Annotated in this window: 41 protein-coding genes and 3 tRNA genes (2 of these 44 running past the window's edge); 20 read left to right on the top strand and 24 right to left on the bottom strand. The window is 32.0% G+C overall.

Annotation, left to right across the window (positions count from 1 at the left end; genetic code table 11):
* Positions 1-156, top strand: the 3' portion of a protein-coding gene (gene ftsY, locus WOVOC_RS03610; protein WP_014868835.1) for a signal recognition particle-docking protein FtsY. 759 nt of this gene lie to the left of the window's left edge; 156 of the gene's 915 nt are visible here — the last part of the coding sequence; the start codon falls outside the window, past its left edge; its stop codon occupies positions 154-156.
* Between the two features lie 253 nt (positions 157-409).
* Here ftsY and WOVOC_RS03605 read toward each other — a convergent pair whose 3' ends face one another.
* Positions 410-796 carry a hypothetical protein gene (locus WOVOC_RS03605; protein ID WP_025264333.1) on the bottom strand — a complete coding sequence of 129 codons (387 nt, stop codon included), beginning with the start codon at positions 794-796 and terminating at the stop codon, positions 410-412.
* Positions 797-1,729: 933 nt separating this feature from the next.
* Here WOVOC_RS03605 and rpsP point away from each other — a divergent pair.
* From rpsP to trpS, 4 genes are read left to right on the top strand one after another with little or no spacing between them, the layout of a single operon-like run.
* Positions 1,730-2,050, top strand: a complete 321-nt coding sequence (gene rpsP / locus WOVOC_RS03600; protein ID WP_025264332.1) for a 30S ribosomal protein S16 — start codon at positions 1,730-1,732, stop codon at positions 2,048-2,050.
* Between the two features lie 9 nt (positions 2,051-2,059).
* Positions 2,060-3,091, top strand: a complete 1,032-nt coding sequence (locus WOVOC_RS03595; protein WP_014868833.1) for a polyprenyl synthetase family protein — start codon at positions 2,060-2,062, stop codon at positions 3,089-3,091.
* Between the two features lie 10 nt (positions 3,092-3,101).
* Positions 3,102-3,671: a nucleotide exchange factor GrpE gene (locus WOVOC_RS03590; protein WP_014868832.1), complete on the top strand. Its 570-nt coding sequence runs from the start codon at positions 3,102-3,104 to the stop codon at positions 3,669-3,671.
* A gap of 12 nt (positions 3,672-3,683) precedes the next feature.
* Positions 3,684-4,682: a tryptophan--tRNA ligase gene (trpS, locus tag WOVOC_RS03585; protein ID WP_025264331.1), complete on the top strand. Its 999-nt coding sequence runs from the start codon at positions 3,684-3,686 to the stop codon at positions 4,680-4,682.
* A gap of 988 nt (positions 4,683-5,670) precedes the next feature.
* Here trpS and WOVOC_RS03580 read toward each other — a convergent pair.
* The 13 genes from WOVOC_RS03580 to WOVOC_RS03495 form a co-directional block, all read right to left on the bottom strand.
* Complete coding sequence (locus tag WOVOC_RS03580) at positions 5,671-6,921, bottom strand: pyruvate dehydrogenase complex dihydrolipoamide acetyltransferase (protein WP_025264330.1); 1,251 nt, start codon at positions 6,919-6,921, stop codon at positions 5,671-5,673.
* 857 nt (positions 6,922-7,778) lie between these two features.
* On the bottom strand, positions 7,779-8,102 hold the full coding sequence (locus tag WOVOC_RS04840; RefSeq protein ID WP_025264328.1) for a hypothetical protein: 324 nt from the start codon (positions 8,100-8,102) through the stop codon (positions 7,779-7,781).
* A gap of 32 nt (positions 8,103-8,134) precedes the next feature.
* Positions 8,135-8,392, bottom strand: coding sequence for a hypothetical protein (locus tag WOVOC_RS04835; protein WP_025264327.1), 258 nt, complete (start codon positions 8,390-8,392; stop codon positions 8,135-8,137).
* Between the two features lie 152 nt (positions 8,393-8,544).
* Entirely contained in the window at positions 8,545-8,706 is a 162-nt protein-coding gene (locus WOVOC_RS04830) for a hypothetical protein (protein ID WP_242368931.1), read from the bottom strand.
* Positions 8,707-8,788: 82 nt separating this feature from the next.
* Positions 8,789-9,127, bottom strand: coding sequence for a hypothetical protein (locus WOVOC_RS04825; protein ID WP_025264326.1), 339 nt, complete (start codon positions 9,125-9,127; stop codon positions 8,789-8,791).
* A 39-nt stretch (positions 9,128-9,166) separates the two neighbouring features.
* Positions 9,167-9,577: a hypothetical protein gene (locus WOVOC_RS04820; RefSeq protein ID WP_232500383.1), complete on the bottom strand. Its 411-nt coding sequence runs from the start codon at positions 9,575-9,577 to the stop codon at positions 9,167-9,169.
* Positions 9,578-9,781: 204 nt separating this feature from the next.
* On the bottom strand, positions 9,782-10,039 hold the full coding sequence (locus tag WOVOC_RS04815; RefSeq protein WP_025264324.1) for a hypothetical protein: 258 nt from the start codon (positions 10,037-10,039) through the stop codon (positions 9,782-9,784).
* A gap of 543 nt (positions 10,040-10,582) precedes the next feature.
* Positions 10,583-12,940 carry a VirB4 family type IV secretion/conjugal transfer ATPase gene (locus tag WOVOC_RS03525; RefSeq protein WP_025264323.1) on the bottom strand — a complete coding sequence of 786 codons (2,358 nt, stop codon included), beginning with the start codon at positions 12,938-12,940 and terminating at the stop codon, positions 10,583-10,585.
* Positions 12,941-12,995: 55 nt separating this feature from the next.
* Positions 12,996-13,373: a hypothetical protein gene (locus WOVOC_RS03520; protein ID WP_014868828.1), complete on the bottom strand. Its 378-nt coding sequence runs from the start codon at positions 13,371-13,373 to the stop codon at positions 12,996-12,998.
* A gap of 917 nt (positions 13,374-14,290) precedes the next feature.
* Positions 14,291-15,331 carry an NAD(P)H-dependent flavin oxidoreductase gene (locus WOVOC_RS03510; RefSeq protein WP_025264322.1) on the bottom strand — a complete coding sequence of 347 codons (1,041 nt, stop codon included), beginning with the start codon at positions 15,329-15,331 and terminating at the stop codon, positions 14,291-14,293.
* A 6-nt stretch (positions 15,332-15,337) separates the two neighbouring features.
* Positions 15,338-15,859: a cytochrome b gene (locus WOVOC_RS03505; RefSeq protein ID WP_025264321.1), complete on the bottom strand. Its 522-nt coding sequence runs from the start codon at positions 15,857-15,859 to the stop codon at positions 15,338-15,340.
* Between the two features lie 195 nt (positions 15,860-16,054).
* Positions 16,055-17,326: a M16 family metallopeptidase gene (locus WOVOC_RS03500; protein ID WP_025264320.1), complete on the bottom strand. Its 1,272-nt coding sequence runs from the start codon at positions 17,324-17,326 to the stop codon at positions 16,055-16,057.
* A 1-nt stretch (position 17,327) separates the two neighbouring features.
* On the bottom strand, positions 17,328-17,927 hold the full coding sequence (locus tag WOVOC_RS03495) for a superoxide dismutase (protein WP_025264319.1): 600 nt from the start codon (positions 17,925-17,927) through the stop codon (positions 17,328-17,330).
* Between the two features lie 3,438 nt (positions 17,928-21,365).
* Here WOVOC_RS03495 and tsaB point away from each other — a divergent pair.
* From tsaB to secA, 3 genes are all read left to right on the top strand, one after another.
* Positions 21,366-21,959, top strand: coding sequence for a tRNA (adenosine(37)-N6)-threonylcarbamoyltransferase complex dimerization subunit type 1 TsaB (gene tsaB / locus WOVOC_RS03470; protein WP_014868822.1), 594 nt, complete (start codon positions 21,366-21,368; stop codon positions 21,957-21,959).
* Positions 21,960-23,735: 1,776 nt separating this feature from the next.
* The gene (gene odhB, locus WOVOC_RS03465; protein WP_025264316.1) at positions 23,736-24,884 is read left to right on the top strand and encodes a 2-oxoglutarate dehydrogenase complex dihydrolipoyllysine-residue succinyltransferase; all 1,149 of its coding nucleotides are present in this window, start codon (positions 23,736-23,738) and stop codon (positions 24,882-24,884) included.
* Positions 24,885-27,729: 2,845 nt separating this feature from the next.
* Positions 27,730-30,345 (top strand): preprotein translocase subunit SecA, encoded by a 2,616-nt coding sequence (secA, locus tag WOVOC_RS03455; RefSeq protein WP_198642988.1) that lies wholly within the window; start codon positions 27,730-27,732, stop codon positions 30,343-30,345.
* A gap of 779 nt (positions 30,346-31,124) precedes the next feature.
* Here secA and WOVOC_RS03450 read toward each other — a convergent pair.
* Positions 31,125-32,093, bottom strand: coding sequence for a ribonucleotide-diphosphate reductase subunit beta (locus WOVOC_RS03450; RefSeq protein WP_014868819.1), 969 nt, complete (start codon positions 32,091-32,093; stop codon positions 31,125-31,127).
* 135 nt (positions 32,094-32,228) lie between these two features.
* On the opposite strand from WOVOC_RS03450, the gene WOVOC_RS03445 reads away from it, so the two are divergent.
* Positions 32,229-32,564 (top strand): outer membrane protein assembly factor BamE, encoded by a 336-nt coding sequence (locus WOVOC_RS03445; protein WP_025264314.1) that lies wholly within the window; start codon positions 32,229-32,231, stop codon positions 32,562-32,564.
* 335 nt (positions 32,565-32,899) lie between these two features.
* Here WOVOC_RS03445 and WOVOC_RS03440 read toward each other — a convergent pair.
* Positions 32,900-32,972, bottom strand: a tRNA-Gly gene (locus WOVOC_RS03440).
* 148 nt (positions 32,973-33,120) lie between these two features.
* Between WOVOC_RS03440 and WOVOC_RS03435 the strand changes: the two genes are divergently transcribed.
* The 4 genes from WOVOC_RS03435 (at position 33,121) to WOVOC_RS03420 (ending at position 36,913) form a co-directional block, all read left to right on the top strand.
* Complete coding sequence (locus WOVOC_RS03435) at positions 33,121-33,741, top strand: ribonuclease D (protein WP_025264313.1); 621 nt, start codon at positions 33,121-33,123, stop codon at positions 33,739-33,741.
* 116 nt (positions 33,742-33,857) lie between these two features.
* On the top strand, positions 33,858-34,181 hold the full coding sequence (gene trxA / locus WOVOC_RS03430; protein ID WP_025264312.1) for a thioredoxin: 324 nt from the start codon (positions 33,858-33,860) through the stop codon (positions 34,179-34,181).
* A gap of 41 nt (positions 34,182-34,222) precedes the next feature.
* Positions 34,223-34,296: transfer RNA gene (locus WOVOC_RS03425), tRNA-Ile, on the top strand.
* Positions 34,297-34,996: 700 nt separating this feature from the next.
* Positions 34,997-36,913, top strand: coding sequence for an ATP-dependent helicase (locus WOVOC_RS03420; protein WP_025264311.1), 1,917 nt, complete (start codon positions 34,997-34,999; stop codon positions 36,911-36,913).
* Positions 36,914-37,149: 236 nt separating this feature from the next.
* Here WOVOC_RS03420 and WOVOC_RS04955 read toward each other — a convergent pair whose 3' ends face one another.
* The 4 genes from WOVOC_RS04955 to WOVOC_RS04680 all read right to left on the bottom strand — a co-directional run bounded on the left by WOVOC_RS04955 (position 37,150) and on the right by WOVOC_RS04680 (position 39,029).
* Positions 37,150-37,350 carry a hypothetical protein gene (locus WOVOC_RS04955; protein ID WP_369665130.1) on the bottom strand — a complete coding sequence of 67 codons (201 nt, stop codon included), beginning with the start codon at positions 37,348-37,350 and terminating at the stop codon, positions 37,150-37,152.
* Between the two features lie 78 nt (positions 37,351-37,428).
* A complete protein-coding gene (locus WOVOC_RS04565; RefSeq protein WP_155981152.1) occupies positions 37,429-37,716 on the bottom strand; it encodes an MDR/zinc-dependent alcohol dehydrogenase-like family protein in 288 nt (95 codons plus the stop codon).
* A gap of 329 nt (positions 37,717-38,045) precedes the next feature.
* Positions 38,046-38,119, bottom strand: a tRNA-Pro gene (locus WOVOC_RS03410).
* Positions 38,120-38,831: 712 nt separating this feature from the next.
* Positions 38,832-39,029, bottom strand: coding sequence for a hypothetical protein (locus WOVOC_RS04680; RefSeq protein ID WP_198642983.1), 198 nt, complete (start codon positions 39,027-39,029; stop codon positions 38,832-38,834).
* A 1,589-nt stretch (positions 39,030-40,618) separates the two neighbouring features.
* Between WOVOC_RS04680 and icd the strand changes: the two genes are divergently transcribed.
* Together icd and nth are read left to right on the top strand one after the other, a co-directional pair.
* Positions 40,619-42,043, top strand: a complete 1,425-nt coding sequence (icd, locus tag WOVOC_RS03385; RefSeq protein WP_025264308.1) for an isocitrate dehydrogenase — start codon at positions 40,619-40,621, stop codon at positions 42,041-42,043.
* A gap of 1,262 nt (positions 42,044-43,305) precedes the next feature.
* Complete coding sequence (gene nth / locus WOVOC_RS03380; RefSeq protein WP_025264307.1) at positions 43,306-43,947, top strand: endonuclease III; 642 nt, start codon at positions 43,306-43,308, stop codon at positions 43,945-43,947.
* 506 nt (positions 43,948-44,453) lie between these two features.
* On the opposite strand, the gene nuoF is transcribed toward nth, so the two are convergent.
* Complete coding sequence (gene nuoF / locus WOVOC_RS03375) at positions 44,454-45,755, bottom strand: NADH-quinone oxidoreductase subunit NuoF (RefSeq protein ID WP_025264306.1); 1,302 nt, start codon at positions 45,753-45,755, stop codon at positions 44,454-44,456.
* Positions 45,756-48,121: 2,366 nt separating this feature from the next.
* Positions 48,122-49,756, bottom strand: coding sequence for a ribonuclease J (locus tag WOVOC_RS03370; RefSeq protein ID WP_025264305.1), 1,635 nt, complete (start codon positions 49,754-49,756; stop codon positions 48,122-48,124).
* Positions 49,757-49,999: 243 nt separating this feature from the next.
* Here WOVOC_RS03370 and WOVOC_RS03365 point away from each other — a divergent pair, with 243 nt between their 5' ends.
* The 4 genes from WOVOC_RS03365 (at position 50,000) to infC (ending at position 53,783) form a co-directional block, all read left to right on the top strand.
* Complete coding sequence (locus tag WOVOC_RS03365) at positions 50,000-50,803, top strand: enoyl-ACP reductase FabI (protein ID WP_014868810.1); 804 nt, start codon at positions 50,000-50,002, stop codon at positions 50,801-50,803.
* Between the two features lie 70 nt (positions 50,804-50,873).
* A complete protein-coding gene (gene nuoI / locus WOVOC_RS03360; protein ID WP_014868809.1) occupies positions 50,874-51,356 on the top strand; it encodes an NADH-quinone oxidoreductase subunit NuoI in 483 nt (160 codons plus the stop codon).
* A gap of 5 nt (positions 51,357-51,361) precedes the next feature.
* Entirely contained in the window at positions 51,362-53,263 is a 1,902-nt protein-coding gene (gene thrS, locus WOVOC_RS03355) for a threonine--tRNA ligase (protein ID WP_025264304.1), read from the top strand.
* Between the two features lie 10 nt (positions 53,264-53,273).
* Positions 53,274-53,783: a translation initiation factor IF-3 gene (infC, locus tag WOVOC_RS03350; RefSeq protein WP_014868807.1), complete on the top strand. Its 510-nt coding sequence runs from the start codon at positions 53,274-53,276 to the stop codon at positions 53,781-53,783.
* A gap of 163 nt (positions 53,784-53,946) precedes the next feature.
* On the opposite strand, the gene WOVOC_RS03345 is transcribed toward infC, so the two are convergent.
* Together WOVOC_RS03345 and aspS are read right to left on the bottom strand one after the other, a co-directional pair.
* Positions 53,947-55,209, bottom strand: coding sequence for an MFS transporter (locus tag WOVOC_RS03345; RefSeq protein WP_025264303.1), 1,263 nt, complete (start codon positions 55,207-55,209; stop codon positions 53,947-53,949).
* A gap of 32 nt (positions 55,210-55,241) precedes the next feature.
* Positions 55,242-57,041, bottom strand: coding sequence for an aspartate--tRNA ligase (aspS, locus tag WOVOC_RS03340; RefSeq protein ID WP_025264302.1), 1,800 nt, complete (start codon positions 57,039-57,041; stop codon positions 55,242-55,244).
* Between the two features lie 222 nt (positions 57,042-57,263).
* Here aspS and WOVOC_RS03335 point away from each other — a divergent pair, with 222 nt between their 5' ends.
* Positions 57,264-57,671, top strand: the 5' portion of a protein-coding gene (locus WOVOC_RS03335; protein WP_014868804.1) for a hypothetical protein. Its footprint extends 24 nt past the window's final position; 408 of the gene's 432 nt are visible here — the first part of the coding sequence; the start codon lies at positions 57,264-57,266; its stop codon lies off the right edge, out of view.

Here is a 57,671-nt window from a genome sequence, read left to right as displayed (position 1 = left end):
ACGAAGCTAGATGGCACTGCTAAGGGTGGAGTAGTTATTGGACTTGCAGAAACTTATAAAGTGAAGTTGCTGGCTATAGGAATTGGTGAAAGTATAGAAGATCTAAAGGAATTTACTGGCAAAGAATTTGCTAAGGCGTTGTTTAACTGTGATTGAAGATTTATTTCAGCTCTTTTATATGTTTAAACTTAATTATTTTGTTATTATAAGATAGGTAGTTGCTGTTTTAGGTATAGTATAGTTTTTAAAGATCCATAATTTTTTACTTTTTTAACCTTTAGATTAGCATGTGGGATATTCTTAATTAATTTTGCTTGAAAGTATAACTTTATCATAGCTTCTTAAAGAAGCTGTTAATACTAAATTAACTAACTTTTTAAAAAAGGTAAGCAACATCAGCTGATAATTCCTATGTTTTTAGTTTTTCACAAGACTCAGGTACACTTCTTTTTTGTGCAAAAATATTTTGCAACAAGTATTTAACACTGTAATGATTATAGCTAATCGATATTAATATCCCATTCAATTGCTCTCTTCTTGGGTTTCCGTATTTGTTCCTGTTATCTAACTCTTGGACTTCTAGTAGAGTCAGTCTAGAACCATTAATTTTATAAATATAGCATTGCCGACAGCTTTTTTGCCATTGGTATTGCCTATTAGAAGTGACGCTGATGGATGTCAATGGAGGTATTAGTTCTACTTCAGATATTTCAAAAATGGCTAACTTCATTTCTAGGGGCAGACCTGTTTTAAATAACATACGGAACGTGGTATTGATTGCTATTTCTGCTTTCAAAATACAATACCGTATTCACCCTATGTGTTCTAAAGTTTTAAGGTCCTGCTGTTTTGTCTATTCTTGGTTATATGGCCAATCATTAAAAAAAATATCATACTATTTTGTAAGAATGATCAACTTATGAGCTCAGGTGCGAACCTGTATTATAATGCTTAGTTCTCATGTAAATTTAGCTTCACACATTGTTTGTGAGGATTGATAATTAGAAATTTTTGTGTTTTTATTTTTTTATTGTCATTATTAGATCAGCTAAAGATACTATAGATTAAAGCTTAATTTTTTGGTTTCTTTATCTTAGGAAGCTTTGCTCTTAGGTTGCTCTAAAGACTTTTCGCACAATAATAAAAATTATTGAAAGAAGAAAGTTATCCAATATTAGCTGTAATTCCAAGCGAAAGGGTAGACTTTCCAAGTTAAGTTTAGGTTCGCCATCACAGTTGAAATGCTTGGTACCTTAAACAGTATCTTCAATAGAAACTCTATCTGACTTTTTTATTCTTATTAAAAGAAGTTTGGAGGGTAATAATTTTGCATCTGGTAACGACTTTTATTAAAAGTGGTATGGATGTATTGCTTACTTCTGTTTTTACTACTATTTCTTTAATAACTATAGTTCAATTGTCATATGCGATGAATTTTTTACCCACCTACAGTATACTTTGACTGCAGAACTAACATATGTGTACAGCTCTCATAAAAGCCAGGTTACTTTCCATAATTACAATAGGGACTAGCTAAATAGGTAAAATAAGTTTAAACAGCGAAACCTCATAAACCTTGTAATATTAAGATAATTTTCATAAATTGAGCATGATGCACTTCAGACACTTTTCATATGTGCATTGTAAGGTGCAAAAGTTGTATAATAATTTATTTGACTTGAACTGCTTATTATATAAAGTTATAAGTAACATATGAATAAAGGTTAACATGGCAGTTAAAATAAGGTTAGCAAGATTTGGTGCAAAAAGACGCCCTTTTTATAGAATAATTGTAGCTGATTCGCGTGCACCAAGAGATGGACGTTTTATTGAAAGAATAGGGCAATATGATCCAATGCTAGCGAAAGACAATAAAAATCGTGTTGTGATAAAAGCTGATAGGTTAAAATATTGGCTAAGTGTAGGTGCGCAAGCAACTGAAAGAGTATTATGGTTCATCAAAAAAGGTCTTTTAGATTTAGAAACAGAAAAGAGAAAAATGGAACCAAGGGAAACAAAAAGGAAAAAAGTAAAAGAACAAGAGGCGTAAGTCTCTTTAATGCTGTCAGTAAATAATAATGATATATTAGATAATGTTGTATCTTCTGATTTGTCAGCTATGAAAGATTTTATCTTTAATAGTGTTGATAATGAAGATATTAAGCTTGCTGCTGATGTTATATCTCACCTTGTTAAGTCAGGTGGAAAAAAAATCAGGCCTAAACTCGTCTTTGTTATATGTAAAATGCTTGGCTATTCTAGAGAGGATAGAATTAAAGTTGCTGCATCGGTAGAATTTATACACAATGCTACTTTGCTTCATGATGATGTGCTTGATGAAAGTGAAGTGCGTCATGGAGTTGAAACAGCAAATAAAATTTGGGGGAATAAGTCAAGCATTTTAGTCGGTGATTTATTATTGACTCTGGCATTTAGATGGCTTATAGAGTGTGAGAATTTAAACATTATTTCTATCCTATCTAGGGCATCGCGTTCACTTGTGAAGGGTGAAATAAAGCAGATGACGACATGCTTTAATCCTAACACTATTAGGGAAAACTATTTTGATATCATTGGAGAAAAAACAGCATCTTTATTTTCTGCATGTTGTGAAGCCGCATCTGTAATATCTGGTGCTACAAGTGATGAGATAGAGAGATTAAAGAGTTTTGGATTTAACTTTGGCATGGCATTTCAAATAATTGATGACATGCTCGATTATACTGCTAGTCAAAGTGCTTCTGGAAAGCAAGTCGGAAAAGACTTTTTTGAGGGTAAAGTTACTTTACCTGCTATTATAGCGTATGAAAAAAGCAGTACGGTGGAACAAAAATTTTGGGAAAAATGTTTTTCTTCAACTGAACGCGATTTTGATCAAGCATTGTACTATATTAATCACCACAATGCTGTTGAGCTTTCTATAGAGAAAGCAAGGCATTATATTAGCATAGCACAAAATAATATTAGTACTTTTTCTGATTCTCCTTATAAAACTGCTTTGATTAACTTTTTAAATGCGAGTATAGAAAGACAAACTTGGCTAGTTCTTGATATTTTTAGATTAATTGCTATATATTTATTAGGTTCTTAGGGGTAATGGTATGTCAAGTGGTAGTAAAGAAAAGGGGAAGAAGTTTACCGGTGTGGTAAATAAGCAGAAGAGTGAAGGTCAGCAAAATGATAGCAACAACCAAACTAGTGATTTGAACGAAGATCTCAGTATATTAAAAGAGCGCGCAGCTCAGCTTGAAGATCATTTACGCCGTGCTGTTGCAGACAACGAGAACGTCAAACGTATAATGCAAAAGCAAATCAGCGATGCAAGCGATTATGCAGTTACACAATTTGCACGTGATATAATAGACTCTTGCGATAATTTGAAAAGAGTAATGGAAAACCTGGAAGATGGTGATCCTGTTCATGAGGGGATTAAAGTAGCTCATCAAAAAATTATGAGTGATCTTAAAAAATACGGAATAAAAGAAATGGATCCAATTGGGGAACTCTTTGATAGTAATTTGCATCAGGCTATTGTAGAGAGAGAAGATAATGAAAAAGAGGTTGGTACTATCATGGAGGTTTTACAAACTGGTTATACTATTAAAAGTAGGTTACTTCGTCCTGCAATGGTTGTTATTTCCAAGAGATCTGCTGATTGTGAAAACAATTAGTAAAATAAAATAATGTGTAATATTGTTTTTTCAGGTGTTCAACCGAGTGGTATATTACACTTAGGCAATTATCTTGGTGCAATTAAGCAGTGGGTAGATTTACAGAATAAATATAAATCTTTTTTTTGTATTGTTGATTTACATGCAATTACAACCAATAGGCTTTCTGCAAGCGAATTAAAAGGTAATATTTTAAAAACAGCAGCAGCTTACATTGCGTGTGGAATAAATCCAGAAAAGTCCATTATTTTTAGTCAGTCCACAGTTAGCGGCCATACTAAGCTGGGTTGGCTGCTTGGGTGTTATACGCCAGTTAGTTGGCTTAACCGTATGACTCAATTTAAAGGTAAGGCTGGTGATGGCAAACAAAGAGCATCTTTGGGGTTATATAGTTACCCGGTACTTATGGCTGCAGATATATTGCTGTATCGAGCTAAATACGTTCCTGTTGGTGATGATCAAAAGCAACATTTAGAGCTCGCACGTGATATCGCGTTAACTTTCAATAATTACTATAAAATTGATCATTTTATCATACCTGAAATCCTACTTTTAGATTATACATCGAGGATAATGAGCTTAAGGAGTAGTGCAAGTAAGATGAGTAAGTCTGATTCTTCAGAAGGTTCATGCATTAACCTTGATGACACCGATGATCTAATTATTAAAAAAATAGGAAAGGCAAAAACAGATTCAATACTAGGCTTTGATTTTGCTACTTTAAAATACCGCCCGGAAGTAAGTAATTTATTAAACATTTATTCAGCACTCGGTAGTTTTGATGTAAGTAAAGTGTGTGAAGAAATGAATAAACATGATATGAAGTTCTTTAAGAAAGAGTTAGCTGATTTAATCATCAGTGTCGTATCACCCATACGTGAGAAGATTAATGATCTCTTAAAATACCAATCTTATTTATATGAAATCTTAAAAAGAGGTACAGAAAAAGCAGCAGAGATTGCAGATCATAGCATAAGAGAAGTTAAGGATATTATAGGGCTTGTTCAATAGTTGAGTATTAGAGGTTTAAAGTACAAAGAATATAGATGTATTCTGTTTTTTATGTGGTTACTAACACTTAAATTTATCAAAAGCTTGAGCTAGTTATAAACTGATTTTAGGTGCTAGATTTGGTAGTTCTCTTCTAAATAAGAATTCAGAAAAAATGTAGGATATGTGTACATCTATCTGTGTATATTGAAGGTACGCTATATTTTTTTACTGAGTTTTGGTTGTTTGATAGAAAAGCCTGCAGATGAAGGTGGATTTTTTGAGTTCTCTAAATATCTTTGCCCTCAGTATAATGAGAGTATGAGTATGCGGAAGTAATTTTCCTGTAGTTAGCCAAAACAAAATTAAGTAAAACTTATTTTTTTATCGAGGATTTAATATTACCATCTTGTCGTCTATTTTGAATTTGTAGAATAAACATTGATGTAAAAAATTTAGTTCATGCTTTTTCTGAATTGCCCAGTTTGAGGCCATCATTATCACGCAGGTTAGTTATATATCTCAGAACAGAGAAAAGGTGTTATGCTGCTACTTGCACCCTTGATTAAAGATGCTAGTGCATCTTATAATAAAGTGTGAGGTCTGCAGAAAATCTAGATAGTATAAGGTCACCTTGTCTATTTGTATCGATTCAAAACGTGACAATAAATTAATATGTGTAATAGAAGGATTGGTTGATATATAGGCGTTTGAAAAGAGAAACATATATTCTAGTATCTAGTATCTTACACCATGTTTTGGTAGATTATCTGCAATAAACATAAACAACTGGCTTAGTGCTAAAAGGACTTAGCTTCAGTGCTATTCATAAAAGAGTTGCAGAATCCAAGATTAAAGAGGTTAAATTTTAATCTTGTAGTAATAAAGGGTATATTATATGTTAGTGCGTTTTTGTATCAATATACTTTTACCTCTAAACCATTAACTAATATGATTGTAAATTTATGGGCATTAATTCAATAATAATAATGTTAAGTAAATTAAATACTTATGTAACTTCAATAAGTATTGTTAGAGGATTCTCTATATAGTGCTTAAAGGTATTTAAAAATTTTGCTCCCATTGCTCCATCAACTGTTCTATGGTCAGCTGAAAGTGTTACTATCATTATCTCTGCAATCTCTACTTTTTCATTTATAATAATCGGTTGCTTTTTGGATGCACCAACGGCCATAATGCAAGACTGCGGCGGATTAATAATAGCACTGAAAGCTTTTATACCAAACATCCCTAAGTTGGAGATAGTGACCCCTTTTCCTTGAAATTCTTCAGGTCTTAATTTTCCGGATTTCGCTCTGTTTACTAAAGTTTTCACTTCTCTTGATATAGATAAAATACCTTTTTTGTCAGCATCTTTCACTATAGGAGTAATTAGGCCATCTTCAAGTGCTACAGCAACTGAGATATCTATGTTTGAATATCTTACTATCTTGTTATCTATCCACGAGGAATTTATGTCAGGAAATTTTTTTATGCTAAAAGCCGCAGCTTTAATAATTAAATCATTAATTGTTACTTTATTGTTTTCGTTTGCTGAGTTGATCTTATTTTTGAGCGATATGAGGTTGTCAACCTGGCAGTCTACAGTTAAATAAAAATGTGGAATATTCTGCTTAGATTCAACCAAGCGCTCTGCTATCGTCCGGCGCATGTTACTTACTTCGATTATAATGTCTTCACTTAACTTTTTACGGCTTTCAATTTGTGTACTATCATCTAAAAGTTCTAATACATCAGCTTTAACGATACGACCATGCGGACCTGTACCTTTTAGGTGCGTTATGTCAACACCTTCACTTTGAGCTATTTTTTTAGCTAATGGGCTTATTTTTATTCTATCTTCTACTACTACCTTGTTGGTATCTTCTTCTTTTCTAGGTCTTAGTGTTAAGCACTGGGATGATGTTGGAAGATTAGTTTCAATTTCCTTTTCAGGTTTGGTATTAGTAACAGAAGCTGAAACGTAGTTATCAAGTGCATTCCAATCTTCCTCCTCTTCCAGCATTATAGCTATCGGTTGATTCACAGGTACACCGCTTACTCCTTCTGACACTAAAATTTTTGCTAAAACTCCTCTATCTACAGATTCAAGCTCCATTATAGCTTTGTCGGTCTCTATTTCAGCAATTATATCACCTACTTCTACTTTGTCTTGTTCTTTTTTGTACCATTTTACGATTTTTCCTCCTGTTTTACTCATTGTCGGTGAGAGAACAGGCATTAATATTTCTATGGGCATTAACTTTGTATTTAAAGATCTATTCAATTTTTAATTTACTCTTTATCTTGTGTCAATCTAATCGTGAATTATTATAAATGAGTTTGTTATAACAGAAATAAAAAAGTGCAGTGAAAGGTGATGTTGCCATTTTTTTCCCGTGATGCTAAAGCATGGGTACAGAGAGGATTATGTGAGAAAGTTGATTCAGTTAGTAAAAGGTTTGAATTAACAGTAGTTTTCAAGCTTTCTGTAGCTATCTCTTTGAACAGAGTAGAAAAAAAGTGTACTAATTTTTTTGATGCTCTGGGTAATCTTTTTCCTCCGTGGTGCTGTTGTATTTTCCACAGAAACTATTCACCATTTCTTCGGTAAATGAGCTTATAATTCTTGTATAGTATCACTTCATTCTCTTAGCGATTAGTTCGCTTTGAAAATTAACCTAAAAATTTTGCTATTTTCTTTTTTAACTTTACTTTTTGTTTTACTTTCTATGCCTGTAATATCAATCTGATCGACTTTCTCTTTTATTGAGTTGATATGTTTATAATGTCTGATATTTGGATCTTGCAACTGCACTGTTAGTTATACAAAGGGTAATTAAAATCAGATATTTAACTTGCAGCACGCTTATGTATAACCTAATCTAAGTAACTTAGTATGGTATTTAGCATTAAACTCTATTAACTCAGAAGTTTTGTTTTTTAGCGACATAAAATACTTTTCTCATTTACATTAGTTACACCTTTTTATAAAGTACAGCAGTTAAACTTAAATAGTAAATTTATACGTAGTTATTTTAATTAGTTACTAAAATGAGAAAAAAAGCCTGAATTTTAGCCATTTTAAGTGATAGTTAAAATTTATGACTTATTATGTTATGACCCTAGCAGTTCTTTTCTGACTTCTTCTTCGATTTTTTTTCTTATATTTACATTAAGGCTCCCTACCGAAGAATTAGTTATAGTTCCGAGACTATAGAGATTTTTTATTGTTTTTTTAATGAAGTCACTTATTTCTTTTTTATTGAATTTCTCAATAATAGGTTTAATCTTCACATACTCTGGAGAGCCTTTGCTTTTGTCAATGCAGCCACCTACACCAGGTATACTGCTTCTAAAATCACTGGTACAACTTACCGTTTTATACTTGATTTCACCATTTTCTATATATGCAATTTGATTATCTTGTATAGATTTCAATGTATTTGCTGTTGTTATCTTTCCTTCTAGTCTTAAATTTTTCTATAAATTACTGTTTTTTTGTAGCTTGTATTTTCAGGATCATATCTTCTATGTTTACTTTCGCCCGCAACGGTGATTGATTTCTCACGATCTTGCTTATCTAAACTACACATTTTTATAAAAGTGGATTTCCTGTTTTTACTTGAAATGTGGTTTTCGTTATTACTTCTTTCCTCTATAGCTCTAATTTTAATTAGAGGATAATCAGGATCAATTCTTAGTTTAGTCTTAATATAATCTCCTGGCATTCCTGATCTTCTCTTAGTAGAACATACATGAGATTTACAGTTAACAGATGTGTCTGCTATATGACCTGCTTCACCACTTTCCCCATGCTTCTATTTCAATAGAATCAAACATTATTGATAAATCATCTGTATAAATATCTTTATTTTTCGAATCATAGAATTTTTTCACTCTTTTTCTCAAGTTCTTGCTTCAGTTGTTTCTTAGTTATTTCTTCCAATCTCTTTTTTGAACCTTCCAAGTCAAACCTACATAATTTATTAGCATAAAAAACCTCTGCCGTGTCTGCTTTGATTGGCTGGTCTTTTAATTGCATACACTTCTATGTTTCTTGGTGCTCTTGTCTTTGCATTCCACTTCCTCATACTTCAAGTAAAATGGATTATTATCCTTTTTATTCAAGTATTGTGTTGAACGAGTATATGTTCCATTAACGCAGATGCAGCCATAATTATCCTGATTACAATTTTTTCTTCATGCTTTCCATCTATTAGTTTGTATACTACTTTCAGCCCTTTACCAGATGCAAATGCTTCATCTATCTTATTATTTTGATTTATATAGTAGCTGCATTCTACCTTCTTTTGCTTATTTTTATCAAGAAAGAAAATATACCCTTGCCTGTTAAATATATATTCTATCCACCTCTTCTTGAGGTTTTTGTAGAAGGTTGACTGTTTCTTTTTCTTTGCTTGGAAGATAATAGAACTGATTTGATTTTTTTGAATAAACAGCATCGTATTTAATATATTTTGTCTCCATTAGCTTTAATGGTATTATCTCACTTTCTCTTTGAAGTGCATATTCCTCTGGTTCTGGCTTCTAGCCAGAAAGACAGAGTATTTTGCTTTTGGTATTTTTTTGTACTTTACTTTTACTTTTGGATGCCCTAAGTTATCTAATTTGCACTTACCTTCTGTATTAAACTCTTCACATTCTTCTTTAGTATCAGGAACATAACCATATTCTTTCAGAACTTTAAATTGTTGCATATTATTTTCTAATATACCTTTTATAATATTGTCAACATTACTTTTATTATTAGTTGTTTTCGCTACTATTGCTGTCTTTATTACTGTTAAAGACAGAGGGCTAATGTTTGTAGTAGAATTAGTATTAACATCGAAAGTACAGGAACCATTTTTATATTTTTTATTTACTTGACTTATGCAATTTTTTCTGTTCATCTTCATTCTTATCTTTAACGTATTACTCTGTTTTCCTTGCATGTTACTTTGTACTATCTCTACTACCTCAGGTTCCGGGGCTGGTGGTGCTGGAAAACAATGGACGAACTGCGGATTTTTTTCATTTATGCCTTGAATTCCATAGTATTCAGCGCAGAGCTTACCTTTTTTCTATATGTTATAAAGTAGTATGTAGTGCTATCTTTAATCTTTATTTAAAATAAAATGTTTCTTAATTTCATCTGTAGTAGGAAGCTTATCATTATTATCTTTTTTGTACTTTCTAGAAAAATCTAACTCTTTTTCAATTTTTCCATCTTCTATTGTTAGATCACTGACTATTACCTTAACCTTAGGTTCAAAGTAATCATTATTTTCATTCGTTATAGGAACAATTTTCACCTTAGGAGGTGGGATCGTAAGTTGTTTGCAAAATGGAGGTGGACTAGGAGCAAGTGGCACGGGAGTACATCTCACTTTTGTTTGATAACAAGTGTCACAAAGGTTACTATAATCTATAATGCTAAAATCCCAAAATTTCGTAAATCCAGATTTACGAGCACCTTTTTGACTACAAGCACATATTTGGGAAGTTTGGCAAGTCTCTCTTTTTCTTCATCAGATATGTTACTGTCAATCACACCATCTGCCATTCCCATTCAAGGCCTTTCCCAATTTTTGTTCTAACGGATGTCTTATCTCCTTCCCAATCGATAAAAGCTGCTGCTGATACTCTGGCTCCTATACTTTGTGTTCCATATATTTGCAGTAGGATTCTCCGCTTTGTAAGTCATAACAGTAACTTTTTCCGTTATAAGCACATACTCTAATTTTAGGATTAAAGTAGCCATTTACTCCTTGATCTTTTATTGCTATTATCTTAATTTCTTTTACCTAATTACTAGCAAGCATTCCTTCAAACCAAGTATTGCTCTTTACAAAAGGTGGACAATCAGCATACCCTTGATACGAAAGACTAAATATCAGAGAAGCATGAATGAAAAATTAAATCTTACACTTTTCATAAAACACCGGTAACCATTTATTAACTTTGTCGCCTTTTTCCCTTATCGCTTCATACATATACTTTATAGTCTTTTTATTAGCTGAGAGGACGTACATTTCTTGTATATTCTTCAAGTCTAAATTTAAAGTTATTAACCCTTTATGTTGCTTTATTAAGAATAAACCTTCCTGTGTTGGAGTTTGCAAAATTGTATTCAGTTCCTCTTTCGATAAAGAAAATGCTTTCATGTATAATCTATTTGCATTGATATTTGGCATCAAAATTCTTGTATCGACATGCTTATCTAAGTATTGAGTAAATTTGCTAGTAAATGCTAAATTTAGGTTTTCAGTACTTGAAATTACCACGACATTTAATTTTGTCATTCTTTGCATCCAGTTATCAAACTCTTTCTCTGTGGAAAAAATATTGCTTATTTCCCATGCTTCATCTAAAACAAGTATTACAGGTGAGCCATCACATTTTGCTTCGAAAGAGTATAAAAAATAGTAAAGTATCACGGACATACATTCCTTTCGTTTTGTGAGGTTTGCAGTATTGAGAGATATAGTTTTTGTTTTCCAATCGATATCGGATTCACCACCTTGAAGTAAGTAAGCAAACTCACCATCACCACACCATTTACTTATTTTACCCCCGAGGGGTAAAAGCATCTCAGAAATTTTAGAAATAGAACGTAATTCTCTTGGTACAGTAAATATAGAATCTACAATTTTTTTTATCTTTTCTTCTATGTTTACTAAGCTTGTATCATCTATCATCTTTTTGATTAACTTAATCAGCATATTGCGATTGGAAGCGCTATCTTCAATATTTAATGGGTTAAATTTTAGGCTTTTATCTTTATATTTTGGGTCAATTATGTAATATTTACCACTCATTGCTTTAGTAAAGATTATTGATTTTCCAGTGTTATCCAATATAATAATTTTAGGATTAAATTTTCTTGACTCAGATAGTAAGAAATTAATTAATGAAGTTCTGCCAGAATTTGGAGCTCCAAGTATTGTAGTGTGACCATTGTTTTTCTTCCCATGAAAATTAAAAAAATAAGGGCTTCCTTTTTTTGAAAAAAAGATCGTCACTGCTTCTTTCCATCTTCCTCCTTTTAATGTACCTGATGTAAAGTCATGTAGCATAGCAAAGCTGCAAGCGTATTTTGCTAGTATACTTTTTGGTTGCGTAATAAAAGTAAAATTGCACGGAAGTTGTGCCCAAAAATGATTTTCCATATGTAAATCAGTTCTAAACATCATCAAACCAATTGACGACATTACGGAGGATAGGCTGCTAATATTTTCAATTAATCTATTTCTATTATCTGCAAAGATTGCAAAAATAATTTTTTGTTGACAAAAGTTAATAGCAGAAGTTTGTCCAAGTTCTATTATTTCCTTTATTCCTGAATTTTGAAGTAGAGTATTGTCCTCACTGATTTGCAGCATATTAATTTGATTTTTAAATTCTTTAACTGCTTTATTGTTACTAGTAAATATTATTATTTCTGTAATAATAAACTCAGAGTCAAGCTGTAAACACCTGTCTATATTCTCTAATGGAATTTCCCGATATTCTTTTATGCAAAAGATAGAGCCAAACTTTTGTTGATTTTCAAATGTTGTTTGAAATGTATTAAAGCCAAAAGCTACCTTTAAATCTTTAATGTGTTGCGACAGATCTATTTCACGTATTGGATAATCTTTGTGTGTTAACGTAACGATGTAATGGAGAAATTCTGTCATTTCAGAATATACTCTACCCTCACTAAACCTAAGACCAAGCTTCTTGGCCCCGAAAGGTTTTAAATCACTTTGAATTAAATCAGTTACCTTCCTTAATTCGTGATGATTTTCTCTTAATGACAGCTTATGCTCATTCTTTATTCTACTGAGAAAAAACGAACTATTAATATACTTACCGAAATTGCTAAACACTAGTACAATATATAGCTCATTTATATAATGTAATTTGCTGTCAGTGAGTTTATTAAACCAAGTTGAATGTAATTTATCAGAAAAGTCTCCAGTTTTATTCCATTTTAAGCGGAATTTGTTACGCTTTCTAACAGTATGAACCCAAACGGTAAAATATAGGCTATTGATATTTTTTGATATACTTTTTCTAATTTCAGTTCTAAGGTCACTATAGTTCTCAGCAGAGAAATAGTCTTCTAACTTGATTATTTTTAATAATTCTCCCTGTTTTGTTAATATGGTTTCTTCATTATAATGGCAGGAGTAGGGGATAAAATCTAAATCAATACTTTTTAATAATGCTAAATTTAATTTATTTTTTCCACCAAGCTTAGGATTAATTGTTAGTATTTTTGGTTGCATATAACATCGTGTATATTTAATAAATAAAAGGTAACTAAAATGCTGCAAGTGATACTTAATAATCTTTGTCTTTTTTGCTATCGGATTGTAAGCTTGTACTTTTTGAGAAGTTAAATTTCTCTTTCAGGTAATCCGTTGCTTTTTCTATGCTACCAAGCATCATAACCAACATGCCAACAAACATTATTATGAAAAAGATTAAGCCCCTGAACACTATTGCAAATATCACTGCAATTATACATAACCCTATAATTGTTGAAGGACTCATATTCTCTATAATATCTTTAACTGAGAATGAAAAAATAAAGTTTTTTATTATTTCTTGTATATCCTTTAATTCAGTACTTGCTAAACTTGCTTTGCTAGAGTATGATGCGAAACTGAAGCTCAGCAAGGCTATGAAAACTAAAACTCTGTTCAATTGAATATGCATCAGCTAAATATTTCTTAAATATCTTTTAATTATAGCAACTTCCACATCAACGAGCAAGAACTGTATTTACTTGTTTACTGCAAGTGTAATATATATTTGGTTTTTATCATTATTTATTGATGTGTTGATATTAACATGATGATTCACATTAATAGATATTAACTTGTTTGATAGAAAGCTTAAATGCAATCCGGATGCTGTTATAGCAAACACTGCAGTCATAAAACAAATAACCCTGCTTTTATCAACCCCAATGTTATTTCTCTTGTAACAATGTGCTATTCTTACTGAAAGAATACGACTTCTGCAAGAATAATGTAAAGATTTTTATTATTCAGTTATTTTTCAGGTAATGTACTTTTACTATTGTTTTTGTTTGTATGAGGTTTTACTCAATGAAAGAGCTATACTTTTTTATTCTTTTTTTCTTTAGATTGTAATGGATTACTATGATCATCTGTAATCCCAGTGTCAAGCACTGGGATTTAAAAGGAGAAAAATATAGGTTCAGGTATCACACATTGGAATAACACCATTTATTGTAAAAATAAGTGTTTATGCATAAATTGCTTTAATATACAAGAAATTTACCAAATAAAAAAGGTAAAAGTAACTTTGTGATAGATAGTATCCTCTAATCTTGCAGATTGGATTCTATGATGTCTTAGAGGCTATATGAACACATTTTGGCTTATATAGGTAAAAACTAGAAATTTTTGTAGAGACATAAGGTATATATAATGTAAAAAATTAAGCATTAAGTATAAAATACCAAACTACGTAATATTTTTGTTATTTTGATCCGCACAAATTAAAGATAACTAAATACCTTCATTCTTGTGATGAGAAAGCTGGTAGAATTTGTCAGGTAATTTTTAGTTCTATTTTTATAGCTAGAAAAAATCTGAATCTATTGGTTAACTATTTGCTTTCCTAATTGCTGGGTTTTCTGCTTCCGCAGATTTGCTTTCAATATAACTATCTGCTTGTTGAATTAACATATTCACTACTTCTTTTACAGGCTTTTCTCTATCAACCATGCCAACACTTTGACCGGCCATTAAAGATCCCGTTTCAACATCTCCTTCAATCACTGCTCTTCTTAGAGCTCCAGACCAGAATTTTTCTATCTCAAGTTGCCCATCCTCTTTTGAAATCTGTCCCTTTTGATATTTATCGATAATTTCTTTTTGATGTTTCATAAAATCGTCACTTGCTTTGTTGGCTATAGCTCTTACTGGAATTACAGGAAAATCGGCACTTATCTGTACAGAAGATACTGCATTACGTGCAGCTGATTTTATAAACACTTCCTTAAAATTTTTATGAGCAATTGATTCATTCGTGCAGACAAACAATGTACCTATTTGGCAACCACTTGCTCCTATTTCTAGGTAATTAACTATCATTTCTCCTCTCCCTATCCCACCTGCAACAAATACTGGTGTTTGCTTATTTTTAAAATGAGGCAATATTTCTTGTACGAGAACGGAAGTACTAACAGGGCCTATATGCCCACCTGCTTCCATTCCTTCTATTATTAACGCATCTACTCCCATTTTTACTAACCTCTTTGCAAGGTTTAATGATGACGCAAAGCATATTACCTTTATGCCCACATTCTTGATTTTTTCTATACTAGCCTTCATTGGCAATCCACCGGCAAGAACTATGTGACTTACTTTTGTTTCAATGCATATATCTATCAACTTATTCAAATTTGGGTGCATAGTAATTAGATTTACACCAAATGGCTTGTTAGTTAGTTTTTGTGTCTCCATGATTTCTTTTTTCAGTAAATCAGGAGACATCGCACCGCATGCAATTACACCAAAACCACCGGCATTTGAGATTGCTGAAACCAGGCTTCTTTCTGAAACCCAGCTCATGGCACCACCCATTATTGCAAAATCACTACCAAGGAAATTCGCTCCTTTTTTCCAGAGGCTGCTTAACATAATAAGCTATATAATGCGTTTAAAAATATTTTGTTTATCTACGAATGTGTGCTTTAAAGCACCAATTATATGTAATGTTATAAAAAATAACATAAGGTATGCAAATATTGAATGTAGCTTGTTTGCTACATTAGTTAGCTCTTTATTTTTACTAATTAATAAAGGGATATGGAAAAAGTATTTGATCTCTATGCCAGAAGTAGAGGACATAACATAACCAGATAATGGCATCAGTACCATTAGAAAATATAAAACAAAATGTACCACTTTGCTTACATTGGCTTCAAATCGAGAAAGATTTGCTGAAAGTGGTGGAACATAACTAAAGGCGCGAAAAAATGCTCGTATTACAACCAATTTAAGGACAGTAATTCCGCAAGCTTTATGAATAGTATATATACTGGACTTAATTTCATTGTTAACTGGTAAGCTTTTTATATAGAACATAGGGCAAAGCATGCTGATAATGAAAGCAGCCATTAACCAATGGATAATCCTTAAACTTAAGCTATATTTATTATTTTCCACTTTGACTACTCAACTTGATTGCCTTAAATTAGCATTTATATAGTAAAAAAACTATTTTTCAATTAAAATTATTTGCTTACTGCTTTGATCAATACTTGTACAATTATTGTAGTATGACATGAAATTATATGAGTATTGTGTTTTGAAAGTAACCATAACAGGAAGGAGGCAGCATCTGTATCTATATTTTGATGTCTAAGTTCTAAGCATAGAGACTACTTTATCATAGCTTGGCAATGACTTAATTTCTCCAATTGCGGCTAAAGTGGTTTTCTCATGTTGAGATAATAACTCCTTTGCTGCTTCTTTTACATCAGTAGTGGTAACTGCGCTAATTTTTTCTATTAGTTCATTTTTACTGATATACTTATTAAAGGTGCTATAGTAGTGGCCCAACGCTTCAACACGAGAGCTAACGCTCTCACGTGACATCAAAATTTGTGATTTTACTCGCTCTTTTGCTCTGTTTACTTCTTCTTCCTTTAGGTCACTTGTAGACAATTTTTTCAACTCCATCGTTATAGATTTTAAAAATTTGCTTAAATTGCTGCTGTCTGTACCAGCAAAAATGGAAAGCATTCCTGTGTCAGTATAGCTAGAATTAAAAGAATAAACTGAGTAAGCTAATCCCTGTTTTTCTCTTACTTCCTGGAATAAGCGTGATGACATCCCGCTTCCTAGTATGGAATCAAGTATTTGAAATGTGTGATACCTATCATCATGATAGGAAACGCTGGGGAAACCTATTATCAAGTATACCTGATCTAATTTACGATACTCTAAATATTCACCACCAGTGTAGCTTGCATTTTGTCTTTTCTTCAGGTCTTTTAGGTGAGTTTTTGAGAGAAAATCTTTAATTGACTGAGCAACTTCCTCATGTTCAATATTTCCTGCAGCAGCAAATAGTATATTTCTGTTAAAGTAATGCTCATTTATATAGTTATTTAGATCTTCTCGACTAAAAGACTTTACAGTATCTTGTGTACCTAAGATTGGTCTACCAAATGGTTGATTTTTATAAGCTACCTCAAAATATCTGTCAAAAATAATATCACTTGGTGAATCGTTAGTCTGAAAAATCTCTTGTATTACAACACTCTTTTCACGTTTCAATTCGTCTTCTGGAAACGTGGAATTCATTAATATATCTATTAATATATTAATGCCAGTTTTTATATCTTTTTTAAGAATCTTTGCATAGTAATTAGTGCTTTCTCTACCAGTACTAGCATTGAAAACTCCGCCTATGTCGTCAAAAGCTTTTGCAATTTCAAATGCAGTTCTGGTCTTTGTTCCTTTGAAAGCCATGTGTTCTAGAAAGTGGGATATGCCATTTTGATTTGCGCTTTCAGCTCTACTCCCAACGTCAACTCGTATATTAAAAGCTATGGGATCAACATTATATACTTGCTCAGTTATTATGCGCAAACCATTATCTAATCTTGTTACTTGTGGTGCATTCATTTTATATGTTCTTTTTCAAGTTTTCTTCTGCAAAGTCCCAGTTAATCAAATGATTAAGAAAAGCTTTTATATAGTCAATTCTGCGGTTTTGGCAATCTAAGTAGTATGCGTGTTCCCAGACATCCATAGTAAGCAGTGGCACTTGATCATAGATTAATGGCAGGTCAGAATTTGGAGTTTTGGTGATTTTGAGTTTTCCTTTTTCAAGCACTAGCCACACCCACCCACTACCAAACTGGCTTACTCCATAACTTAAAAATTCTTCATAAAATCTATCAAAGCCACCAATATCATCTTGAATTTTTTTTGCGAGAAGACTGTCATCTTTAGGCTTGCTGCCGCCATTTTTTTTCATTGAGTTCCAATAGAAAGTGTGGTTCCAAACTTGTGCTGCATTGTTAAATATAGAAATTTTGTTACTATTGCCATGGACTTTCGTTATTAATTCTTCAATTTTCATGTCCGTATTTTCAACTAGCTCATTGAGCTTATTTAAATATCCTCTATGGTGCTTATCGTAGTGAAAATTCAAGGTCTTTGCAGATATGTAGGGCTCTAAAGCTGTTTTATCATATGGTAACTCAGGTAAAGTAAAACTCATATTAACCTCTTTATTCTTAACCTCCTACGATAGTATCGTAATATATGCTTTTGTACAACATGTAATTAATACATTTTAAATGATGCAACAATAATTGTATATTCATTGAAAATGAAAATGTCAGAGATTTATAAGAATTTTAGAAAAATGCTAAATATAGAAATATTTCTCTGTAGAAAAAATAATAGCAAGATTATATAAAACTATTCCTATAAATTTATCCACTGTATTGATAGTGTCGTGGTCTAAAGTGAAATTTGCTTTTAGTGTTTGCACAGTTTTAAAAGTGATGAAAAGTATGCCTATTATGTATCTTATAGTAGAATTGATTATAGTGCACCACTTTTATAGTTCTACAATCTTTATATTTCAATATTTGTATATTTGTTATATTTAATAGTAAAGAGATTAGTTGATAACAAACAACTATTACTTGGGTTATTCGAGCTTGTTGATACGCTACTTGGGAAGTGTACCAGGCAAAGCAGAAGATCATAGTTGCAAGAATAGCTAAATTTGTTAATATAATTTTTAATTATATTTATACTGCTTTTATTTGGGTTGCTACATTAATTATCACATCAGTTACTTTGGCTGTTGATAAAATGTCAGGTAAATTGAGTAAATGGAAAAGCTTGAAAGGCTCTATTTCTATCAAAAGATAGTAGCAGGTTTGTAGTTTATGTTTCTCACATAATGAGTGCCGTGGTTTAACATTTAGCTATAATTCCATTATGCTTATAAATTTGCTGTATAGAGTGTAAAGTGTGGAAGATTTTATAACTGTAAAAAAGAAAGATGATTTAATGATATCTATTCGTCAAGATAAAGAAAAAAAACTTTATCAATTTTAGGATTCAATTAAGGTGCAAGAGATTTACCGAAACATAAAAACGAGAGTCTACTTGATAAGACATTAATCAGTGTTTTAAGTGCAAAAGTAGCTGATGATGTAAGGAGTTGTTTAGGAAAATATGGCTTAGAAACTGGCAGTAAAGCTTAACATTTAGCCAAAGTAGCCTTCTGGAAAGTTGTTTTTTATCTATGTTGAGCTTAAACTTATGTTTTTATATAAAGACTTAAGTTTATCTGTAAAGTTGAGTTACTGCTTAGCTGTACTGCTTTTGGTATTGTTTTCACAAAATGGTATTAATGCTAGAGTAATTCTGGACAAGGGAATATTTTATGTGGACTAGATAAAAAAAATAGATTTGAGATTTAGTGATCCTTTTAACAAGGATTCTTTTAATATTCAGCCTAAAGATAAGATTTCGAGTTATTTGTACTTCTCTTTCTTTATTTACAGCAAGTTTATTTAAATACTCAAATGGGTTTTAATGTTGTAAACCTAAAAATGTTAGACATAGGAAAATTAGACATGAAGAATAGTATTTATCATTAAAAGTCTGGAACTTGGGTCGATTGAATATGGTAAGAAAGTTTAATTAGCTAGAGTATACTAACCAATACTTCAAAAAATTATACAGCTGCTTATAGAGTAAGTGGTTGCCGGATAAACTATGCAAATTTACGTGATGATGAAAAGAAGAATAATAGTGTTAGGTATGATAAAAACATGATCTTTTAGATTAAACCCAATATTTATTATGGTTATAATAGACTTAAATTAAAGTTAAAGCAACAGATAATAAGCTATATATCTCCTGTGATTTAATAGCTTTTCAACTGAGACTTAATTATGTACAAGAGAAAATGACTTACAACATAGCGATCTAGTTGCTGCTAATCTTTCCTGTAAAAATAGTCTATCAGATGATATAAATTTTACTGCTGCTTAACTAGTAAATTTATGAGGAAAAATCTAACTGATTGTGCAAGTGAAACTCCTAAAGGGTGTAAATGCTGTAATCAACTACTACACTGAAATTTTAGCTTGAAATTAGAGTTGTTTGATCTTGATTGCATTTTTTTATATGGTAGTGGTAGTAAATTTGGGGAAGAGTATGATCATGAAGTAAACAACACACATTACACAAATGCAGGTATTACTTACTGCTCTGATTCTCACAGGTTAAGCTTGACATGTTTTAATAGTGGTTAAGGTGTTGTACGAACAAACTAACATTATATACTCTAAGCCTTGAAAACTCTCTTTTTATAAGCACTTCATGCTATTCGATATAGTAAAATTTAATTCTGAAGAAACCATTAAAAAGTTCAAAACTAACTCTGATTACATGGTTTTGATTGATTAAAGTTAAGTTTTTAATAAGTATATATAGTGGTTCAGGTAGTTTTGTTTTACTTAATGGCTGGTTTACCCATTATCTCCTTAATAATATTGCTATATTAAGAAATGTTGTAATTGTTAACATTACTTGCTGATATTATTTTAGTTATGTTTTTTGGTTATTTAGTTCTAGTAGAAGTGAAAACCCTTTTGTGCTTGTTAAATTTAAGCATCAAAGGAATTTTGCTGTTTATGATGCCTTTTATTGTCTTTACGTTAATATTAGCAGTGCTAACAATCTTAGTAGTAAGCTATAAGATTTATATTGTTGCTTATTATAACGATTTTCATGTTGAATCTAGCTTCAAGTTTAATCGCCTACTTGATTAGGCGTTTTATCTACAAAACACTTATTTTATATAAAATATAATATATAAAAACAATTACTCTTCATGGTCGTTTAAGCTACCCGTACTGCTTTCTAACTTTTATGTTCTTGTTTATGGATTTATATACAGCATAGTGATATTTGTATTTCTATTGAGGATAAGTGAAAAACTTTCATGTGAAATATCAGATTTGATTTAGTTTATTTGAAAGTGTTTTTGACTTCAGTTATTCAGGTATTTATACTCGGTCTTACTTTAAAAGGCAGCATAACCAGGTTTTATCTTGTAATCTTCAAAAGATTACTCAGTAATTTTTGTTATTATATATAACATTTGTTTACTTCTATATTTTTCTCTTGTGTGGAGCGGCAACTTCATTCAAAATCCCAAGTTAAGTAACTAGTATAGGCAATATGATGCTAGAGCATTTATTACTGCAGTGAGTACTGTTTGGTAATACAATCTTGCCGCTTGCTCTTGCCAGAGAGTAAAAAACGTGAAGCAATTTGATATAGTATTATTTATTGTGTCGATAACTACTAGCTTTTACCTGTGGGTGGGTTGCTTTCTTTTATTATAATATAATCGATTATAATTACTTCTGGTTGTGCGTTATATAATAGACTATGTGACTTTCCTTTTCTATTTTTATTTAAGTTTGCTATCGTTGCGGTTCAGCAGGAGGAATTATAGTAATGTTATCTATTTCTTGAGGAGAATCCTAAGTTTTCTCAGGAAATGCTCTTGTTAATTACTGCATTATATGTAGCGTTTGATTTGATAATAATTTTAGTGAATGTTATAGATGAATGGTGCCTTTACTGTAATATTTGTAAAGCTCTATAGTAAACTTAAATAATGTCCATTTTAGCAATTGATACTGTAGGTTCTAGTAGCTCAATAGCGATAATCGATCATGGTGGTAAGTGTTTAGTAGAACACAATTCCACCAGCAATAATCACGTAGAGTCGTTTTTTCAAGTTTTAGATGCTCTGTTCAGTAGGCATAACTATACTTATAATGAAATAGACCATTTAGTGGTAGTAGTTGGACCTGGGAGTTTTACTGGAATTAGAGTTGGTATATCAGCTGCAAAAGGCATAAATCTTGTTACAGATAAGCCATTGTATGGAGTTAGTACACTAGAAGTTCAGGCATACGCAATATCATTGCTTCGTACAAATAGTAAAAAAAATATTAGGGCTATAATTAAAAATGCTCAAGGGTTTTATACACAATTATTTAGTTTCAATTTATTACCATTATCATATCCAACTGTAGTACGTAACATTGCTAAATCCCAGTGTCTAGATACTGGGATGATAAACAATAACTGCACTACATATATGGATTGTAGTTTACCTGTATTAAATGCTAGCCATGCAGGACTATTAGCCCATTATAGGCTGGAAAATAAACAGAAGCTAGGTGAAGTTAAAGCTCTCTATTAAAATGAGCCTAGATATATGAGCCTATTGTAAGTTAACCTTTTATGTAAACTCTATCAATTTGGCTAAGTCTGTGCACCTGATATGTTTTTTCTCAACTACTTCCCTTATACTCATGTTTGAATTCTCTATCTCTATGACATTAGGTGATGGTATAAATAAATTATGAGTTCTAAATTTTTTTATAACGCTACTTATATTGGTTGCTTTCCTATTTTTCCTCTGTCTTTTTAATTTAATGCCCTTTTGTAGTATATATATAGCTCACATTTGAGCACTATAGGAAGAATTCTTGTATTCATTCTTTTGTTAAGTTCTATTACTGAGTTATGTATTTTTGTGTTGTATTTACTATCTTCCATCAATTTGTCAATAAATATATAATTTTTTGATGAATTGGATAAGCTTCTATTGTCTGAAGCATAATTTGTCCAATATTATATATTCTGTCTTGTGCTTCTTCATGGATTTGGTTGTGTTCGAAGATATTATCATATATAGAATGAACTTGAGTGTTATTGGAGAAGTTGATGTTTATAATCAGTGCATCTATTATATTAGATAATTTTATTGCTGTAGAAAGCTTACCTACTTTCTAAAAAGGCAATAATATAGAAGCGGATTTTGTAATTCTACCTGATTCTGTATGAAAATTTCTGTTGTTTGTTTCTTTGTGTTAATGTTTATTATATTTTTTAATTTTAAAATTTATATTCATAATAACATCAAGCTTAAGCTTTAAAACGTTTAAAATATTATATAGTAAGGTTATTTTTGCGATTAAGATATTATGTAATTTGAAAATATAAATTTGCGTGATCTTTGTAGGCTACTATATAACAGCTGCTTTTTTACTAAGAATTGACAACTCTTCTTTCCCTGATTTACTCTTGACTTTAAACTGGAGGTTAGTTTACTATGAGCTTCTTTTCTTGATGTAAGCTTTCAGGAGATTTAACTAGGAGTTATGTTATTAGCAAAGAGCAAGGTAAAAAGGGAAGTAGTTTATACTTATTAAGATTTTCTGTTTTACCTTAAAATGGGTGATTGTACATACACTCATCTGTTAGTGTGTTCTGAAGATCAAGGGTCATTCTACATTTATCCATTTGGTATATGTTTTAGTGAGGTGAATGAAAATTTATTGATGTTAAATGTTATTTGATGGGAGTGTGGTTGAAGATAAAGAATATTGGTAGGTAAAAAGCTAGTTATATAATCCACGATTTTATTTATCAAGCAAGAGGGGATATTCAGAGTAATTTTTCACCTGCATGAGCCTTCTATCGTGGTAGTTTTTTCCTTAAAGATGGATAAATTGCTTCCATAGGTATGTGGACACTGGATTTTATATGATTAAACATCTTATCATGATAATAGTTTTTCAGTGTTTGATAATGTGAAAGAGAGAAGATTAATAGTTGATTTGAAAGAAAATTTTGTGGTGTTTTAGTGTATGATCATGGATCTGTAACGTGTAGCTGGGCTATACAAGAAGTGATGTTTTACACTATTACTTGGGAAAGCGTATAAAATACAATGTTTAATGTTAGCGAAGAGTATGGAATTATTAATTTCAAGTGAAGGAATTCGTTTAAAAGCTGTAAGTAATCTTTTGTCTTTTGAAAGTAATCTTGATAGGAGATTAGTATGCGTAAATTAGACTAGTAAAAAGCAAGTTGTAATAGGCTTCTTTTTAATCCTAAATAAATTTGTTAGTTTATTATACGTTTCTTTTCATGTATAAAGTTATAGCAAGTTGTTATGGAAGGTTGTTTTATGGGTAAAATTATAGAAATCAGGGCGCCAGAGATTCTTGGTGGTGAATCAGTTACGGAAGGTATAGTCAAAATAAAAAGAAATATTGGTGAAGCAGTAAAGGTAGATGACTTGATCTTTGAAGTTGAAACTGACAAAGCAGCACTTGAATTAACTGCAGAAGCTTCAGGGGAAATAACTGAATTTCTTGTAAAAGAGAATGATATAATAAGTCCAGGTCAATTATTAGCAAGGCTTTCTATAAGGGAGGTGCAAGAAGATAAAAGTGAAATCCCTGTTATAAGAGACGCTCCATCAGCTCGTAAAATTATGGAAGAGAATGCAATCAGTGCAAAAAGTGTCAAAGGAACTGGGATGGGAGGCAGAATAACGAAAGCGGATGTAGCCCATATAAGCAAAACTGAACAGCCTGCAATATATAAACTGCCAGAAAGTGTAATGAATGGAGAGAGAAGAGAAAAGCGAATAAAAATGAGTAAGATAAGGCAAGTAATTGCTGCTCGTTTGAAGGCTTCACAAAACACTGCTGCAACACTGACTACATTTAATGAGATTGACATGCAAAGCGTAATGAATCTAAGAGCAAAATATAAAGAAATTTTCGAAAAGAAATATGGAATAAAGCTTGGTTTCATGTCCTTTTTTATAAAGGCTGCGGTGCAAGCTCTGAAAGAAATTCCTGAAATTAACGCTGAAATTTCAGGCGATGAAATTATATATAAACATTATTATGACATAGGTGTTGCTGTTGGCACTGATAAGGGTCTTGTTGTGCCAGTTATTCGGAGTGCTGATCAGATATCATTTGCGGAAATTGAGTTAACTTTAGCTGCCCTTGGTAAAAGAGCCCGCGAAGGTAAGTTACAGGTGTCAGAAATGGAAGGTGCAACATTTACCATTTCAAACGGTGGGATATATGGTTCACTTTTTTCTACTCCGATAATAAATCCTCCACAGTCTGGTATACTTGGGATGCATTCAATACAAAACAGGCCAGTTGCTGTGGGTAACTCAATTGAAATTAGGCCTATAATGTACATTGCCCTTTCTTACGATCACAAAATAGTTGATGGCAAAGGAGCAGTAACTTTCCTTGTTAAAATAAAAAATTATATAGAAGATCCAAACAGATTAATTTTGGGAGTGTGATTCAAGTAAGTTATTATTGATTCAATGTTGCTAAAAACCTAAATATCGTCTAGTTCACCAATAATTTAACAACTTTTGGGCTATCAGGTATATGATCTTTTTAAGAATAGGTAAGGACTGTTTAAACAATTCTTTTGGTTTTTGAAAATTATCCAGAGCACCGTAAACGGTACTGAAATTTGCGAGTAACTTAGCAACTTCAAAATGATTGAGGTTCATAGTGTTTTTCTTTAATTGTCAAAGCCTGTTTAAATGGCGTTTTTGCTTTCTGATGGTTACTTAAAAACCCTAATTAATATATATATATATATATATCAAGGCTTTTCAGTGTAATAGCAATTTAGAAATGATCAAGATCGTAATGTTTCTCATCATCTACTAAGGAGCTAATTCAAGCAACTCCTTTTGCTTTTTAGGATTGCTTAAATCAGAGTATCTATCATCAATTCATGTTAGTAAATTTTTAAGATAATTCTTCTCTCTTTTTTCTTTTCTAGAAAATTGTCTTTTGGTTAATTATCTATATTTAAATAGGAATACATCTAAACATGATGATAATAGTTGTTATTTCTTAGCACAATCTTCAATTTATCCCTATTATAAGGGATATAAGGGAAACTTTTTTTTGAAAGACAGTTTTTGTTTCTTTTTTGTTTTTCCGCTTCTCTGACTTTAGTCTTGTTATCTTCTGAACTAAGTATGCGTACTAAACATGCTATAATCTTTTTTGATAGTTAGTATAGAATAGCTTATTAGTATTCCTTATTCTTTATAGAAAGTTTCTGAAGAAGAGTTATTTTTTTGATTATCAGCGGAGATTTTTAGTCAAACCTGAGAGATAGAGTTGTTACTTAAATAAGTACGAGCAGTAAATCAGTTGACTATCAGTAAATATAAGGATCTTTTTTTGTTGTTTTCTACTGTATGCTTTTTATACACTATTACTGCATTCTCTCTATTAGACCTGAATGGAATGTTTTAAACGATGTTTTATCAGACGATAAAGTTTGTTTTCTATCATTATAATTTTCAAATAGTCTGAAATATTTATATACGTTTTCTTTGTGGGCATTTGCTTAGGCTAAAGTTAAAGGTAATAACTTAATATCTTTGCTAATGCATCTACTTGAATTGTGTCTAGTCTTTCTCCTTTTATTTCTAGTATTTAAAGAATATGGCTACTTGACTCTTAAGGTTTAAAAGCATCATTAGAATTAGTGTTCTATGGGTTTGTCCAGCTAAATTTATAACGGGAAGTTAATAATGTCTTTTTTGTAGGAAGTAAGCCTACTGTATTTTTGTAATTAGGGGAAAATTATAGCATGTCAGTAACCACTGGTACATTGAGGCTATTCTAGCTAACTTTTAACACACTTAACATGATCTTCTTCAAAGACGTTTTCTTCATAACCATAAATAATGCTTGGTTTACACCTAATTTGATGTACTCATTGAATAATGCATTTATTTCTATCTTTTGTATCAAGTCAAATTATTCCTTTATATTCTTAGAATTTACTCTAAACAAGATTCTAATGCTAATTGTGTTTTATCCGGTTTCTGCTTAATCTGTGAGAATAACTAATGTTGCTGTATCAGCAGCATCCAGGTATTTTTCTATTTTATCTAGTAGTACTTTTCTATCAATAAAATTCTAGTTTCAGATAAAGGTTTGCTAAAATTCATCTAGATTTTCTTTAGATTTGAGACTATGAAAATAGTTTATAATTTTCTTAAAATAATCATCTTTTCTCGTTAAGTAAGAAAACTTTGCCTCTTACATTCTTCCCATTACTCTCTACTTTCTCGCGCGCAAAATCAAAAACTGTGTCAATGTCTTGTTTTATTTGATATTTTGTCTGTGTTTCATGCTTCTTCTTGAATAATAATATCTAATCTTGAGTGATTAGGTTGATTAACTACAAACCTTAATCTAAGTAAGAGAATTTTCTATTTCACCATCACTACTACAACTGAAGTATTTTTAGCTCAGTATGATTTTTTATCTTATAGCATGTTTCTTTTTGATCTTCATAAATATTTTAAATGTTCATTTATTAACTTTAACTCTTCCAGGATGCTTCTATAGTATCACTATACTACTTTGCTTTTCTGTGCCTTTTTAAAAATTCACATTGACATTAGTATAAATGACGAGTATAGTACTCCTGTTCTTGCATTTAGGTTTTGCTTGATTTTAAAGGTAGGATCCAAAAAGTATTTGTGTAACCTAAAATCTTCTTTTTTTGTAGCTTTCTATTATTTCCATTAATAAACAAATCTTTAAAAGTATAGTATTTTTGAGGCAACAATGTGTATTGTAGTACTTAGCTTAAACTGAGATAGTTTTTGATTTGTTTTCTTGTCTTTTTATCTTCAAAAGAAATAATCATCAAAAACTTCAAAGCCTTTCATGGTTAATGCTAACCAAAAATCAATTTTACTGCTTAGTTTATGAGGGGTAGATATAGTATTAATAATTTTACTTAAAGTTTATGACCTTAATTATCTGTTGGTCAGCTGATTCTCTTCTTTAAATATAGAATTGTTAAGTTTTTTAAAACTGTTCATTTTCTATTTACATTTTACTAAAAACTTCATTTTATATAAAAATTAAAGATTATTAAATATCTAAAATAATGTAACATATTCTTTATATATTGATGAAAAGCTTTCCAAGCAAAGGATCAGTAAGTTATTTTATTCACTGCCTTAATATGTAAGTAAAGATTCTCTAAATCGAATATGTCATTGCTGTAGGTTGTGTTTGGTAATATAATCTCATATTTAATGGGCGTTAATTAAGTTTATGTCAGATTTTGCTGTAATTTTAACAGCTATTCTTATGTTTTTCACTTTTATATTGTTGCTCCTTTTTGTAAAGGGAATGACAAATAGGAGGATAATAAAGTCTTTTGGAAAAATTGTTCAACAAATAAATGCATTAGAGCCGAAAATGCAGAGCCTATCTGATGAGGAGCTTGCTAGTAAAACTGAGGAGTTTAAACAGGAATTAAAGAATGGGAAAACATTAAATAGCCTTCTCATACCTGCTTTTGCAGTTGTACGTGAAGCCTCTCGTAGGTTTCTTAACATGAGACACTTTGATGTTCAGCTAATTGGTGGAATGGTCCTTCATAATGGCATGATATCAGAAATGAAAACAGGAGAGGGAAAGACGCTTGTTGCAACTTTAGCTGCATACCTTAATTCTTTAGAGGGAAAAGGTGTACATGTTGTAACTGTTAACGACTACCTTGCAAAACGTGATGCAGAATGGATGAGAAAATTATATAATTCTCTTGGGGTTTCTGTTGCGTTTATTACAAATGATTTGACAGATGCAGAGAGGAAAGAAGCTTATAGTGCAGATATTGTATATTCAACAAACAATGAACTTGCTTTTGATTACCTTCGAGATAATATGAAATTTTCTCAAGAAGATATGGTTCAGAGAGGTTTCAATTATGCGATAGTAGATGAAGTAGATTCCATATTGATTGATGAAGCGCGGACTCCGCTTATTATTTCTGGTCCAATTGAGGAAAATAATCAGATATATAAACTCATAAATAAAATAGTTATTAAATTAATTGATTCTGATTATGAGGTAGATAAGAAGGGTAGGGCAGTGTTCCTTACTGAAGATGGTATTTCACGTGTGGAAGAGCTACTTAGGTCATATAATCTCATTTCTGAGGATTCTTCGTTGTATGATACCACCAATATGGTAATGACTCATTATGTAGATCAAGCATTACGTGCGCATAAGCTGTTTACTGTTGATAAAGATTATATAATAAAGGACGGCAAGGTAGTGATTGTCGATGAGTTTACTGGACGCATCATAGAAAGCAGAAGATATTCTGATGGTCTTCACCAGGCACTTGAAGCGAAGGAGAATCTTGAGATTCAACATGAGAACCAAACTTTAGCATCAGTCACATTTCAGAATTATTTTCGTATGTATAATAAGCTCTCTGGTATGACTGGAACAGCAGCAACAGAAGCAGAAGAGTTCCGTGATATATATAAGCTAAATGTAGTGAAAATTCCAACTAATGTGCCTGTAAAGAGAATAGATATTGATGATGAAATTTATGGTACAGAAAAAGAAAAGTTTAATGCTGTATTAAAATTTGTAGAAGAATGCCACAAACGTCTTCAACCAATCCTTGTTGGCACAGTGAGTATTGAGAATTCTGAGAAGCTTTCTGCGCTTTTGCGAAGTCACTCTCTTAAGCATTCAGTGCTGAACGCTCGTTATCATGAACAAGAGGCGTACATAATAGCACAAGCTGGAGCACCAGGTAGTATTACTATAGCAACTAATATGGCAGGACGTGGAACTGATATTCAGCTTGGCAGAAATGCTGAAATGATAGCAAAAGTGGAGCTGAAGAAGATAAAAAATACTGATGAAAGAGAAAAAAAATATCAAGAAATAGTTGAAAGAGTAAAAAGAGATAGGGAAATTGCTATAAAAGCTGGTGGTTTATGTGTTATTGGAACTGAGAGACATGAAAGTAGGAGAATAGATGATCAATTACGTGGTCGTTCTGGTCGTCAAGGTGATCCTGGACTTTCTAAGTTCTTTTTATCACTTGAAGATGATTTAATGAGAATATTTGGCTCTGATAGAATGAGAAACTTTTTACAAAGGGTAGGGCTAAAGGATAATGAAGCTATTCATCATCCATGGCTTAATAAGGCGCTTGAGAAGGCACAGAAAAAAGTTGAAGCTCGAAACTATGATGTGCGAAAATCTCTGCTTAAATTTGATGACGTGATTAATAATCAACGTAAAGTTATTTTTGAGCAGAGAAATCACATCTTAGGGAATGAAATCAATGGTTTATTTGAAGTATATAGTGAAGTAAATAAGGCGATAATAGAAGGTGTGGTGCAAAGTGGTTATTATGAGGATTATGTTGAAGATCTTGTTAAAGAGTTCTATACAAGGTATGGAATAACACTTAATAAAGAAGTATTAGCAGAATTTTTGAATAAACAAGAAGCATTGGATTATGTAAATGATGAGATACAGAAGTTTTTTGCTGAGAAAGAAGAGTATTTCAATAGTCAACACGCTACAGATTTATGGAACAAGGTAGTGAAGCAAGTGATGGTCATGACACTTGATCATTTATGGAGGGAACACCTTTCAATTTTAGAGAGGTTAAGACAAAGCATAAATTTACGTGCCATGGGGCAGAAAGATCCACTGAATGAATTTAAACGTGAAGCTTTTTTGATGTTTGAGTCGATGCTTGAAAAATGGAAGGAGATCACTGTTCATCGTCTAGCTTACTTCAAGTTAGCAGATAACCAAGAAGTGAGTAAGAGGTTACATTTTATTAAAAGAAGCAATTTGCCAAAAGTCTCAAGAAACGATAAATGTCCTTGTAACTCGGGCAAAAAATATAAGCACTGCCATGGCGCGATTACTTTGATAAATTAGCAGCTATGATCTGCTTGCCTTTTATATTAGCTAACTTTATTTAACTTGCCGTATCTAGTAAGCGCTCTGATTTTACTTGTAAAGAAGGCTTGAATTCTCTTCTTTTAGTGGTTTTATCGTTTCATTAGATATATTTTTTTCATTTCTTTTAATGGTCTTAATTGTAATACCTGCTACAGTTGTAGCTACAATTGGAAATAATATGCTGTGGTATACAGATGCGGTAGAGAATCTAATAATCTAGTTATTGGAATAACAACATATGCAACAAGGACGGCCCAGTTGCGATGCTTACAATAAAGAATCAACTTAAGTGTATAATTTGCAATTACTTTTAACGGTCACTTATATTATGATTAATGTGAATCTGCAGGAAGGAAGTTGTGATGAGAACTGCAGTTAATGGTACTACAGAAATGTAGCTGACAATTATGCTTGTTATCAGAGGTGGAGGTCTAGTTAAAGTACTTGGTATAAGACCTATTGAAATGCTTAGTGTGACTTCTAATTATTGCTAATATTTTTACTATTGTTGAATAATTTAAGCAAATACTCTCTTCTTTTTATGGTTACGGTTTTTTAAAGATTTATCTTGTATTCTAAAGTTTATGTAAGTGATTTATATGTTATGAACAGCATATAAATCACTTTATTCTATGAGACTAGTTATTTTTTTAGTGGTGATACTTCATCGATCTTAAATACAAGTTTAAGGTTACTTAAATAACAGCAAATAAAATGCAAAGAGGCTAATTAGTTTTTTATTGTTAGTATCGCTTTTAGCTAAAAGCCTCTTCCCATGTACCTTGAGTTGCTGCACGGCTATATTCTGTTACTCTATTTTCAAAGAAGTTTGTATGTTCTACACCATTTAGTATTTCATCAAGCCATGGAAGAGGATTATTATTAATATTATACATGGGTTTCAAATCTAATTGTATTAACCGTCTGTTTGCTATGTAGCGTATATAACTGCGTACTTCCTCTGCAGATAATCCTTCAACGTCTCCTAAATCAAAAGCGAGTTTTATAAATTCATCTTCAAGTCTAACAATAGTGCGACATGCAGAATACAGTTCCTCTTTGAACTCCTCATTCCAAATTTCATTATTTTCTTTAATAAAAGTGTTGAATAAATTAATAATTGAATTAGTGTGTAAAGTTTCATCACGTGCTGACCAGGCAATTATTTGTCCCATGCCTTTCATTTTTCCAAAGCGTTGAAAATTAAGTAAAATTGCAAATGATGCAAATAACTGCAATCCTTCAGTAAACGCACCAAACACTGCTAGAGTTTTAGCTACATGTTTCTTATCGTGTTTTTTACTCTCCTCAAACTCTAGCATGTACTCATACTTCTTTCTCGTAGCATCATATTTTAAAAATGCTTGATATTCACTTTCTGGCATACCAATTGTATCTAAAAGGTATGAATAGGCTGCAATGTGTATGGTCTCCATATTGGAGAAGCTTGCAAGCATCATGCATATTTCTGTTGGTTTAAATATATTTGTGTAATGTCTCATGTAACAATTGTTCACCTCAATATCTGCTTGGGTGAAGAACCTAAAAATCTGAGTTAGGAGGTTTTTTTCCGTACCCGAAAGTTTAGTTTTCCAATCATTCACATCGTCAGCAAGTGAAACTTCTTCAGGTATCCAATGTATCCTTTGTTGCTGTAGCCACGCATCATATGCCCAAGGGTAATTAAAAGGTTTATATATTGGATCTGATTCTAACAATGACATAGAGTACCCTAATTATTTTCTAAAGTTAATATTATATTAAGCGATACCAAAAATCAGTCAATTTAACTTTTATAAAATTTGACTATAGGTAATTTGTTAGTGTATTGTAATTTCACAGTGATTTATCTCAGAGAAATGCGAGTATTGATATACTTGGTTCTATTATTTTTAGTAAACTGTACGAACACTATTTACAATCACGGAACTTCAGATATTAGTGTTGAGTTGTGGAACAAGATAAAAATAGGTGATGACAAAGAAAAAGTGGTTCACACTTTGGGATCACCAACATTAATATCTCAATTTGATGAAAATATTTGGTATTACATTTCATATAAAATAAAACAATCTAATTTCTTAGGAAAAAGAAAGTATAGCAGTAAATCCCTGCAGATTTCATTCGACCAAGATGATAAAGTTTTAGATATGAAAGAGATTGACATTTCAGAAAAGAACCTTGTCAGTTATTAACTGAAAGTCTATACTGTAGTCTATTAGTGGTGTCTTTTAAAGATTAACATATAGTGGAATGATGGTTGTTGATAACTTAAGTTATTTTAGCTATTAATATTTAAAAATTTACTATTATAAAGTATCTTATAGGTGTGTTTCAACTTTTGCAAGCAAAACTTAGAAATTTTATAAAGATGTGAAGTTGCACATAGTGCAAAATTTGAGTGTGAGGTATTAAATACTTTAAGTTTTTTTGTTATTAGTTTATGCAAATTACAAGAATAAATAAATAACTTTAGTGTTATAGTAAGGGAAACGGAAGAATTTTTGATTGGGTGACTTTGGAAGTGAAGAGCGGGAGAAGGGGTTCGAACCCTCGACCTCAACCTTGGCAAGGTTGCGTTCTACCAACTGAACTACTTCCGCAGTTAACCTAATTCTTAAATTATAGGTATATACAACAATTTGTAAATCCCAATATATGCTTGAAATTTAAAGGACTATATTATTATATATTTGTGTACTAAAACTTACTTTTAATTATTATTAGTCTTTCAATATTCCACAAAGCCTTATGAGGATATTTGTATATGAAGATGACTTACCGGCTAGCTTAATGCCAGATAACATAAGTTCTATAGCCGTTGATACAGAGGCGATGGGTCTGCTTCATGGCAGAGATAGATTATGTCTTGTGCAACTCTCTTTTAATGATGGAAGTGCTCACTTAATTCAATTCAGGAACAATTATATAGCTCCAAATTTAAGAAAAATATTAGGTGATGAAAATATAACTAAAATATTTCACTTTGCACGGTTTGATGTTAGCATAATACGCTACTATTTAGGAATTTGGGCAGTGCCGTGCTATTGCACAAAAATAGCTTCGCGTTTGGTTCGCACCTATACAGATAATCATAGTTTAAAGGAGTTATGCTTGGAGCTACTTGATATCAAATTAAATAAACAGCAACAATCCTCTGATTGGGGAAGTGAGAGTTTAACGGATAAGCAGAAAAATTATGCTGCGTCTGATATTTTATATCTCCATAAAATAAAGGAAAAGCTAGATTCAATGCTGGAGCGTGAAAACAGAAAAGAATTGGCACAAAAATGCTTTGAATTTCTTCCTACTCGTGTTAGATTAGATCTGATGGGATGGGGAAATATGGATATTTTTGATCATCAGATGTAACAGAAGTTTTTGCTTATGTGTAGGCTTTATGACAATTTTTTAGGCTATTTAGTAACAATTTAATTGATTAGTTACTGGCAAGTGCGTTATATTGTATGAATTAAGTTAAGTATTTTATGAATGGTAATATTACATCAGTAGATGATCAAAGTTTTAAGTTTGAGGTCACTGACTATAAAGGGTTTGTATTAGTAGATTTTTGGGCTGAGTGGTGTAGACCATGTAAAAGTTTAATGCCACGTATTGAACAATTAGCCCGAGATAGAACAGGCAAAATCAAGGTCTGCAAGTTCAATGTAGGTGAAGGAACTGAGGTTCCAAGTAAATGGGGAATTCAATCTATACCTACATTAATCATATTTCAAGATGGTAAAGAAATTGCACGTAAAACTGGTACAATAAATGATTTATCAAGTTGGATTGATAGTGAGATAAGGTGATGATAAGTTTATTTTTGTGTGTATTATAAATCCTAATGAATGGGATTGTAGCTCAGTTGGTTAGAGCAGTTCGCTCATAACGAATTGGTCGTAGGTTCGAGTCCTACCAATCCCACCGTAGCATATACGCAACAACACCTTTATTGATGTTCTTTAATGGTTTTTGCTGCTAAAGTAAGTTTAAAGCAAAAACTTTATATAATACAAATAGTGAGGTTGACTTATCATGATAGTTTTATAGATTGTTACCTATGTATAATGTATTGTTAGTTAATGTAGCTTAAAGTATAGTTATATATTTGTTTTTTTTAGACTATAATATATAAGATAGTCTAGGTTAAGAAAGTTATTAATACGCCATGAGAATTTATATGGTAATTTACTTTAGTAACACATCAACTAGTTTAAGTAAATCATGGAAAGAGTTTTGAGAAAAAGCTTATTATTTTATAGTATAATATTGAAACTTAGTTAAAAACATATAAGAATCTTATCAAATAACCTGCAGCGTATAACTACTATGCTTTTGAGCTTCTTATTAAAGTTGAAAAAATAGAAATGCGGGAATTGAACTTTACATTTAAGCCATTCAAAGTTCTACCTGCCTAACTGACAAATAGAAGTTTTAGTTTAGATTAAGTTACCTTAGCTCGATGTACACCTGATACCACTAGAACAAAAATAGCTAAATTCGAGCGTTTTCATTATATATTATTTGTTGAATAGTATATTTCTTACTGTTATATCCAATAAAGCCTTTACAATATTTGGATCATAGGTTTAATTTTAAGAGGTTGTAATCTATAGAACTGCAAATGGGCGATTATCTCTCACTGCTGAATCCAGAACAACGATTAGCTGTAACTAATGTAGATGGGCCAATTTTGATATTGGCGGGAGCTGGGACAGGAAAAACGAGAACCATTACTTCAAGAATAGCACATATAATTAGAAATGGTTACGCTAGTTCTAATGGGATATTAGCGGTTACATTTACTAACAAAGCTGCAAATGAAATGGTATCGAGAGTGCTTGAGCTTACAGGTGTAAATATACCATGGCTTGGTACCTTTCATGCTATTGCAGCAAAAATTTTGCGCCGTCATGCTGAAATTGTGGGTTTAAACTCTAATTTCACAATTATTGGTATGGATGATCAATTACAGGTAATAAAAAATATTATTAATGAAATAAACCCCGACTACTTCTTAGAGAAATGTAAGACCGTCATGAGTGTTATTCAGCAATGGAAAGAAAAGTGCTTGTTGCCGTCTGAAGTGGGGAGCATTCAATCACTTAGACCTTTATATGTAACTGCACTTAAAGTTTATAACCAATATCAAGAAAGGTTGAAGTTCCTTAACTCTGTTGATTTTGGTGATCTATTATTGTACAACATACAACTTTTTGATCAAGAGGCTGAAACTCTATCCTACTACCAAAACAAGTTCAAATATATTGTGGTAGATGAGTATCAAGATACAAATGTAATACAATATCTTTGGCTGAAATATTTAGCAAAAGGACATTCGAATATTTGTTGTGTAGGAGATGACGATCAGTCAATATACAGTTGGCGTGGTGCAGAAGTTGAAAATATTTTGAAATTTTCTAACGATTTTAAAAATGCAAAAACCGTTAAATTGGAGTGTAACTACAGATCGACATCCCACATACTTGCGACTGCGTCATATATTATTAATCATAACAAAACCCGCTTAGAAAAAAAATTATGGACAACAAATACTGAAGGGGAAAAGGTAAATCTAATAAAATTATGGGATGGTAAGGCTGAAGCAAGGTTCATAAGTGAACAGATATTAAAACTCAACAAATATAGATTTAGTGACATTGCGGTCCTGGTAAGAGCTATTTTTCAAACTAGAATCCTGGAAGAATATTTTATAAAGTATTCAATTCCCTATAAGATTATAAGCGGTGTAAAGTTCTATGAACGTCAGGAAATCAGAGATATAATTGCATATTTAAGACTCGTTGTGAACATCAATGATGACTTGGCTTTTGAAAGGATTGTAAATCGGCCAAAGCGGAGTATAGGAACTACAACTCTAAAAAAGATATATACGATTGCTCAAGATAACAAGACTTCTTTTTTTGGGGCAGCAAGAGTACTAGTCGATAGCAATCAAGTAATTGGAAGGATTAAGCTCTCACTCAATGATTTTTTAAGTAAAATTGAAGCTTGGAAAAAGATAGTAAGCGTAAAGCCATTGCATAAATTTGTTAAAATCGTAGCAGATCAATCAGGGTATATGGAAATGCTTGAAAATGAGGAAGTGATAGGTTTAACTCGGATAGAAAACGTTAAAGAACTTATTTCATCTTTAAAAAACTTTGATAATATCACAACTTTCTTGGAGCATGTAAGTTTGGTGACGGAAGTCGATAATATGAGTGGTGATGACACTGTATATGTTATGACTCTTCATGCAGCTAAAGGACTTGAGTTTCCATGCGTGTTTTTACCTGGCTGGGAAGAAGGATTATTTCCGCATCAAAGATCCTTTGAAGATAAAAGTGGTAGAGCTTTAGAGGAAGAAAGAAGACTTGCATATGTCGGAATAACTAGAGCAAAAGAAAGGTTAATTATTTCATGTGCAGGTAGAAGGGAAATGAATAACCAGTGGCAATCAATGTATACTTCGCGATTTATCAAGGAACTACCAAGGGAGAATATTGAGATAATTAAGAGTAACATTGCTTACTGCTAAAGTAGGCAAAATTTGCTTAAGAGATTTTTGTAATATTTAATCCACTTGCTTTTCTGTTCTCCATATCAAAATAAGCTTCTATTATTTTATCGAATTTGTACTTTTTGTTAATCCTTATACAGTCAAAAGTTTCTTCCTTATCATCTCAAAGATTTCCGCTGCAAGTGAGCACTAGGGTGAGTCTGTTGTGCTTATGATGATATATTGATGTTCCAGTAGCAAATAATGAACGTGAACTAAGTAAAGGGAGAGCTAATCGAAACATTGCCTGATATTTGTCCATAGAAACATATATGCCAAACTTTCCTAAAGACTCGAAAAAAAGTTTGCTGTGTAGGATAGCCTATAGGATCATGCACTGCACATACTCCTTTGTTTTGCGTAATCTCCATAATCTTAGAAACAAAGTTTTTATCATGATAATTTATTGCATATATGCAGCCATTTTGTAAAGCTATCTTTATTTTTTCGTCAGAGCTTATAGAACCTATTACTACTCATTTTTTATCATTTGCTCATTGACATATTATCTGCCCTAATCCACCATTAACTCCACGTACAAGCACAGCGGTGCCAGGTTTTATTTTATAGGATTGGTTAATTAAATGGTGAGCTATCATGCCTTTGAGTAATACTATGGGTACAATTTCATCCGGTATTTCATCTGGAATCTTTATCAAATATTTCTGGTGTATAACACGTTTCTCACAATATGGCCCTGTTGGAGCTGTGCAGTACCCAACCCTATCTCCAATCTGTAAGTCATTGCTTATTTTCTTACCAAGCTTTTCGACAACTTCCACTGCTTCCACTCCAAGCGCTAACGGACGTACTAAGCTTCTTCATCCTTTGGCTCACTTATACCTACTATTAACAAATTCTAATACTTTTATTTCTCTAGTTCTTTTAATTTGTACAGCTTTAACCATAGTGAACATCAAGAAAAAATTTTTGATTATGTTATCTAATAACCAATATTTTCTAAAATTATTTAGAAATGTATACTGTAAGATATGCATTAGTAGTTGGTAGCATAAAGTTAAACGTTGATATATAAAAAAGGTAATGCATGTACTAATTAATTTAGTCTATTGACAGAGTTTTTGAAACGTATCAAAACCAACATAGAGGATCGGGGCAGAGAGATTTGAACTCCCGACCCTTTGGTCCCAAACCAAATGCGCTACCAGACTGCGCCATGCCCCGATTTCTTTATTCAGAATATCAATAACTAGATAAAATGCAAGGTTGATTTACTTACCAAAAAGCATTTGCTTTGTAAAAATATACTTCATTATAATAGTTTGCATCTTTTGACTCTTCTTAATAAGAAAATAACTACTCTTATTTTTAATACTCTCGTGAACTACCCAATTAAAGTGGTGTATCGATAATTTCCTATTATTCTTTATTTAACATAAATTGAATTCTCTTTTTAGAGTTGAGAATTCTAAGCTCTACTCTTAATTGTTCTATTTTTGTGTTAAAATCATAACCTTATTCATATTTTTTACCTTTTTTACATTAGTGCCAACAGTTTTTCTAGTGATGTAGTCTACAACTCCTCTTTGTTAACCTGTTATTGTATTAGTTTCTGATTTATATTTATTTGTTTATTTTTTTCTTTCCGTTGTTTTTTCTGCCTTTTACTTATCCATGGTAAATGTTAAAATTAGCTTTTATGGATTTTACTTTCTTTTCCAATCTTTTTACAGTGGAATTTGCTTTGGTTGAATAATTGATCTTTCTTGTGCTAATATATAGCTAGCTTACGTCCTTTATCACAGAGATTTTAGCATATATAGGCTCTTGTTGTATTGCATATTTTCTAATTGGGATAATCTCTACTTAAACAAATTGTTATTTCTTTTAGAAGGATCTATTTCTTTGTGGATGTGCTTATTCTTCTTTGAGAAATTTATTCCTTCATAAATATATTTGTCATTTTATTTTTGATCTCTTGTTTTGTAGCAGGGTTTACTTGAGTAGCATATATACGTGGTGAGTCGATTGATTTTTCTCTAAGCTCTTTGGCTACTAGAGTATAGCAGCTGCTTAGTTGATTATCATTTTCAAAACCATCTTGTTTTAGCATGAATATGTTTATTGTCTGCAAATTGGATCTCAGTATTTTTGGCAGGTATTCCTTTCTTTTTAACAGATGAAAATAGTTTGTCTAATGCATTAAAGAGATTTAGAATAAATTTTAATAATTCTTTTGTTGTTCTATTTGGTGGCTCGGGTTGGTAAGTTATCTTTGGTACTATCATTTATACCTTACTGTATTGTCTTCTTGGAAAGAAGCTACCTTATAATGATTAACTTTTTCTTAAATTTTATGATATTTTGTCTAGAATAGTTGAGATAATGTTAAAATTACGGAGTTGTTAAGTATCTTTATAAAGTTTTATAAATTTTGCTCTTGCCTCTACATTAGGTATGGGTGTTTTTTCATTTATATCTTTTGAATTTGTTGTCATATTTAATATCTTTAAATAGAATGTTGTAGCATTTTGAAATCTGAAAGCTTGTCTAGAGTAATAGCTAAATTATAGACATAAAAAATATTATCTCGGTTAAGAGAAATTATAGCTATCATATATTTCTTGATGTGTGTATGATTTTCCTTCTTTATATAGATCAGATCTAGATTTTCTAATAGGAGAGTACAGTTTTTGTGTATATCATACAATTTCAGCATTTTTTCACTTAACGCTAGATCGTTGTTATATTGAGACTGTTATCAAAAATTCTTTATTAGAGTAATAAATGTTTTCTAGTCCGATTAAAGCATTTTATGATAAAGAAATTTTGTAGTGGCCTGGTAAGGAAAAAGGAATAGATGCTTCGTCATCTCCGGACTTAAAGGAGCTTTTTGCTCTTTATAAGGTAGAGTATGTGCTGAAATTATTACTAGAATTTTGTGTAATTTTGATATTAAGTTTATCATTTTTCTTTCAATAATTTCAAAATCTTTATGTTTTTGCTTTTATATACTTAGCAATATTATTAAAGGCTTCTTATATCTTTACAGGTTTCTTTTTCAGTATAGGTAATAGAAAAACTCAATAAGATCATTGAACAGGCTAATATATAGATAAATATGGCTTTGTAGTGTTGGACTCCAATTTTGTACGTACGTAAACTAGTGAGCTTTACTTTTCTAAACTATGTGTACCATATCGTAAGTTTGTAAATGTTAATTTAGCTATCTTATATGATGATAAAGATATTATTAAGGTTTACACTTTTATAGCACGTAAAGTATTAATTAGGCTTGTAATCTATCACTACTGTGTTTGTAAATTTATCATAGAATGTTTATTTATATTAATTAAGTAGCATAAACTAAAATGAAATTAGCTCAATTATAAAGATGTAGAAGATTGTGTTATGGTAGTGTAGATGAAGCAGAAAATGAAAGTAATCCAAATCATCTAATGATGTATAGATGAATATGCGTAGATAAAGTCAGGGAAGGATATCAAAAAGTTGAGTATTTCTGCTATAGTATTCCTTATGAAACCTATATGATTTACTTTAACATTTACTTCAGTATCCATAATCCTACTTTTGTAATATAACTGTATACTTATAAAAACATGTTATTGAATAACTATGAATATGCTAATTTCGGTAGTATCGATCACTTGTGCTGCTCTATTATTTAGATTAACATTAAATCATTTTAATATCAGGGAAGTTATGTCAACACCAATTACAGTTGCATATGGCGACGGTATCGGGCCAGAAATTATGGAAGCGGTGCTGTTGATATTGTGTGAAGCAGGAGCAAAGATCTCGGTGGATGTTATTGAAATAGGAAAACTTGTTTATGATAAGAAATGGTCTAACGGAATTTCTCCAAGTGGCTGGAAATCTATTGAAAGGACAAAGGTGTTACTTAAGTCTCCGATAACAACTCCTCAAGGTAAGGGACACAGAAGTTTAAATGTTGCACTTAGAAAAAATCTTGGACTATACGCGAACATCAGACCGTGCATTTCGTATCATCCTATTATAGAAAATAAATTTGGTAAGTTTGACACCGTTATAATACGCGAAAATGAGGAAGACGTTTATATGGGGATAGAGCATAGACTTACTGGTAATTCTTTCCAATGCACTAAAATTATTACTAGATCCGGTTCAGAGAGGATATGCAGATATGCTTTTGAATATGCAAAAAAGCATAATAGAAAAAAAGTGACTTGCTTAACTAAAGATAACATAATGAAAATGACTGATGGCACTTTCCGCGCAGCATTTAATCGCATTGCAGAGAAGTACCAAGATATAAAGGCAGAACATTATGTAGTTGATATTGGAATGGCGCGTGTTGCCACTGAACCTGGGAATTTTGATGTTATAGTAACTGGGAACTTGTATGGAGATATATTATCAGATATAATGGCCCAAATTTTAGGTTCTATTGGGTTAGTTGGTGGTAGTAATATAGGTAGTGAATACGCAATGTTTGAAGCGGTTCACGGCTCTGCTCCTGATATTGCAGGAAAGAACTTAGCTAATCCTTCTGGGCTTTTAAATGCTGCGGTATATATGTTAATTTACGTAAATCAAGTAGATGCTGCAAAACTAATTTATAATGCATGGTTAAAGACTTTGGAAGATGGAATACATACTGCTGATTTGTATAAGGAGAAGAGCAAACGGAAAGTTGGTACAAAAGAATTTGCAGAGGCTGTTGTAAATAATTTGGGGAAAAAGCCTAAGATATTGCCTGAATTTATAATCAGTAGTAATTTAGGTGATAGTAAAGTGAGTATACGATATGACTATGAGCAGAACTACAAAGTGAGAAAATTAGTTGGTAGCGATGTAACGCTTGCCTGGAATAAATCAGCAGATTTTGATCAACTAGTTAAGTTATTTGAGTCAAGCAATCTAAAGGTTATAACAATATATTCAAAAGGGCTTGCAATTTGGCCAGGAAGTTCAAAGTCTTCAAGCGATCAAGTAACCTGTAGGTTTATTGTAAATAATGAGAAGAAAACTGTTACAAACAACGATGTAAATGACTTACTAATCAAACTCGAAGAAAACAGTTTTGACGTGGTAAGAATGGATAAGTTGTATTTATATGATAGGAAAGAAGGTTTTTTTGTTTAGTGATTATTAACCACTTGCGTATACTGTTTAAGTGTACTACACTTAAGTACCCTAGTGTTTGTATAGGATAGATATAGTAGTAAGTTGATATTTTTAAGTTAAATTAGCTAGAGGTTGATGGTGTGGTTTTTTGTTTTAATGTATTAGGAATAAAAGCTCGGTAAGTTGTAGGTGAAGGCTATCAAGTTTTTGTTAGTTTCTAGGGGTAATATAAAATACTGGTGTTATAAATTATCCTGATAAAGGAGGGGAAGGGTAGATTTGGTTAAATTTATAAATCTTATTGAGAGTTGGAAAAATGTATTAGCCTTTTGTAGAGTTTCGTAAAGTCCTTGTGTTAAAGTTAGTGTTAATGCTGAAAGTGAAGGACATTTAGCAACGTGTCAGTTTCATTATAGGAAAGAGATATTTAAGAAATTAAGTATTACTGGAAGAGGTAGTTGCAAGAAATCACACAGAATTAATGTCTATGTTGAAAAGTAAAGACCTCTGATTTAGGAAGGACTTGAGAAATGTAGTTGACTTATCGTTAGAATGGAGAAAGTTTCGCAAGATCTAGGATTGCGTTATTTCGAGGAAGTAATAAAGGTTAAAAGGTTAGTATAAAAACTAAATCAGTACCAAGCAAAGAAGCTAGGCATGCAATTATTTAACATATTAATTCTCTTAGAAAAAGGTAAGAGTGTAATTAAGGTAGAAAAGTATTAGGTATTAAAACTCGTAAAACGGAATCTTTGCTATTTATTCAGACTTTAGTGTTTTACCTTTAGCTCTATTAACTATTACAAGTATTACTATTTTTATGGTAGATGGTAGCGTTTAATATCATTTATTAATTAAGCTTCTGATTTGTTTATGAAAAAGTGTAAGAATTGTGTAGTTTCTACAATGCATTCAAGAATAAAATGAGCTATTAGCTAGGCAGCGAACTTTATTACTAGTAGATTAACTGTAGATATAAGTATACTTATTTCTTTGTTTGTATTGGCAGTAATAATTGAAATTCTGGTTTCTTGTTTTCTCGAAAAGATAGAGTTTAAAAGAAACTGATCTATTGAAATAGTATGCGATTCACATCGATATTAATATCGATTATATTTATTGTTAAAAAGTTTTTTTGTGGAGGTGACTAGTAAGTTAGCTGGAAGGTTTCGATGAAGTAAACATTGTTCCTATCTAGTGTTAACACTAAACAGCAGTTTAGATTTTAGGTAATTGAATTTATATGGTAAACAATGTAGCATAAGCTTTTAGCTCTATGAATGGATCCGAAAAAAGTAAAATTGGTATTTGAAAGATTTAGCCAATCAAACCCTACACCGAAAGTAGAGCTAAATTATACTAATCACTTTACGTTGCTGACTGCGATAATTTTATCAGCACGGACAGCTGATAGGAGTGTTAACAAAGTTACAGAAGAACTGTTTAGTATTGCTGATTCGCCAGAGAAAATACTAAATCTTGGGCAGAGTGAACTAAAGAAACACATAAGTAGCATCGGTTTATATAATTCTAAAGCAAAAAACATAATTAAGCTCAGCAAAATATTGATTGAGCGGTACAATAGTAAAGTTCCTGTAAATTTTAATGATTTGCTATCTTTACCAGGAGTAGGAAGAAAGAGCGCTAATGTGTTCTTAAATTCGGGGCTTGGCATTCCGACATTAGCAGTTGACACTCACGTTTTTAGAGTAAGTAATAGAATTGGGCTTGTGAAAGAAAAAGATGTGTTTAAAACAGAGCAGTCTCTTTTAAATATAGTTCCAAAGAAATGTCTGTTCTATGCTCATCATTGGCTAGTTTTGCATGGTAGATATACTTGTAAAGCACAAAAACCATTGTGTGATGCGTGCATAATTCATGATTTGTGCGAATTTGATGGCAAAAGGTGTAAGAAGGTCTAGTATCTTTTCTTTTGTCATTTTAGTATAACCTTAGAAATATTATAATTTAAATCATGTTCGAAAAGTATCATCTCAAGCAGTCAGACACTAATATCCAGAGAACTTGATTTTAACCAAGTAGCTACATAATAAAGACTAGGTTCTAGATCACGTACTGGAATAACACTGCTTATTACAAAAATAAATGTTTTATACATGGATTGCTTTATATTTAGAAAATTTGCTAAGTAAGAAAAATTAAAGAAATTGTGTAGATAATTGCCCCAGCTCTCTAATTCTGTAAATTGGTATTTTATATTGTTTTAAACGACTTATAAGTGCGCTTCAACCTGAAAACCTAGGAGCAAAGTTAATAAAGATACAAGCTACATGTAGCATAAAAAATTATGCATGAAACGCTAGCTACTTGATACTTTTATCATTTGACATGTACAGATTGAAGATAACTGAATATTTTTACTACTTTGACAAGGGAAATGATAAAATTTATTAAGTAATTTTTGTATCTAATTTATTTCGTAACTACATATTCCTATACAACTTCTACTAAATTGTGCTCTCTTTTCAATTAAATGACGAAAATGTCTTATTAATCCTTGAACTGGCCAAGCTGCAGCATCACCAAATGCGCAAATTGTATGCCCTTCTATTTGAGTTGTAAGATCGAGTAACTTATCTATTTCACCGGGCTTAATTTCTCCTGTTACCATCCTTTTCATGATTCTCCATATCCATCCGGTGCCTTCGCGACATGGTGTACATTGCCCACACGATTCGTGCATATAGAAGTGTGATAACCTTTCTATTGCAGCTATTACGTCAGTCGATTTATCCATCACTATTACAGCGGCAGTACCAAGTCCTGATTGTACGGCTCTTAGTGAATCGAAATCCATTTCAATAGTGTCGCATATAAACTTTGGAATTAACGGCATTGAAGATCCACCAGGTATCACAGCAAGTAAATTATTCCAGCCTCCTTGCACTCCACCTGCATATCTTTCAATTAATTCACGTAGTGGGATTCCAAGCTCTTCTTCAACATTGCACGGGTTATTTACATGTCCTGAAATACTAAAGATCTTAGTGCCAGTATTATTGGGTTTGCCAAGGGACATAAACCATTCTCCTCCGCGACGCAAAATGTCTGGAACCATAGCTATAGTTTCAACGTTGTTTATTGTAGTTGGGCAACCAAAAAGTCCAATATCTGCAGGAAATGGAGGCTTTATACGAGGAAAGCCTTTTTTCCCTTCGATTGATTCAAGTTGAGCTGTTTCTTCTCCGCATATGTAAGCTCCTGCACCCCTATGGATAAATATATCAAGATCATAACCTGATTTGCAGGCATTTTCCCCAATCAGACCTTCTTTGTAGGCTTCCTCAAGTGCTTTTTTTAAAACTAAATACTCGTTGTAAAATTCACCTCTGATATAAATATATGCAGCTGATGCGTTGATCGCTTTGCCAGCAAAGAGAATTCCTTCAAGTAATTTGTGTGGCTCATACCTTAATATACCTCTGTCTTTACATGTACCAGGTTCTGATTCATCTGCATTGACTACTAGATATACCGGTTGTCCTTTTGAAGGATTTTTTGGCATAAAACTCCACTTAAGGCCAGTAAAGAATCCTGCACCTCCTCGCCCTCTTAAGCCAGATTTTTTTACCTCATCAATAATCTTTTCAGATCCTAAATCTAATATTTCTTTTGTTTTTTGCCAACTACCACGTTTTTTTGCGTCTTTGAGCAGTGGGGTTTCTTTACCATTTAAGTTCGTAAATATTTTATCTTGTTCCTTCAACATGACTATTTAAGACTCCAAGTGGACAATAATGCTAAAAACGAAACCACTCGTATTTGCTTGTTAATTTGATAAAACTAACCGTATAGAATGCATTTTGTTATTACTAATTTATTTGAGGATACACACCATGTTAAAATTTACAATAAAAATTAAAGTAAGTATGTTAAATGAGATTTAATTGAGTTAGTAGAAGATTTTTTGTTGTCGCTTGTTTCAACTAAATTTTCTAACTCTACGATTTCTTGTTTCAGCTACTACACAACTCGCTTGATAAGTTTTGATAGAAAGAAGAAGATGTCATGAAAGCATCCAAGAAAATAGGAAAAGCTATTGTAAAAAAACTTAAAAAGTGAAAGGGTACTACTGTTTCAAAAGAGACTGCTATACAAGTACCAAGTACCTACTACAGTAAGGATTTTAGAAGAGAACAAAAAAAGGACCTTCAGAAAATATTTTTAACATAGAAACAGCTATAAAATGGCAATTCTCCTCTATTGCAATAGACACTGATATCAATATCGAAACCTAACACAGTGAGAGAATGTGTGTCTGTTCGATAATGTTGCTCAAAGGTAAACAGGGGCTTTCAATAATCTTTTTGCTTTTGTAGTTGTTTTAACTTTTGCGCTATAGGTTAATACTTTTAATTTATGTATATAGAGTGATATGTAGAGAATGGAATATCTAGGAAAGTAGTTATTTTAGTATCGAATTTGTTACTAAGTGTTATGTTCTTAGCGAATATAATTCAAATTTTTAATAAGAGTGGAAATTGTGTTAGAGCTAATGATTAAGATATAAAAGTGCTGTTTAATCGTTGTAGTGATTCACTAAGAATTAGAGTACTTATAAGGTTAATGTTAATTATACTGATGATATAATACTGCTGTCTACTCTATTCTTTAACCTTAGAACAACCAATGCTTAGCGTGTTGACTACTTTAAAAGTTTCTTAGCTGGACGTCCAACTGTGGAAGTTGAATCATACATTATAAGCATTGGGATGTAATAAGACTGTTAATACATGTTTATATACTTTTAAGTTGAAAGGTAAAAAAGAGTTATGTGCTTGTTACATATTAATTTGCAGGTGAGACAAAAAGGTAAATGGCTAATATTATCACACCATTCTTCATTACTATTGAAATCTTCCACTTTTTCCGAGGAAGTTGAACCAGCAACTAATAGTTCAAAATAAGGCTAGTCTAATATAGATAGGCATTTGTGGGTAGAGATTATTTTGTAATTTTTCTTTGCTAAATTGACTAAATATGTCTTAGACTCGTTTAAGTAATTCTGTTTTTATGAAGAGAATTCTCCTGCTATTTGGTAGCTACCTGGATATTCAATTTTATGCTTCTCTCAGGGAAATATTTTTTTGCCATCTAGCTTTATAAGCTCTATATAAAATTTTCTTGATTGAATTTTCATAAAGGCTTTATAGAATTTCCTTTTTAAGACTAAGTAGGTATAGTGGTATATTTCTTGTTTCCAAAACTAATTCTCCTCGGTTTTTTACTTTTTTAGCAAAATAAATGGTATATCATTGCTGACTTTCACTTACATAAAAACTAAAGACCATATATTTCTGATCTGAATAAAAAAAAAGAAGTGTTTATAGTTCTGAACTTCTAGTAGTTTTTTTGTACACTTACTGTTTAAGCCTAAAGATAATATGTTATATTGGTTTTACCATTGGATAAAGGAGAGATTAAACTAGATTTAATTAGGAGAAAATTTTAGAGCAAAGATAACTACCTCGAACATACTAACTATTAGCTCAGTATCATCTTTCAGATTCTTCAACGTTATATACCCTCTACTATCAGGTATGAGATGTAAACGATATCCTTTCCATTTAGTGGAAACCCAGGTGTAGGCACAGATTTATCGCTGTTTGTTAAATATTTTTACATCACTCTCATTCTTGATTTGTAATAATTATTTTATATATAGACCTATAGTCACTGTCTTTTTCTTCAGTAATATGTATGTTATCTTTATATTTAAATGTTCTTGCTAATTAATTTATTATATATTATGTCTGGAATAAGATAATTAATTTTTTCTCCAGTCTTTTGCTAGAAAAATGGTCGAATGAGTTAACGACTCCCTTTTTATAATGTATCAAATAAATGAAATGATGGTCTGATACATTGCTTAAATTGATTGTAACTAATGTATCATTCTCTTTTGTAATATTTTCTTTTAACTTGCTTTCTAGACCTTGTTTGCATGTACACTTGGATACAATAGGCCGGTGCTTACTAGCATTGTTTTTTATGCCCGTATAAAGCAGCTTTAGCAAAATAAGGCAAAAACAACTAAAGAAGTGATATTAGTTTTAACTAGTTGCTTCATTTGTTTTATATCTGTTCTATTTGGACTTTAATTATAGGTCTTTTTAGTAAATATTCCTTTAGGATGCTAAATATTGAGCTCTCAATCTTACTTCTTATTTTTTTTGTCGACTGTAAACTAAACGCTGATTCAACCGCTTTTATGATTCTCTGTATGATAGCTGCATCTTCTGTTGCTTCAAAAATGCCAGGTGTAAACACTTTTGGCTTAGCAAGTAATTTATTTTTTCTGTTAACAACTGCTGTTACTACAATGGCTCCTGCATCCCTCATCCTCTTACGCATTTTTATGACATTACTCTCTGGATAACGTAGTAATATGCCATCAATACCGAAATAATCAACATCAATTGAATCAACTTTTTCCCCGTTCTCTAAGTTAATAATATCGCCTGGTGCAATCATTATTGCTTTTTCCACACCACACTCTTTTGCAAATTTTACATGTGCATGAGTGTGAATATACTCACCATGAACTGGAATAGATATTTTAGGCTTTATCAAAGAATACATCTCCTTTAGTTCTGCTTTCATTGGATGCCCAGAAGCATGAATATTCTCTGTTTTTTCGGTGACAACTTCCACTCCCATCTCAATAAAAGCATTGAGCATATTATGTGTACGAGTTTCATTTCCAGGGATGATTTTTGATGAAAGGATCATTGTGTCACCTTGTTGCATTTTAAATGAATGATGCTTATTGTAGGCAAGTTTTGAAGTTGCTGACATTGGCTCACCTTGGCAGCCGGTACAAATTAATAGTAACTTTTCCCTTGGCGAATCTACCACATCTTTTGCTTCGAAGAACTGAACAGAATCGATTAAATGACCACTGTTTTGTGCAACTTTTACTATTCTCCATAAAGATCTACCAAGCAAAACCACTTTTCTATTCAGTACCTTTGCAGCCTGGCTTATTGTTTCGATTCGCGCCACATTTGAAGCGAAGAGTGACACGATTACTAACCTTTTAGACCGTCTTATTATGTTATAGATATTATTGTAAATTTCACCTTCTGACTTAGGATCATGTCTACTTAATATGTTTGTTGAATCACAAATTGCTGCAAGTAGGTTACCTTTATCGCCAATCTCTTTTAAACGAACTATGTTAGAGGTTAGCCCAACAACAGGTTTTGGATCAAATTTCCAATCGCTAGTATGGAATGCACTACCCACATTAGTGCTAATTAGTATTGAGTGTGCTTCAGGAATTGAATGAGTTATATTTATAAACTCAACGGTGAAAGGACCTAAATTTATGCTACCATTTATATTTACTTCTTTCACAGGTACAATACTTTTTAATTGAAACTCCTTTAGTTTCTCTTTGAGGAAGTTAACTGTAAAATTTGTTGCATATATAGGACATTGTAGTTCTTTCCATAAATAAGGCACTGCTCCGCAGTGATCTTCATGTGCATGTGTAATTATTATTCCGAGTAAATCCTTTTTTCTTTGGGAAATAAAGCTTACGTCAGCAATGAGTAGCTCGATGCCTGGCATGGTTTCGTCAGCAAAACCAATACCAAGATCAATCATAATCCACTTACCTTGGCAATGATATAGGCTAACGTTCATTCCAATCCTGCCTACTCCTCCAAGTGGAAGAAATAGAAATTCATTTTTATTTATATTCATTAATTTTGAATTGTTAAAATGTGAAGATACCAAAACTTCAGTTCTAAATAAAGGAGTTTGTTATTTTTATATAACTAGCAGAAAATTTGAAAGTTTTTTGCCCTTTTATTTTTACTGAAAACTCATGCTCATCTGTAAGATTAATGGTATATTCACTTTAACTTTAAAAAATTATTTTTAGACATAGTTAACACCTTGACTTTGCTTAGTTAGTATTTCAAATTGTAAAAAATAAATGGTTCTATGACAACGACTTTATTAAAAAATAAAAAGGGGTTAATAACTGGAATAACAAACAAGAGATCAATAGCTTATGGCATAGCAAAAACTCTCTTAGAGCATGGAGCAGAACTTGCAATCACATATCAAAATGAAACTGTAAAAGAGAGACTATTGCCGATAGCAACTGAGCTAAATGTGGAGTTAGTACTGAGTTGTGATGTTGCAAATGAAGGAACTATAGATGATGTTTTCGGAGTAATAGAAAAAAAATGGAGTACTCTTGATTTTTTGGTACATGCGATTGCATTTTCTGATAAAAGTGAATTGAGTAATAGGTATGTTAATACCTCACTAAGCAACTTTCTTAATGCGATGCATATATCGTGCTATTCTTTTACTGCTTTAGCACAAAGGGCTGAAAAAATGATGCCAAATGTTGGTAGTCTACTTACTTTGTCTTACTATGGTGCTGAAAAGGTTATACCGAATTACAATGTTATGGGTTTATGTAAAGCAGCACTTGAAGCAAGTGTAAAGTATCTAGCATGTGACTTAGGACCACAAAATATTAGGGTAAACGCTATTTCTGCTGGTCCAATCAGAACTTTAGCATCTTCTGGAATAAGTGATTTCTGTTTCATATCAAAATGGAATAGAAACAATTCTCCACTGAGACGTAATACCACAATAGAGGATATTGGAAAAGCGGCATTGTACTTGCTAAGTGACTTAAGTAGTGGCACCACTGGAGAAATTCTGCACGTTGACTCAGGATATAATGTAGTAGGAATGAAGGTAATTGATTCGAATATAATTCAAAGTTAAGATAGGAAAAAAGCTTTTTGAAAATTGATAATATCATCTATAATCACTTGTATAAGTCTTAAATGCTTTTATGCTCAAGAAATTAATTCGGTATTGGTTCTTTATAGAATTGATTAAAGGATTTATTGTTACATTGAAATACATGTTTAAACCAAAGGTTACGCTAAAGTATCCTATGGAGAAGGGCCATCTAAGCCCAAGGTTTCGCGGCGAACACGCGTTGCGTAGGTATCCAAATGGTAAAGAAAGATGCATAGCTTGCAAGTTGTGTGAAGTCATCTGTCCTGCTCAAGCAATAGTTATTGAAGCTGAGGAAAAGGAAGATGGCAGTCGTTGCACTACGCGTTATGATATTGATATGACAAAATGTATATATTGTGGGCTTTGTCAAGAGGCATGTCCAGTTGATGCAATTGTTGAGGGTCCTAATTTTGAATTCGCAACAGAAACAAAAAAGGAGCTAATATATAATAAAGAGAAATTATTATGTAATGGTGAAACTTGGGAAAAGGCAATTGAACTTAGGTTAAAAAAGAATAGACCCTATTGCTAAAACTGATGATAAAAGTTACCTTTTCAGCTGGACAAAAAATAGAAAAATATGGTAGTAAAATTACTATTTTTGATATATTACAACTAGGTCTTTTAGGAGAAGCTATTGCCTTAAGGATAAATGGTGAGTTATATGACTTATCACATGCAATTGAATCTGACGTGGAAATAGAGATAATACAATTCAGTGATGAAGTGGCTTTAGATATAATAAGACATGATGCCGCTCACATAATGGCTCAAGCGGTGAAAGAGCTCTTTCCTAATACTCAAGTTGCTATTGGTCCAACAATTAAGGATGGTTTCTACTATGATTTTGCTATAGGTCGTACCTTTACTACTGGTGATCTTGCCACAATAGAAAAAAAAATGGAAGGAATTATAAAAAGTAACTACAGATTTGTCAGAGAAGTTTGGACTCGTAAGCAAGCAATTGATTTTTTCAATAATATAGGCGAAAAATATAAGATTGATATTATTTCTTGCATACCAGAAAGTGAGGATCTAACTGTCTATAGACAAGGCGATTTTGTTGACTTATGTCGTGGTCCACACTCTCCTTCAACTGGCATGGTTAAAGCGTTCAAACTTATGAAAGTTGCAGGAGCATACTGGTGTGGTGATTCTAATAGTCCAATATTGCAACGAATATATGGCACTGCGTGGAGAAATAAGGATGAATTGAATGCTTATCTTGGACGTCTAGAAGAAGCAGAAAAACGTGACCATCGCAAAATTGCTAAGGATATGGACTTGTTTCACATTCAAGAGGAAGCTGTAGGACAAATTTTTTGGCATGAGCAGGGCTATATCTTGTATAGCATTCTTGAATCTTATATGAGAAAAAAATTAATAGATAATGGTTATTTTGAAGTAAAAACTCCTATTTTAGTAAACAAGGAGCTGTGGGAGAAGTCTGGGCATTGGAGTAAGTTTCGTGAAAATATGTTTATTGTTAGTGAACTTGAGAATGAAAAGCTAGCAATAAAACCAATGAATTGTCCTTGTCACGTGCAGATTTTCAACTCTCATACTAGAAGCTATCGTGATTTACCAATACGTATGGCAGAATTTGGTACGTGTCATAGGAATGAAAGCTCAGGTTCATTGCATGGGCTGATGCGAGTACGTGGCTTTACACAAGATGATGCGCACATTTTTTGTATGGAAGAGCAAGTCAATTCTGAAACTATAAAATTTTGTGGTCTTTTGAAAGAAGTATACTCAGAGCTTGGATTCAATGAAATTTCTGTAAAATTCTCAGACCGTCCAGACATTAGAGCAGGAAGTGATGAAGTATGGAATAGAGCTGAAAGAGCGCTGTTTGATGCTGTCGAAAAAACAGGTTTAAGTTATGAACTTAACTCAGGTGAAGGTGCATTTTATGGACCAAAGTTAGAGTTTATTCTAAAAGATGCAATAGGTAGGAACTGGCAGTGTGGAACGCTACAAATTGATTTCATTTTGCCAGAACGTCTTGGAGCTTTTTATATAGGAGCAGATGGGCAAAAACATCATCCTATTATACTACACAGAGCAATTTTTGGAACTTTTGAACGTTTTATTGGAGTTCTAATAGAACATTATGCAGGACAATTTCCATTGTGGCTTGCCCCAACACAACTTGCTATTCTAACTGTTACAAATGAAGTTGACAGCTATGCTATAGAAATTAGCGACGTTTTAAAAAAGCAAGGTGTTAGGGTTAAAGTCAATTTAACTAGTGAAAAAATTAGTCATAAAATACGCTTGCATAGTTTAAACAAGGTTCCTATATTATGGATAGTTGGTAAAAATGAAGTTGCAAGTAAAACTGTGTCAGTGAGGAATTTAGGATCAGAAAGACAGGAATCTTTTTCTTATGAGAAAGCTGCTGAACTTTTATTAAAAGATATTAATTTGAGTTAAGGGTTAAAGTTTGCAAATCAAAAAAAACAGAATTAATAAATCTATTACAGCTAAGGAGGTACGTCTAGTTGATCAAAATGGTAATATGGTTGGAGTTGTGGCAATAGAGCAGGCTTTAGAGTCTGCGCAGAATGTCGATTTAGATCTAGTGGAAATTGTGCCTGATTTGACTCCTCCAGTATGTAAAATTTTGGACTACAGTAAACAAAAATATGATGCAAAAAAGAAAGCAAGTGAAGCAAAAAAGAAACAAAAAATATTAACTATAAAAGAGATTAAGCTAGGCCCTAATATTGGTGATCACGACTATGAAACAAAATTACGTCAAGCAAGAGACTTCCTTAGACATGGACACAGGATTAAAATTACAATGAAGTTTAGAGGTAGAGAGCTCATAAACACTGAAATTGGGTTGGAGAAATTAGAACGGTTGATTAAAGACACCGAAGATATTGCAAAGGTAGAATTAGCTCCTAAACAGGAAGGGAATCAATATTTTTTAGCTCTGATTGCCAAATAGCAAAACTTGTCTATTAGAAAATCGTTTGCTAGTTCTTGCTTAATTAGTAAAATATTTTCATTTTCTAATGGAACCATAGAAATTAGCACAGCACTGTAACTAGGTGTATATGGAGGTTGGAGTGTGGGTTAAGATATGGAAAACATTATTAGAAGGAAAAATTTCACCAATCAATTTTTTTGTCTTTATCTTTGATTTGAAGTACAGATATCAGACTAATTAATGCACAGGCAGTAAGATAAATACCTGCGGCAAATTTTGTTTTAGCTTTTTCTATAAGCCATATGCATACAGATGGAGAAATACCACCGAAAACCCCTGCAGATATGTTGTGAGCTAAACTAAAGCCAGTACATCTAATCTTTGTTGGGAATAATTCACAAACGAGAGAATTGCATATTCCAAAGGATGCACCTACCGGTATGCTTATTAATAGGAAAGTAAGCATTATAATGCAATGGTTATCGTATGATAATAGCTGAAGGACTGGTAAACTGGCACAAGCTAAAATTATTAATGTGGGAATCATCACATTTTTTCTTCCAATTTTGTCAGATAATATTGCAAGCAGTACTGCAGACAACCCGAATATAATTTCAACTATGATCCTTACTACATTTTTAATATCGATGCCTGATAGGATAAGTTCTTTTACAGATATATTGTAAAACATGATTGCTGAATAAATGATTGCATTCTGAGCAATGCCAACTCCAATTGCTATTGCAAATACTCTTTTATACTCCTTGAGCAATTCTAGAAATGGTGAGTGAAACAAGTTTTTATTTCGACTGTGTATTTTGTAGGCTAAGCTTTCCTCTATTATGTATCTTGTTAGAAAGCCTATTATGCCCATAACAGAGCAGAAGTAGAAGAGTAACTTCCAACCCCAAATTTCATAATTTTCACCTGTAAGTTTTTTGCAAACAGCTATCATTACAAAGCATGTAATAGAACCAAGCGCGCCACTGAAAGCTTTCATGCTGCCTAAAAAACCTAGATTTTTTTTATCGCTTGAGTGCTCTATTAAAAAAGCTGAATTGATACTTGTTTCTCCGCCTGTTGCCATTCCTTGTATTATTCTACAAACCAGAAGTAATATAGGGGAAAATATTCCTATTTTTTTTGCACTTGGTATTACTGCAATTGCAGTGGATGATATTGAAGCTAATATTACAGAAGCTAGCAAAACTTTCCTCCTGCCATATTTATCTCCAATGTAGCCAAAAATAAATGCGCCAAGCGGCCTAAATCCAAACCCAATTGCAAAGCTGCTAAGAAATTTGATTTTTTTTACGTGCTCATTTTCTGATGAAAAGAGAACATCACTTATTGTATATGACAAGACTCCAAATAGAGTTAATTCATACCATACAATTATATTGCAGATTATACCTGATAGTATTGCTTTTTGGATGTTATTCACGCTTTTTCAATTTAACATAATCTGGGGTGCTGTTAATCAATAACCTGCAAGAATAATTCATGTAAATGTCTACTTTTTACCTTAGAAGGAGCGCCCATTAGAACATCTTCACCTTGTTGGTTCATAGGAAAACAGATCACTTCACGAATGTTTGGCTCATCAGCGAGCAGCATAACCATTCTGTCAACTCCCGGTGCTATTCCACCATGAGGTGGTACTCCAAATCTGAATGCACGCACGAGTGCACTAAATTTTGTGTCGACTTCTTCTTTACTATAGCCTGAAATGGCAAAAGCTTTATACATAATATCTAGTTTGTTATTGCGAATTGCTCCGCTTGATAGTTCTATTCCATTACAAACGAGATCATATTGGTAAGCAAGAATGTACAGTGGATTTCTTTCCTCCAGATCTTTTAAGCCACCATGTGGCATAGAAAATGGGTTATGAAAAAAATTAATTTTTTTATTTTTATAATCATACACAAAATATGGAAAGTCAATAATCCAACAGAATTTGAAAACATTTTTATCTATAAGACCTAATTCTGATCCTAAAATGGTACGCACTTTTCCTGCAATTATTGCTGCTTCATTTTCTTTATCGGAAGTAAAAAATATACTATCTCCAGGCTTTACATTTGTTATTTCTCTTATATGATTTATCTTATTTTTATCAAAGAATTTGGCAATTGGTCCTTTTATAGTACCATCTTTATCAAACGTTATATATCCAAGACCTTTAGCTCCGAATTCTTTTTGCACATGCTCTATTTTTTTATCAAAAAAGCTCCGTGACTCCTTTGCTGTTTTGGGAGCGGGAATGGCTCTAACTACCATACCCTTCTCAATGTTGCTTTTGAAGATGTTGAACTTTGAATCACGGAAAACTTCTGTAACATCACTAATTGATAATGGATTACGTAGATCTGGTTTGTCAGAGCCATATTTGAGCATTGCTTCTTTATATGTAATGCGTGGAAAGTTCTTGTCGACTGACTTGCAAGAAAATTTAGTGAACACCTTGTATAAAGTAGTTTCGATGACTTGAAATATGTCTTCTTGAGTCACAAAAGACATTTCAAGATCTAGCTGATAAAATTCTCCAGAACGGTCAGATCTTGTGTCTTCATCACGGAAACATGGTGCAATTTGAAAATATTTATCGAATCCTGACACCATGAGCAGTTGTTTAAAAATTTGTGGAGCTTGTGGTAGTGCATAGAATTTACCAGGATTTAGTCTGCTTGGAACTAAATAATCGCGTGCTCCTTCAGGAGATGAAGCAGTGAGTATTGGAGTTTGAATTTCTAAAAAACCTTGTTCTATCATGAGTCTACGTAGTTCTGCAATGATTTGTGAGCGCAAAATGATGTTATTGCGAACTTTTTCCCGCCTTAAGTCAAGAAACCGATATTTAAGTCTCATATTTTCTCGGTATTCTTGTTTGCCAGAGATACTTGCTAATATGCTTTTTTCCTCTTTTGCTATTTCTTCGTCACAATGAAACTCAACTTTCGATTCAATGTGCAATTTACTAACTATAACCTCAATTTCTCCTGTGGAAATAGAGCTGTTTACTGTATCTTCAGTTCTAGCTTTGACTATTCCTGTAACAGTAATCACACTCTCTGATTTTAAATTTGATATTTCATTGAAAAAGTCTTTGTCATTGTTGAATACTAGCTGAGTAATTCCGTAGAAGTCTCTTAAGTCAACAAAGATGAGATTACCATGGTTACGTTTGTGGTATAGCCATCCAGAAAGAGTAACTTCTTTTTCTACATCATCCTTTCTTAATTCATTGCAGGTATGAGTTTTATAGCAGTTCATATTTGTTGTAGCGGTATTTTAAAGAAGTATAAGAATAAATATTGTCCCATACAAGCTCATTTACTTGGGTATTTGTATGATTTTTGAAATAAAGGAAAGTTCTGAAGTTTGATGGTGCTTTCTAATATCATCTTTCATACTACATTTCTGTACAAAAAATTGTGAAATTTCTATAGTTAAAGCATAATTACAGATGGCCCTTTAAATAAGCTGAGTACAAAAATGTCATTTGGACAAATCATTGTATGTAGCGTGGTATTACTTGCCATGGCTATAGTATTTCTTTTTTTTAGAAAAAAATATAGAGATTGGGTTAGGAAAATCCTATTTTCTAAAGAGGTTCTTAAAGAAGAATGCGAAGAAAATAGAAAATATAATGAATTATATCAAAAAAACAAGCGAAAAGAGCTGATGAAACGTCAAGAAATGTTACGTAAGAAGCAAAAGGATATACAGGTTTACAATGAGGATTCAAAGATACTTGATATAGTAAAACCAGTAGGTAAATGGACAAAAATGGTTGTAATTGGTAGTAATCTAATGCAGCATTTTGCTCTATTGATGCATAGAGAAGGTAGGCAGAAAGGATTTTGGGAACTGTTTATAAAAGCTCAGGCTTCAACCAGTGAG

Origin of the sequence: Wolbachia endosymbiont of Onchocerca volvulus str. Cameroon, from assembly GCF_000530755.1 — a bacterium.
Taxonomy (GTDB): domain Bacteria; phylum Pseudomonadota; class Alphaproteobacteria; order Rickettsiales; family Anaplasmataceae; genus Wolbachia.
Note: the sequence above shows the minus strand (reverse complement) of the source record. Positions and strands in the feature narration are given on the sequence as shown.

Excerpts from the sequence above, each read along its gene's own strand:
- rpsP (WP_025264332.1), top strand. The coding sequence starts at position 1,730 with ATGGCAGTTAAAATAAGGTTAGCAAGATTTGGTGCAAAAAGACGCCCT.
- WOVOC_RS03595 (WP_014868833.1), top strand. The coding sequence starts at position 2,060 with ATGCTGTCAGTAAATAATAATGATATATTAGATAATGTTGTATCTTCT.
- WOVOC_RS03590 (WP_014868832.1), top strand. The coding sequence starts at position 3,102 with ATGTCAAGTGGTAGTAAAGAAAAGGGGAAGAAGTTTACCGGTGTGGTA.
- trpS (WP_025264331.1), top strand. The coding sequence starts at position 3,684 with ATGTGTAATATTGTTTTTTCAGGTGTTCAACCGAGTGGTATATTACAC.
- WOVOC_RS03580 (WP_025264330.1), bottom strand. The coding sequence starts at position 6,921 with ATGCCCATAGAAATATTAATGCCTGTTCTCTCACCGACAATGAGTAAA.
- WOVOC_RS04835 (WP_025264327.1), bottom strand. The coding sequence starts at position 8,392 with ATGCCAGGAGATTATATTAAGACTAAACTAAGAATTGATCCTGATTAT.
- WOVOC_RS04830 (WP_242368931.1), bottom strand. The coding sequence starts at position 8,706 with ATGCAATTAAAAGACCAGCCAATCAAAGCAGACACGGCAGAGGTTTTT.
- WOVOC_RS04825 (WP_025264326.1), bottom strand. The coding sequence starts at position 9,127 with ATGCTGTTTATTCAAAAAAATCAAATCAGTTCTATTATCTTCCAAGCA.
- WOVOC_RS04820 (WP_232500383.1), bottom strand. The coding sequence starts at position 9,577 with ATGAACAGAAAAAATTGCATAAGTCAAGTAAATAAAAAATATAAAAAT.
- WOVOC_RS03525 (WP_025264323.1), bottom strand. The coding sequence starts at position 12,940 with ATGCAACCAAAAATACTAACAATTAATCCTAAGCTTGGTGGAAAAAAT.
- WOVOC_RS03520 (WP_014868828.1), bottom strand. The coding sequence starts at position 13,373 with ATGCATATTCAATTGAACAGAGTTTTAGTTTTCATAGCCTTGCTGAGC.
- WOVOC_RS03510 (WP_025264322.1), bottom strand. The coding sequence starts at position 15,331 with ATGTTAAGCAGCCTCTGGAAAAAAGGAGCGAATTTCCTTGGTAGTGAT.
- WOVOC_RS03500 (WP_025264320.1), bottom strand. The coding sequence starts at position 17,326 with ATGAATGCACCACAAGTAACAAGATTAGATAATGGTTTGCGCATAATA.
- WOVOC_RS03495 (WP_025264319.1), bottom strand. The coding sequence starts at position 17,927 with ATGAGTTTTACTTTACCTGAGTTACCATATGATAAAACAGCTTTAGAG.
- tsaB (WP_014868822.1), top strand. The coding sequence starts at position 21,366 with ATGTCCATTTTAGCAATTGATACTGTAGGTTCTAGTAGCTCAATAGCG.
- odhB (WP_025264316.1), top strand. The coding sequence starts at position 23,736 with ATGGGTAAAATTATAGAAATCAGGGCGCCAGAGATTCTTGGTGGTGAA.
- secA (WP_198642988.1), top strand. The coding sequence starts at position 27,730 with ATGTTTTTCACTTTTATATTGTTGCTCCTTTTTGTAAAGGGAATGACA.
- WOVOC_RS03450 (WP_014868819.1), bottom strand. The coding sequence starts at position 32,093 with ATGTCATTGTTAGAATCAGATCCAATATATAAACCTTTTAATTACCCT.
- WOVOC_RS03445 (WP_025264314.1), top strand. The coding sequence starts at position 32,229 with ATGCGAGTATTGATATACTTGGTTCTATTATTTTTAGTAAACTGTACG.
- WOVOC_RS03435 (WP_025264313.1), top strand. The coding sequence starts at position 33,121 with ATGAGGATATTTGTATATGAAGATGACTTACCGGCTAGCTTAATGCCA.
- trxA (WP_025264312.1), top strand. The coding sequence starts at position 33,858 with ATGAATGGTAATATTACATCAGTAGATGATCAAAGTTTTAAGTTTGAG.
- WOVOC_RS03420 (WP_025264311.1), top strand. The coding sequence starts at position 34,997 with ATGGGCGATTATCTCTCACTGCTGAATCCAGAACAACGATTAGCTGTA.
- icd (WP_025264308.1), top strand. The coding sequence starts at position 40,619 with ATGTCAACACCAATTACAGTTGCATATGGCGACGGTATCGGGCCAGAA.
- nth (WP_025264307.1), top strand. The coding sequence starts at position 43,306 with ATGGATCCGAAAAAAGTAAAATTGGTATTTGAAAGATTTAGCCAATCA.
- nuoF (WP_025264306.1), bottom strand. The coding sequence starts at position 45,755 with ATGTTGAAGGAACAAGATAAAATATTTACGAACTTAAATGGTAAAGAA.
- WOVOC_RS03370 (WP_025264305.1), bottom strand. The coding sequence starts at position 49,756 with ATGAATATAAATAAAAATGAATTTCTATTTCTTCCACTTGGAGGAGTA.
- WOVOC_RS03365 (WP_014868810.1), top strand. The coding sequence starts at position 50,000 with ATGACAACGACTTTATTAAAAAATAAAAAGGGGTTAATAACTGGAATA.
- nuoI (WP_014868809.1), top strand. The coding sequence starts at position 50,874 with ATGCTCAAGAAATTAATTCGGTATTGGTTCTTTATAGAATTGATTAAA.
- thrS (WP_025264304.1), top strand. The coding sequence starts at position 51,362 with ATGATAAAAGTTACCTTTTCAGCTGGACAAAAAATAGAAAAATATGGT.
- aspS (WP_025264302.1), bottom strand. The coding sequence starts at position 57,041 with ATGAACTGCTATAAAACTCATACCTGCAATGAATTAAGAAAGGATGAT.